This window comes from Phenylobacterium sp. (assembly GCF_016793225.1).
Taxonomy (GTDB): Bacteria; Pseudomonadota; Alphaproteobacteria; order Caulobacterales; family Caulobacteraceae; genus Phenylobacterium.
In genome coordinates this window covers 1-54,032 of the sequence record NZ_JAEUMN010000184.1, presented here as the reverse complement: position 1 = coordinate 54,032, position 54,032 = coordinate 1, and the positions used below count along the sequence as shown (strand labels likewise).

The window sequence follows — 54,032 nt, the reverse complement described above, 5'->3', positions numbered from 1 at the left end:
TGGGTTGGAACGCGCCACGGCGAAGGTTGTTCCCGGATGCCGCAGGCCCCTGTGGCCGAGACCGGACTCGCCTATATTCGCCCCATGTCCGAAACGCCTGCCGCCGCGCCCCTGAAGGGCGCCGCGCTCATCAAGGATGAGTGCAAGCGCCTGCCCGACCGGCCCGGCGTGTACCGGATGATCGGAGAGGACGGTGACGTACTCTACGTGGGCAAGGCGCGCTCCCTGAAGAAGCGGGTGCTTCAATATGCCCAGGGGCGGTTCCACACCCAGCGCATCGCCCACATGGTCGACCAGACCCGGTCGATGGAGTTCGTGACCACGCGCACCGAGACCGATGCGCTGCTGCTCGAGATCAACCTGATCAAGCAGCTGAAGCCGCGCTTCAACGTGCTGCTGCGCGACGACAAGAGCTTCCCCGAGATCGTGATCCGCCGCGAGCACCCTGCGGCGCAGCTGCGCAAGCACCGCGGCGCGCACACCATCAAGGGCGACTACTTCGGCCCGTTCGCCTCGGCCTATTCGGTCAACAAGACCCTCAACACCCTGCAGAAGGCGTTCCTGCTGCGGTCATGCTCGGACAGCGTCTACGAGACGCGCACCCGGCCGTGCATGCTGCACCAGATCAAGCGCTGCGCCGCCCCCTGCACCGGCCTGATCAGCCTCGAGGACTACAACGGCCTCGTGGAGCAGGCCGGCGACTTCTTGCGCGGCAAGTCGCGCGCCGTGATGGCCCGCATGGCCGAGCAGATGAGCGCCGCCGCCGAGGAGATGGAGTTCGAGCGCGCCGCCCGCCTGCGCGACCGGATCCGCGCCCTGGCCTCGGTGGCCCAGGAAACCCAGATCAACCCGGAGACGGTGGACGAGGCCGACGTGTTCGCGCTGCACGCCGAGGGCGGGCAGGCCTGCGTGCAGGTGTTCTTCTTCCGCGCGGGCCAGAACTGGGGCAACCGCGCCTACTTCCCGCGCGTCGACAGGAGCGACGAGGACGCCGACGTCATGGGAGCCTTCCTGGGCCAGTTCTATGACGACAAGCCGATCCCCCGGCTGATCCTGGTGAACGTGGACCCGGCCGAGAAGGAGCTGCTCGCCGACGCCTTCTGCCAGAAGGGCGGGCGCAAGGTGGAGATCGTCCGGCCGGCCCGGGGCGAGAAGCGCCAGCTCGTGCAGCACGCCCACACCAACGCGCGCGAGGCGCTGGGGCGGAAGATGGCGGAGAGCTCGGCGCAGTCGAAGCTGCTGGCCCAGGTCTGCGAGGCGTTCGGCCTGGAGGCCCCGCCCGAGCGGATCGAGGTGTACGACAACAGCCACATCATGGGCACGAACGCCGTGGGCGGGATGATCGTCGCCGGCCCGGAAGGCTTCCAGAAGAGCCAGTACCGCAAGTTCAACATCCGTGGCGCCGACCTCACGCCCGGCGACGACTTCGGCATGATGAAGGAGGTGCTGCGCCGCCGGTTCGGGCGCCTCGTGAAGGAGGAAGAGGAGGGGCTCGCCGACGTGGTCCGCCCCGACCTGGTGCTCATCGACGGCGGCATGGGCCAGGTGAACGCGGTCATGGAGATCATGGCCGACCTCGGCGTCGACGACATCCCGGTGGTCGGCGTGGCCAAGGGGCCTGACCGCGACGCGGGGCTGGAGCGGTTCTACATCCCCGGCAAGCCCTACTTCATGCTCGAGCCCAAGAGTCCGGTCCTCTACTACCTCCAGCGGCTGCGCGACGAGGCGCACCGCTTCGCGATCGGCAGCCACCGGACGCGGCGCGCCATCGACATGAAGAAGAACCCCCTGGACGAGATCGAGGGGGTGGGTCCGGGACGCAAGCGGGCGCTGCTGCACGCCTTCGGCTCGGCCCGGGGGGTCAGCCGCGCGAGTGTCGAGGACCTGGCCAAGGTGGAGGGCGTCAGCCAGGCGCTCGCAGACCGGATCTACGGCTTCTTCCGCAAGGGCTGAGGACGCGGCCCTCGGAGCGGGCTCTAGCCGATAGTGTCGTCCTCGGCGCCTTCGCCCGGCGCGGCGCGGGACGGAGCCTGCCGCTCGGTCTGCCGTTCGTCCGCCTCGACGCCCAGGGCGCGGCCCTCGGCAGGGTCGACGTGGCCCGGGGGCGCGGGGCGCTCCGGGGACCGTGGCTTCGCCGCATCGCCCGGCGAAGCCTCCATCTCGACGGCTCTTCGGTTCTGTTCGCCCATGGGTCGCTCCGCGGCAGCCTGACCATTCCGCAAGGCCCGGACGTCCGCCCGGTTCCGGCCTGCGTGAAAAATCTCGGGCGGCTGACCTCTGGGGCCGCGCCGCGGCGCCTGTCCCTTCGGGCTTCCTTTGCGGCCGACCAGGCCGCGGGACACGAAGGGAGAGCTGGGTGGTGAGTCACGGGGCGGCAAGCTCTCGATCGACCTTGCGCGCGCGTCGAACGTCGGTCTCAATGCCATGACAGGGGCGGACGCCGAGGCACGGCGGCGTTCAGCCGAAGGATTGGCGGGGCGGCGGTTCGCTGCGGCCTGCGGGGGGAGTCGCGTGCGATTGAGTTTTGGAGCGCGCCTGCTGGCGACGACGCTTGCGCTGGGCGCCTGCGCGGCGCCGATCGTCGCCCACGGCCAGCCTGCCCCCGCGCCGTCGCGCCAGGAACTGGATCGTGCGCAGCGGGCCCCGGCCCGGCCGGGCCCGGCGCCCGACCTCTTCTCGTCGCCCGAAGCCGGGCCATGCCCGCTCGCGGAGAACCCCGCGCCCCTGACCGTGACCGCCGTGCGGCTGAACGGTCTGGAGAGCGTGCCCGCGGAGGCGCTGGCGCCGGCCTATGCGCCCTATCTGAACCGCGCGGCCGGCGACGCTGCCGACCTCTGCCTGATCCGGGACGCTGTGAGCGACGCGCTGTTCGACCGTGGCGTCCTCGCCCGGGTCGAGATCCCGGCCCAGACCATCGGGACCGACGGCGTGGCCGTCATCGAGGTCATCGAGGCCCGCATCGTCAACGTCACCGTCCGCGGCGACGCCGGCCCGGCCGCGCCGATGCTGGAACGCTACGCCGCCAAGCTGCGGGGGATGACGCCGTTCGACATCAACCAGGTGCAGCGCTACGTGCTGCTGGCTTCGGACCTTCCGGGTCTGCGCGTCCAGGCGGCGGTGCGGCCGAGCCCCGGCGGCGAGCGCGGCGCCGTCGACCTCGACCTCAATGTCCAGCGCGATCCGCAGGACGTGATCGTCAACGTCCAGAACCTGCAGGCCAAGGCGACCGGCCGCTGGGGCGTGCTGGCCCAGGCGGACTTCCACACCCACACCGCATTCGGCGAGAAGACCTCGCTGGTCGCCTACCGCACGATCCAGAACGAGCAGTGGGTGCTTCAGCTCGTGGAGGAGGCGCGCTTCGGCGGCGAAGGGCTGACGGGCCGCGCCTCGATCGCCTACGGCAAGGGCCGCCCTGGCGACGTGCTGAAGCCGCTTCAGCTCCGCTCCGAGAGCCTGGTGGTGAACGCCGAGCTCGCCTACCCGATCGTGCGCAAGCGGCGCGAGAACCTGTGGATCGCCGGCGGCCTCGAGCTGATCGACCAGGAGACCCGCATCTCGGGCGCCGGGACCCTGATCGACGACGAGATCCGCGTGGCCTGGGCCGAGGTCCGCGCCGACCGCACCCACTACCTCCAGGGCCGACCGATCGTCGGCCAGGCGGCGCTGGGCCTGCGTCTCGGCATCGAGGGCCTGGGCGGACGCGGCGACGGCGACCCCCTTCTGTCGCGCTTCGAGGCGGACCCCGGCGCGCTCGTCGCCTACGGCCACGCCGAGGTCTACGCCGGCCTCTCGCCGCGGCTCGTCTTCGTGGGACGCCTCGAGGGCCAGTACTCGAAGAAGCCGCTCGTGGCCTACGAGGAGTACACCGCGGGCGCGCTCACCATCGGCCGCGGCTACGACCCCGCCTTCACCTCCGGCGACAGCGCCCTGGCCGGCAGCCTGGAGCTGCGCGCCGGACCGTTCCAGCCCAGGGCCGGGCTCCTGGTCCTGCCGTTCGCCTTCGTCGACGCTGCGCGAACCTGGGATCGCGACATCGGCGGCCTCGCCCAGACGCTGACCTCGGCCGGCGTCGGCGTCCAGGTCCCGGTGGGGCCGCGCGGCGTGGCCGACATCACCTGGGCCTATCCGCTGGATCGGCGCGAGGGCGACCGGGCCAGGCCCTCGCCCCGGCTCACCCTCAACCTCACCACCCGGTTCTTCTGAGGCCAGGCATGCGTAACCAAACGTCCCGCCGTCCGCTCCTCCTGGGAACCGCCGCCGTCGCCCTGCTGTCGGCCGCCAGCGCCGCCGCGCTGCCCGTGCTGGGCTCGCCGCCGCCGCAGGTGAGCGCCGGCGGGGCGCAACCCACCATCACCAACCCCAACGCCACCACCGTCCGCGTCGACCTCAACGCCCCGCGCACGATCATCGACTGGACGAGCTTCAACCTCACCTCGGCCGAGCGCGCTGAGTTCCTGTTCGACCAGCGCAACTGGTTCGTCCTCAACCGCGTCACCGGCTCGGCCATCAGCATCGACGGCCGGGTCGCGGCGAGCCAGGTCGTCGGGGGGCCGGCCGGCGGCCACGTCTGGTTCTATTCGCCGCTGGGCGTCGCGTTCGGCGGCAACGCCCGCGTCGACGTGGGCGGCCTGCTCGCGACCAGCGCGGCGCCCAACGTCGGCGAATTCCTCAACCCGTCGAACATCAACATCCACTACACGGGCTCGGGGAGCGGCGGGCCGGTCACGGTCGCCGCGGGCGCCCAGTTCAACGCCACCGGCACCATCGCCTTCGCCGCGCCGCGGGTGACGACCGCCGCCGGATCCACGGTCACCGTCTCGGACCAGGGCTCGGCGCTCTACCTCGCTGCAGACAGCTTCGAGCTGCAGTTCTTCCCGACCTTCAACAACGACCTGACGCTCTTCACCTTCATCATCCCGAACCGCGCCGCGGGCACGCCGATCACCAACGCGATGACCATCGCCGGCCAGACCACCTCGGGCACCATCTACCTCGCCGCCTACAGCCGCGCCGCCGTCGCCAGCGAGATGATCAACGCGCCCGGGCTGCTCACGGCCCGATCGTCCATCGCCGCGTACGGCCAGGTCACCATCACCACGGGGCGGAACGTCATCCTGGGCCAGCCGGGACCGGGCGACAACGCGCCGGTCGTCCACCATGTGCCCGGCCTCACCACCGGCTCGGCCCGGATCGGCGAGGTCAACGCCGACGGCAACGTGAACATCATCCTGACCGGGGTGAACTACGATATGGCGCCCCAGGGCGACCTGACGGCGACGCGGGTCCGCGCGGGCCAGGGGCTGGTCATCGGCGGGTCCAGGGTCAGCATCCCGGGCGGCGTCAGCTCGGGCGACGCCGGCGTGAACGCCCGCGGGGCCAACATCGTGGCCGGGCGGGACCTGTTGATCCCCACGATCACCGCGGCCGGCGACCTCTTCTTCGGCAGCCGGGCCGGCGCGACCACGTTCGACCGCGCCACCAGCGGCGGGAACCTCTCGATCCTGAACAACCAGGCGCTCACGGGGAACCTGCTGTCCAGCGTCGGCAGTCTGTCGATCTCGGCCGCCGGTTCGATCAACGTGGCCAAACTCTCGGGCGGGGCGGTGACCCTCTCCGCCGGCGGCCCGATCAACATCGCAGCCCTCACCGGATCCACCTCCGCGACCCTCGGGTCCGCCACGGGCATCGACCTCGGCGCGGTGACCACGCCGACCCTGACCGCCACCTCGCTGGTGGTCCGGCTGGGCAATGTCGCCGTTTCGGGCGACGCGCTGGTCCGCGCGCCCGAGGTCAACCTCACCGGCAGCTTCACGGCGGCCAACCTCAGCATCGAGGGCTCGGCCGGTTCGTTCCGTCTCGGCGGCGACGGCCCCACCGGCCTGACCAACGACGAACTGCAGCGCATCCGGGTCACCGGCGCCCTCAACCTCTATGCCGGCCAGAGCGTGCCGACCCCCGGCAACCCCAACCCAGCCTACGGCGACTTCACGGTGCTGAACGCCACCATCGACACCAGCCGCATCCCGAACCTGAACCTCTTCGCCCATTCCGGCCGGGCGGTGAACATCACCGGGACGCTGGACGTGACGGGCGCGGGGGGCAGCCTGCGCATCGGCGATCCCGCCAACGAGGCCTGGCGGCCGACGCGGATCCTGCTCTCGGGCGCGCTGGGGACAGCCGGCGGCGACGCCACCGCGGGCTTCACCAATGTGCGCGGCTTCCAGTCGGTCGAGCTGAACGCGATCAGCGACATCCTCATCGGCTCCAGCCGCTTCATCGACCTGGTCGACGATGCGCCGCCAGAGACCATCGACATCGCCCGCGGCCTGCCGTCGGGCGTCGAGGCCCAGGGCTCGGAAATCGGCCGCCTGTTCCTGGTGGCGGGCAGCGTCAGGATGAGCGCCGGCGACCGCATCCTGCAGCAGAACACCGGTCCGTTGGGCCAGGAGGGCGGCTTCTACCTCTCCGGCTCCGGCGTTTCGGCGACCGCGCCGCTGCTGGCGATCGCGGGCTCGCCGGAAACCGTCGACGTCTTCGGCTCGCTGGCCGGCGAGACCGGTCTGGTCTCGGGCAAGCAGGCGGCGTTCTCGCGCCGGCTGGTCGTCGACGACGCCGGCGCGGCCATCTCCGGCGCCGTGCGCGTCAACGGCTGCCCGCTGGGCGTCGGCTGCTCGGTCTCGACGCCTGCGGCCCAGTTCCGGGTCGAGCAGTTCCAGCCCGCCGCCGCGGCCGCTCCGGTCGACCCGCCGCTGATGATCCCCACCCTGCCCAGGGTGGACGAGGACGAGCGCGAGACCGAACCGGTCATCACTGGCTCGGGCAACGAAGAGATCTGGCGGAAGGACCCGCAATGACCCGCTTCCTGCAGCGCGTGGTGCTGGCCCTGGCGGCGGCCGCCGCAGGCGGGGCTGTCCAGGCGGCTCCGGCCCCGGAGACCTTCCCCCTCGGCCAGAGCGCCGAGAGCGGCGCGGTGTGCGACGCCGTCCGCGACTACCAGGACGCCGTGGCGCAGGGGAGCGGCGCGAAGGCCTGGCGGGTCCGCTGCCGGGGATATGGCGCAACGCTGGGGCGGCTCTACCAGCTGCCCCCGGGCCGGGTGGACGCCTGGCGGCGCGCGCTCCAGGACCGGGCGACGTGCCAGCCCCCGAAGCCGGCGGCGCGGGGCGGCGAGCGCACGGCCTGCCGCACCGGGGACGGCGCCTCGCCCTACGTGGTTTTCACCGCGCCAGGATCACGCGCGACCCTCGTCGCCGAAGGGCTCGCGCCGCTCGCCGACGTGCTCGAGGCCGGGCTGAGGGTCGTGGGCGGGGGCAGGCCGCCGGCCGTGGCGGCCGTCCAGACCTCGGCGGCGCAGGCCGAGATCGCCGCCGACTTCCCGAACATGCAGGGCCTGGCGGCGGCCGAGGCGGCGGCGGCCGTGGATCCACAGCGCCTGCTGGCGCGCGGCTATGTCCAGAACAACGAATGGCGCTTCGACGAGGCCGAGCAGGCCTTCCGGGCGATCGTGAACGCGGCCACGCCGGAGTCGACGCCCGCGGCGCTGCGGGCCGACGCGCTTCTCAACCTCGCCATCAATGTCTCCAACGCCGGGCGGTTCGGGGAAGCCGACGTCTACTTCGCCGAGGCCGAGGACCTGGTTCCGCGCGACGACCTGCTGCTGCGGGCCCGCGCCCAGACCTACCGCGCGCTGCACGAGCGGAACCGCGGCAGCTTCGCGGCCGCGATCTCGTCGGCCCAGGCCGCCATGCGCCTGCGCGCCGCCGCGCCGGCCCGCAGCGCTGAAGGCGCCGCGGCGCGCCCGGCCGGGGGGCTGGTCATCGATGCGGGCCTCGCCGGCCGGCTGAACGCCCCATCGGCGGCGCAGGGCCAGCTGGAGGCGCCGCGCATCAGCGTCGAGGACCAGCTTGCGGCGCAGGACGCCCAGGCGCTGCAGATCATCGGCACGTCGCAGGCCCAGCTGGGCGACCGGGCCGCCGCCCGCGCCTCGCTGGCGCAGGCGCGGACGCTCCTGGTCCGCGCGGGGGCTGTCGGCCGGGTGACGGCCTGGCTTCGGGCGCGGATCGACGCCGACATCGCGGCCCTCGACCTGCGCGACGGCCGCGCCGACGACGCCGCGCGCGGCTATGCGGACGCCGTCGCCACGCTGCGCACCCGCCATGCGGGGAGCGCCGCCGAGGGCGCCTTGCTGCTCGACCTGGGCCGCGCTCAGGCGGTCGCCGGGCGCGAGGGCGAAGCCCTGGCGACGTTCCAGCGCGCCATCGAGGTGTTCCGCAGTCAGCGGGGCGGCCTCGGCGGATCGGCGGACGCCACGGCGCCGTACTTCGATCTCCTCCTGGCGCGGATCGCGCGTGGCGAGGATGCGGACGGGACCCTGGCCGCGCGCTTCTTCGAGGCCGCCCAGATCATCGTGCCTAGCGCGACGGCCGAGACGGTGAACCGGCTGGCGGCCCGGGTGGCGGCCGGCGACGACGCCACCGCGGGCCTCGCCAGGGCCTTCGAGGACGCCCGCCGCAGGGTGCGCGCCACCGAGAGCGCCATCGCGGCCGTCCAGGCCGAGGGCGCAGGACAGGAGGCGCTGCGCCGGGAGCTGGCGGCGCAGCTCGCCGCCCGCCAGGCCGAGGCGAACGACCTGGAGGCCCGGCTGTTCGCCGCGGACCCGCGGTACAACCAGCTGATCGCCACCGGCGCCACCGCCGCCGAGATCCGGAAGGCGCTGCGCCCCGGCGAAGCCTACCTCAAGGTGCTGCCGCTTGGCGCCAAGAGCTATGGCGTGGTCGTCACGCCCGAGGCGGTCAAGCCGTACGCCATCCCGCTCACCCGGGCCCAGATCGACGAGGACGTCCGCCTCCTGCGGGTGGCGCTCGAACCCGGCGAGAGCCTCGTGGCGTTCGACGTCGCCCGCGCCGCCGACCTCTTCGAGCGGCTGGCGGGACCCGCGAAGGCCGAGCTGCTGGCCGCGCGCCACCTGATCTACGAGCCGACCGGACTGCTCGTCTCGCTGCCGGTGGGCGTGCTCGTCGCCGAACGTCCGGCCGCGGGGGCCGAGCAGGACTACCGGCGGACGGCCTGGCTGGGCGCCAGGCTCGACACGTCGCTGGTGACGTCGGGCGCCAGCTTCCTGCAGTCCCGGGCGTTCGCGCCCTCGCGGGCGTCGCAGCCCTACCTCGGCTTCGGCGACCCGGCCCTGGCGCGGCCGGGCGCGGGTTCGCGCGCCTACAATCTGTCGCGCTCGTTCGGACGCCGCTCGGCGCGGCTGGACGAGGTGTGCGGCCGCACGCGCGAGGCGCTGCTGGGCATCGAATCCCTGCCGGAGACCGCGCAGGAGGTGCGCGCGGTCGGGGCCAGCCTCGGGGCGGCGAACAATGTGGTGGTGGGCGCCGACTTCAACGACGAGGCGCTGATCGCACGGCGGGACCTGTCCGGATACAGGGTGCTGTACTTCGCCACGCACGGCCTGCTGCCGCAGCCGGATTCGTGCCTGCCCGAGCCCGCGCTCGTGACGTCGCTCGGTCCGGGCGGCGAGAGCGACGCCCTGCTGGACACCGGCGAGATCCTCAACCTGCGCCTGGACGCCGATCTGGTGGTCCTGGCGGCCTGCGACACCGGTGGCGCGGGCGCGGGCGCCGACCGCACGGGCCTCACGGGCGGCGGCGAGGCGCTGGGCGGGCTGACCCGGGCCATGATCTACGCCGGCTCGCGGACCCTGGTCGTGTCGCACTGGTCGGTGGATTCGGAATCGGTGGTGCGGCTCATGACGGGCGTCTTCGCGTCGGACCAGCCGACGCTGGCGGGCGCGCTGCGCCGCTCGCAGCAGGCGCTGCTCGAGCAGGAGGCCACCGCCCATCCCTACTTCTGGGCGCCGTTCACCCTGGTCGGCGACGGCGCGCGGCCGCTGCCGCGCACGCAGACGGGTTCGGTGGCCGTGGCGGGCTCGGTGGCGGGCCGCTAGTCGGCCGAGGGCTTCAGCAGCCAGCCCATGGCGGCCAGCGCCGCGACGGCGCCGACGACCTGGGCCGCGATGAAGGCGGGCGCCGATGCCGGCGCGATGCCGGCGAAGGTGTCGGTGAGCGACCGGGCCACCGTCACCGCGGGGTTGGCGAAGGAGGTCGACGCCGTGAACCAGTAGGCGGAGGTGATGTAGAGGCCGACCGCGAAGGGCGTCGCCTCGGGCCGGAAGCGCAGGGTTCCGAGGATCGTCGCGATGAGCCCGAAGGTCGCGACGCCTTCGGACCAGGCCTGCGGCGGACCGTCCCTCAGCTTGGACGAGACCTGCAGGATGGGCTCGGCGAACATGGCGTGCGCCGCCCAGACTCCCAGGATCCCGCCGGCGGCCTGGACCACCGTGTAGGCCAGGGCGAGCCGCGCGCCGATCTCGCGGCGCAGCGCGAAGACCAGCGTCACCGCCGGGTTGAAGTGCGCCCCGGAGATCGGGCCGAAGATGGTGATCAGGACCACGAGGCCGGCGCCTGTGGAGAGCGTGTTGCCCAGGAGGGCGATCGCGTCGTTCCCGCCCGACAGGCGCTCGCCCATGATGCCGGAGCCGACCACCACGGCGAGGAGCAGCGCGGCGCCCAGCGCCTCGGCCGCGAGTCGGCGTCCGACCGAGTAGGGGCGGAGCGGGGGCTCGAGACTGGCTTCCGTGGTCAAGGCGTCAGGCCGGCTGGGTCGAGGACGCGCCGATCTCGTTCAGCCGCGCCTGGAGGGACAGCCGGTCGAGCCTGGCCATCGGCAGATCGAGGAAGAGGGAGATCCGGTTGGCGAGCATCCGGTAGGTCTCGGCGAAGGCGAGGGCGATCTCGGCGTCGCTGCCGGTGGCCTTCGCAGGGTCCGGGAGGCCCCAGTGCGCCGTCACGGGCTGGCCCGGCCAGTACGGGCAGACCTCCCCGGCCGCGTCGTCGCAGACCGTGAAGATGAAATCGAGCTCCGGCGCTTCCGGGTTGGTGTCACGGGAGAACTCGTCCCACGACTTGGACTGGAAGCCTTCCGTGTCGTGATCCAGCCGCTGCAGCAGCGCCAGGGCGTTGGGATTGACCTGGCCGGTCGGGAAGGAGCCGGCCGAGTAGGCGCGGAAGCGGCCGGCGCCTTCGCGGTTCATGATCGCCTCGGCGAGGATCGAGCGGCAGGAGTTGCCGGTGCACAGGAAGAGGACGTTGTAGGGCCGGTCGCTCACCCGGGGTCTCCTCAGCAGGGGGTCGGCTCGGCCGCGCAGGCAGTCCGGGCGACCGGACCCAGCGCGCCGCAGATCTCGGGGGCGCCGGCGCAGCAGTCTTCCATCAGGAAGGCCAGCAGCTCGCGCATGGCGCCGTAGCCCGCGGTGTAGATGATCGACCGGCCGTCGCGGCGCGACGACACCAGGCCGGCCGCGGCGAGGATGTTCAGGTTGGTCGACAGGGTGTTCGGGAGGCTGCCGGTGGCGCGGGCGATCTCGCCGGCGGGCAGGCCGTCCGGGCCGGCCCGCACCAGCAGGCGGAACACTTCGAGGCGACCCTGGTGCGCCAGCGCGCCCAGGGCCGCCGTGGCGGCTTGCACTTCCATTGTTCTGGAATGCCGGAAGTTCACCGTTCCGCCAAGCGAAGCTTTTGTGTCAGCAGCAGCCCGCCGAGGTCCTTGCAGGCTCGGCGGGGACGGGCGCCGGCGCCGCCGCCGGCCCGCAGCATGCGCCGGCCGGCTTGGCCTGGGACTGCTCGAGCTCGGTCAGCGCGGCGCTCGCGCCGTACGTCGTGGCGTCGCCGAAGGTGTAGAAGGTCTCCCATCGCAGGCCGGCCGGATCGCCCACCCAGCTCTTGTCGGACTGGGCGTAGCAGCAGGTGGTGGCCGCCTCGTCGAAGGTCTGCGCCCCGGCCGCCTTCAGCCGCGTGGCGAGCTCGGACAGCTCGGCGGCGCTGTCCACCTGGATGCCCACGTGATCGAGCCCCGCCTCGCGATGCGTCGAGATGGCGAAGTTCACGCGGGGGTCGTCGAGCATCCACTTCGCGTAGTCGTCCTTCACCACCGTCGGCTGGGCGCCGAACAGCGTGGCGTAGAACCGGATGGACTGATCGAGGTCGGGGACGCTCACGTGCAGGTGCAGGCGCTTCATGGTTCGATCTCCGCAGGGATGTTGTTCTTCTATATTTCTAGAAATAACGAAACGTCAAGCGGCATTTGTCGGGGACCGCCGGCCGTCAGCCACAAGAGCCATGGCCCGGTCGTCGAGGCGGTGTCCCGGAGAACCTCACCTGCCCCCGCAGCGCGGCGGCTCACCGCTCGTCAATCACTCTGACAGCGCCGTTCATGGACGGTTCAAGGCGCGGTTCGCAACCTGGGCGCATGTCGAGACGCGCCTCCTCCGCCCGATCCGCGCCGCCCGCCGACCGCCCCTCGGCCTGGGCGATCGCGTTGCTGCTCGCCTCCGGCGCGTTCGCGCTGTTGTCGATGGCGCTGCTGGCGACGGGCTACGGCCTGACCTGACGCCTCAGACGTCGGCGAATGAGTCCGGGCTTCCTGAAACGATGCCCGTGGACGCATAGTGGGAACGAAGCTTCGCCCTGGACGCTCGATTCCCCACATGAAGTCCCTCCCGAACATCCTCACGGCGTCCCGGCTGGTCATGGCCCTCTTCATGTTCGTGGCCTTCGCCGCGGCGGCGGGCGCCGTGCCGTACCTCGCGCAGCGCCTCGAACCCGAGCTTCAGTTCGCCCTGCAGCGCTGGGCCGTCTACGCCTTCGTGCTGGCAGCGGTGACGGACTTCTTCGACGGCTGGCTGGCGCGCAAGCTCAACGCCGAGAGCGTCTGGGGCGCGATCCTCGACCCCATCGGCGACAAGGTGCTCGTCTGCGGCGCGATCCTGGGGCTGATGTCGCTGGGGCCCCAGCCGATGGTCGTGCTGCCGGCCGGCCTCATCCTGTTCCGGGAGTTCACGGTCAGCGCGCTGCGGGAAGTCGGCGCGGGCAAGGGCGTGAAGCTCCCGGTCACGCTGCTCGCGAAGTGGAAGACCACTCTCCAGCTGGTCGCACTGACCATGGAGCTGGTGGTCGCCGCCTGGGGCGCCTTCAGCCTCCCGGACGGCGGAGCCTTCCGCACCGGCTTCGAGTTCGCCGCGCACACGCTGTTCTGGATCGCCGCGCTGGTGACCCTGATCACCGGGATCCAGTACTGGGAACAGACCCGCAAGGCGCTCTCGACCTGACGGAGGCCGCCGTCAGCACTCGGCGAGATTGACCGCGAGCCCGCCCAGGCTGGTTTCCTTGTAGACGTGGCTCATGTCCTCGCCGGTCCGCTTCATGGTGGCGATCACCTTGTCGAGGCTGACGGAATGCTCGCCCGTGCCCAGCATCGCCAGGCGGGCCGCGTCGATCGCCTTCACCGCGCCCATGGCGTTGCGCTCGATGCAGGGGATCTGGACCAGCCCGCCGATGGGATCGCAGGTGAGGCCGAGGTTGTGCTCCATCCCGATCTCGGCGGCGTTCTCCACCTGGGCGTTGGACGCGCCCAGCGCCGCCGCGAGCCCGGCGGCGGCCATGGAGCACGCGACGCCCACCTCGCCCTGGCAGCCGACCTCCGCACCCGAGATGGAGGCGTTGCGCTTGTAGAGCGCGCCGATCGCCGCGGCGGTGAGCAGGAAGGTGCGCCGGCCTCCGGGCGATCCGTTGTGGAAGCGGTCGTAGTAGCGCAGGACCGCCGGCAGCAGGCCCGCGGCTCCGTTGGTGGGCGCCGTGACCACCCGGCCGCCGGCCGCGTTCTCCTCGTTCACCGCCAGCGCCCAGAGGTTCACCCAGTCCAGCGCCGAGAGCGGGTCGGCGATCTGCCTGTCGGCGTTCTCGACCAGGTTCCGCCAGATGGCGTGGGCGCGGCGCTGCACCTTCAGCGCGCCCGGAAGCATGCCCTCGGTCTTCATGCCCCGCTCGATGCAGGCGTACATGGCCGCGGCGATCTCATCGAGCCCGGCCTCGATCTCGGCGTCGCTGCGGACCGAGAGTTCGTTGGCGGCCATCAGCCCGGCGATCGTGAGCCCCGAGGCGCGCGCCTGCTCCAGGAGCTCTGCGCCCGAGGCGAAGGGGTAGGGGACCGGCAGCGCCCGCGCCGGCGGCTCGTTGCGCGCGATCTCGTCCTCGTCGCGGACGAAGCCGCCCCCGATGGAGAAGTAGCGGCGCTCGGCCAGCCGGTCACCCCCGGCATCCAGGGCGACGAACTGCAGCGCGTTCGGGTGCTGCGGCAGTCGCTCGCGGCCGGCCCAGACGATGTCGCGGGCCTCGTCGAAGCCGATGTCGCGCCGGCCGCCAAGGGAGAGGCGGCCGCTCTCGCGCACCGCTGCGACCAGTCGGTCGGCCGCGTCCGGATCGAGATTGCGCGGCTCGAGCCCGGCCAGACCCAGGATCACCGCCCGGTCCGTGGCGTGGCCGCGGCCCGTCAGCGCCAGCGAGGCGTAGAGGGTGGTCTCGACCCGCGCCACCCGCACGATGTCCGCCCCCAGCCACGAGAGGAAGCGCGCCGCGGCCGTCATCGGCCCCATGGTGTGCGAGCTCGAGGGCCCGACACCCAGCTTGAACAGGTCGAAGACGCTGACGTGCATTCCGCGCTCTGTGGACGCCTCCCGCGGTCCGTTCAAGGCGCCGTCGCCATGGGGTGGGTCGGGGGCTGAGCGCATTCCATCCGCGGGCGCGCCGTGGTGAAGGAGGCGGACATAGCTCAATGGGTCTGCGTGATGGTGACGGTCTTGCGGAAGTCGCCGCGCCTCGCGTCGCGTGCCCGGACGAAGACATAGATGCGCCCGCCATCCCACCAGTTCATGCCGAGCGCAGGGTCGGAGTCGATCTGCAGAAGCAATCGCCACTGCCGTCCCGCGCGTCGAATGTCGTCGGGCACAGGCCCATCGGGGTCCCAGGCGAGACCGCGCCAGAGGTATTCGCAATGGACGCCCATCTGGCCGCCCTGGATTTCACTCGGGTATCCGCCGACACGGTGCTCGATCTCGTCGCCGAGGTCGGCGTCGGCCAGGAGGTCGAACCCCTCCCAATCGATCTCGGGGCCCGGCTCGTCTTCGCCGAGCCAGTCCCAACTTGGCAGCGATGTGAACCGCATGAAGCCGACGCGAAGTTCTGCAAAGCGCTGGCTCGCCGCCAGAGGCGCCGGAAAGGCAACCGGAGGCCCCGGCGGTTCCAGGCTGTAGATCGCCACGCAGCAGTCCAAGGCGCCGTTTCGCGCTTCATCGAAGAAGAAATACAGGCGCCCTTCATGGGGCAGCCAAGGCATGCCGGCGTGCGCCGCGAACGCCGCGAGGTCGAGCTGTGCGACAAACGCTGGCGGCCGCCCCTCGAACTCGGGCCAGGCGGTGTCGGCAGGCAACTCCGGTAAGCCGCCCAGCTTCGAAAAGCCGGGCGACTTCGCCGGAAAGAGGAGCAGGGTGGGACGCGCCATCCGGCGCAGGCGTGATCGAAGGCGGTATGTGGCCGGATAGTCGTACGATCGGCCCCGCCGCGAGCGCTGGCGAAGCGCGCCGACAAGCCAGGCGATGGCGAGTATCGCTGCCAGCAGGCTTAGCCCGATCCACAAGCCAGGGTCGTTCTCGCCCATGGATCAAGCCGGCATGCGCGCAATCGCGACAGCGCTGCCAGCCCAGCGATGACACTCGTCGTCGTGCTTCATCGCCTACGTTGACCCGCCTCATACGATCTCGCCGCGCCGGCCGGCGTCGTGACGGCCATAACCTTCGCCGGCAATGGCGTACCCCGCACGACGCGTTCAAGGGGGCCGTACAGTGGAAGCTTCAGTTCGTCAAGAACAAAAAAAGAACAGATCAGCTCATCGGGTTCGGCGGCGGGGCGGGCTCGGGGAGCGGGATGAACTCCTGGTCGTCGGCGTCGGGCAGCTTCATGCGGCCGGCGCGCCAGTCGGCCTTGGCCTGCTCCAGGCGTTCCTTCGAGGACGAGACGAAGTTCCATTCGACGAAGCGCGGCCCCACCGGCTCCCCGCCGAGCAGCATGACGATCGCCGGCGTCTGCGCGGTGAACGTCACCGGCCGGCCCGGCAGGAACACCAGCATCTGGCCCGCCTGGTACGTCCGGCCGTCGACCTCCACCGAGCCTTCGGCGACGTAGGCGGCGCGTTCGGGATACTCGGCGGGCAGTTGCGCCTTCGCCCCGGCGTCGAGCCGCCAGTGCACATAGAACAGCGGCGACTGGGTCTTCACCTTGGCCTCGGCGCCGAAGGCGCGTCCGGCGATCAGGCGGGCCCACATGCCGCCGCCCTCGTAGGTCGGCAGGTCGTCCGGTCCGTGGTTGGCGAAGGCGGGATCGGTTTCCTCCAGCTCCGCCGGCAGCGCGACCCAGGCCTGGATGCCGTGCATCGCGCCGCCGTTCCGCCGCAGGGTCTCGAAGCGCTCGGAGTGGGTGATGCCGCGGCCCGCGACCATCCAGTTCACCTCGCCCGGGTGAATGGCCTGGGTCACGCCCGTCGAGTCGCGGTGGGTGATCTCGCCCTCGAACAGGTACGTCACGGTGGACAGGCCGATGTGCGGGTGCGGCCGGACGTCGACGGTGCGCGGGAAGCCGGCCTGGAAGTCCACCGGCCCCATGTGGTCGAAGAACACGAAGGGACCGACCATCCGTCGCTTGGCGTAGGGCAGGACGCGTCCGACCTCGAACCCGCCGAGGTCCTTGCGTCGCTGGTCGATGACGAGGTCGATCATGGGGGGCTCCGGGTCTGGGGCCCCCAGCGTTGCTCCGGCGGCCGCGCGAGTGCAACCGTGGCCGGACGCGGATCGCCGGCGTTCCGCGCCGCCGGCCGCAGTCGGGCCCGCTTGCGGACCGCCGGGCCGGAGACGCGCTACCCCTGGGCGCTCACATAGGGGCTCACGAGGCCGAGCGGCGCCGCGGTGGTGTTCTTCACCGAGCGGATCACGATGCGGCTCTCGATGTTCGAGACGAGCCCCAGGGACAGGATCTTGTCGCGCAGGAAGTCGTCGAACGCGTGCATGTCGCGGGTGACGATGCGCAGTTCATAGTCGGCGGCGCCCGTGACGGTCGCGCACTGGACCACCTCGGCCAGCTTCCCGATGGCGGTCTCGAAGGCGTCCAGGTTGTCCTTGGTGGGCAGGCTGAGCTTCACCGTGCAGTAGACTTCGAAGCCCAGGCCCAGCCGCTCCCGGTCGAGGATCGTGACCCGACGCTGGATGACGCCCGCGTCCTCCAGCCGCTTGATGCGCCGCCAGCACGGGCTCGACGACAATCCGACCCGCTCGGCGATTTCGGCGACGGACAAACCTGCGTCGTGCTGGATCAGATCGAGGATCTTGGCATCGACCGCGTCGAGGGCCTCGGACAACTTTTCCTCCTGTTGACGCCACGAGAGCATATGGTTCTTGCCCCGGAACCGAGGGCCGGGGGCATGCTTTTGGCAAGCAATTGCGGCGCACTTATATGATCTTGCAGTTCACGTGGGGAGGCCCGAAAGGAAGAAAATTGCGATGCGCCACCAGGAAGTGACGCTCGACGACAAATTTCTGCTCACGGACGGCCGGGTCTTCATCACCGGGGTGCAGACGCTGCTCCGCGTGCTCATGGACCAGCGCCGCCTGGACGCGGCCGCGGGGCTCAACACGGCCGGCTTCGTGTCGGGGTATCGCGGCTCGCCGCTGGGCGGCCTCGACCAGCAGGCCGCGCGGGCGGCCAAGCACCTCGAGGCGGCGAACGTCGTCTTCAAGGAGGGGCTGAACGAGGACCTCGCGGCCACCGCCGTCTGGGGCAGTCAGCAGGCCAACCTGTTCCCGGGCGCCCGGTACGACGGCGTCTACGGCATGTGGTACGGCAAGGCGCCGGGGGTCGACCGGACGGGCGACGCCTTCAAGCACGCGAACTTCGCCGGCGTCTGGCCCAAGGGCGGGGTGCTGGCGGTGGCCGGCGACGACCACACCTGCAAGTCCTCCACGCTCCCCTCGCAGTCCGAGTACGCCTTCCAGGATTTCGAGATGCCCGTGCTGTCTCCGGCGGACGTGCAGGAGGTGCTCGACTACGGCCTGATGGGCTATGCGCTCAGCCGCTTCTCGGGCCTGTGGGTCGGCATGATCGCGCTGGCCGACACCATGGACTCGGGCGCCACCATCGATGTCTCGCTTTCGCGGCACCAGTTCACGACGCCCGAGGGCTTTCGCGTCCCCGCGGGCGGGCTGGGCATCCGGCTCAAGGACCAGCCGCTCGACAAGGAGCGCCGGCTCCGCACGCAGAAGATCCCGGCGGCCCTGGCGTTCGCGCGGGCCAATCGCATCGACCGCGTGATGCTGGGCGCGGCCCGGCCCCGACTGGGCATCGTCTGCCAGGGCCAGGCCTACAAGGACGTGATCGAGGCCTTCGCGGCCATGGGGATCAGCCCGCCGGAGGCCGCTTCGCTGGGCGTGGCGATCTACAAGGTCGGCATGCCCTGGCCGCTGGAGCCCACGGGCATCCGCAGCTTCGCCGCCGGCCTCGAGACGCTGATGGTGATCGAGCACAAGCGGCCCCTGATCGAGACCCAGGCGCGCGCGGCGCTCTACGACCTGCCGGCTCACGCGCGGCCGCGGATCATCGGCAAGACCGACGAGGCGGGCGCGCCGCTGCTCTCGGAGCTCACCTCGCTCAGCGTGGCGGAGATCGCGCTGGCGATCGCCGACCGCCTGCCGCCCGGACCGCACATGGACCGGGTCTACGACTACCTGAACCGCGTCTCGGCCGCCTCCATGGCCGCGGTGACCCTGTCCAGCGACCAGCAGCGCAAGCCGTTCTTCTGCTCGGGCTGCCCGCACAATTCGTCCACACGCCTGCCGGAAGGCTCGCGCGCGCTGGCGGGCATCGGCTGCCACTACATGGCGAGCTTCAACGACCCGTCCACCGACCTGAACAGCCACATGGGCGGGGAGGGCCTCTCGTGGGTGGGCGCGGCGCCGTTCACCGACGAGAAGCACGTCTTCGTCAATCTGGGCGACGGCACCTACAACCACTCGGGCTCGCTGGCGATCCGGGCGTCCGTCGCGGCGAAATCGAACGTCACCTACAAGCTGCTGTTCAACGACGCGGTCGCCATGACCGGCGGACAGCAGGCCGAGAGCGGCTTCACGGTGCCGCAGATCACCCGCCAGCTCGCCTCCGAGGGCGTCGAGAAGATCGTCGTCGTGGCCGCCGAGCCCGAGCGGTACCAGCAGGTGACGGGCCTCGCGCCCGGCGTCCAGGTCTTCCCCCGCGCCGAGCTGATGAGGGTGCAGCGCAGCCTGCGCGACACGCCCGGCACGACGGTGCTGATCTACGACCAGGTCTGCGCCACCGAGACGCGCCGCCGCCGCAAGCGCGGCAAGATGGCCGCCGCGCCGATGCGCGTGATGATCAATCCGCTGGTCTGCGAGGGCTGCGGCGACTGCTCGGCCAAGTCGCACTGCGTGTCGGTCGAGCCGCTGAACACCGAGTTCGGCCGCAAGCGGAAGATCAACCAGTCGACCTGCAACCAGGACTACTCCTGCCTCGACGGCTTCTGCCCCAGCTTCGTGACGCTGGAGGGCGCCGAGAACGCCCACCGCGAGGCGATGCCGGCGCTGACCGCCGATGCGACCCCGCTGCCGACCTTCCAGGAACTGAAGGGCGTCCAGAACATCGTCTTCACGGGCGTGGGCGGCACGGGCGTCACCACCGTAGCCTCTATCCTCGCCATGGCGGCGCACGTGGACGGGCGCTCGGCCTCGGTGGTCGACATGACGGGCTTGGCGCAGAAGGGCGGGGCGGTGTTCAGCCACGTCCGCATCGGCGAGACCGAGACCACGGTGATCGGCGGCCGGGTGCCGGCGGCCAGCGCCAACGTGCTGATCGCCTGCGACCTGCTCTCGGCCGCCGGCCCCGACGCCCTGGCGCTCTACGCCAAGGACCGCACGGTGGCGGTGGGCAACGCCGACTTCGCCCCGACCGCCGACTTCGTCACCGACCGCGACGTGCGCTTCGACGCCGACGAGCAGGGCCGCCGGATCGCCGCGGCGGCGAAGAGCTACGACGCCGCGCCGGCGAGCCACCTGGCCGAGACGAACCTGGGCGACGCCATCTACGCCAACATGATCATGCTGGGCTTCGCCTGGCAGAAGGGCGTGATCCCGGTGTCCAGCCGCGCCCTCTACCGGGCGATCCGGCTGAACGGCGTCGAGGCCGAGACCAACCTGCAGGCCTTCGAGCTGGGCCGGAAGGCGGCGTTCGACCCGCAGGCCCGCGGCCCGCGCGAGGATGACGTCCCCACGCCCGAGACCCTGCCGCTGGACGAGCTGATCGCCCACCGCGCCCGGGAGCTGACGGCCTACCAGAACAAGGCCTACGCCGACCGTTACCTCGCCCGCGTGGAGAGGGTGCGCGCGGCCGAGGCGGCCCTGGGCTCCACAGACCTGACCCGCGCCGTGGCGGTCAGCCTCCACAAGCTGATGGCCTACAAGGACGAGTACGAGGTGGCCCGGCTCTATTCCGACGGCCGCTTCGCCGCCTACCGCGCCGAGACCTTCAAGGGCGGCAAGGCGAAGGTCTGGCTCGCGCCGCCGCTGCTGGCGCGCGCGGGGCCTGACGGCAAGCCGAAGAAGATGGCCTTCGACCCCTGGATGCTGGACCTCGTGTTCCCGACGCTCGCGAAGATGAAGGGCCTGCGGGGCGGGCCGCTCGACGTGTTCGGCAGGACCGGCGAGCGGAAGATGGAGCGCGGCCTGATCGCCGAGTTCGAGGCGGACGTCGACAGGCTGGCCGCCGGGCTGACGGCGGAAAACCACCATCTGGCGGTCCAGATCGCCCGCGTTCCCCAGCAGATCCGCGGCTTCGGCCACGTGAAGGAGGCCAGCCTCGGGCCCGCGAAGGCCGAGGCCAGGCGTCTGTGGAAGGCCTGGGCGGGCTGACCGCCATCCCGGAGTCTGTAGGGCCCGGTCCGCGCCGTGCGCCAAAACCGGGATGACAAGGGCGGGATAGCGTTCCAGCGTGGGCCAAACGCGACCGGAGGACGCCCATGGACTGGCCCGCCATCACCGCCGAGCTGGAACAGCTCCTGAAGCTGCGGTCGATCCCGTTCGGGATGAAGCTCTACGAGAACCGCGCCGACATGGAAGCCGTGCCGCGAATCCGTCGGCCACAGCACGTCCACACCCTGGACCAGCTGGTCGGGCAGGCGGCGCGGCTGGGCTGGACGGTGGGCGTCACGGCCGACGACCTGGTGGGCGCCCAGTGCCGCGCGGTGGTCGGACTTGGCGGGGCCAAGACGCCGGAGTGGATGTCCGGCCGGCACATGACCGGCGTGTGGTTCGAGACGCTGGAGGACGCCAGCGCCCATCAGGCGGCCATGGACTGCGTGCCGGACGGCCGCTACGAGGCGCTCGCGATCGGCCCCCTGGGCGCGGGCAAGATCGCCGACTTCGACATCGCGCTGTTCTATGCGACGCCCGGGGCGATGATCTACTTCATCAACGGGCTGCAGTGGTCGGGCTACAAGAAGTTCGACTGGGGCGTGGTGGGCGAGAGCGCGTGCGCCGACAGCTGGGGCCGGGCGCTGACCCGGCGCGAGCCCAGCCTCTCGATCCCCTGCTTCGCCGAGCGGCGCTACGGCGGCGTCCTCGACGACGAGATGCTGATGGCCACGCCGGGCGAGTACCTCGTGAAGGCGATCGCGGGGATGAAGGCGCTCGCGAAGAACGGCTTCCGCTACCCGTTCCCGCAGTACGGGGTGCAGCAGGACGTCCGCGCGGGCATGGCGGTGAGCTACGGTCCCTGAGCGGCGGGAATGCGGTAGATCACGGCGTCGTACTTCGCGCCCGGGCGCTCGGCGACGATCTCGCCGCCGAGCCGTTCGGCGATGCGGCGGCTGGCGGCGTTCTCGACGGCGACGGGCCACACGAACCCCGCGGCCCCGCTCGCGGCCGAGGCCCAGCGCAGCAGGGCCCTCGCCGCTTCCAGGCCGAACCCCTGCCCATGGGCGTCGGCCCGCAGCCAGATGCCGAGCTCGGGCAGGTCGTCGGCCAGCCGCTCGGCGGCCGTGATTCCCAGGCAGCGCCCGGTGTCCCGCAGGCGGATCACGAAGTTCGCCCCGGCCCGCGGGTCGGCTGCGGCCAGCCGGGCGGCGTGCGCTTCGAACTCCGCCCAGGTCGGCGGCTCCCAGGTCATCCATCGCGTGACGGCGGGCGTGATGGCCGCGAACACGTCCGGCGCATCGGCCGTCGTGAAGCGGTCGAGGACGAGGCGCCCGGTCTCGATCTCAGGCACGCCCGGCCTCCACGGCGACCGAGCCATCCGCCCGCTCCGTCACCCTGAGCCCGGCGGACAGGTCGACCTCGCCGAGGTCGATGTCCTCGCCCGGCGTGATCAGCCAGGCGCGGCGGCCGGCCGTGGCCAACACGATCTTCCCCGACCCCCAGGTGTCCCGCGCCCGGCCCTTCAGCGCCGCATACATCGGGGCGCGCCGCCAGGCCTGGGGATTGCCCGGGTCGCAGCGGGCGATCAGCCATTGGCCTTTGGCGTCCTGGTCGAGCACCACCTTCGTCTGGTCCGGCCGGAAGCGGTGCGGCATCTCCTCGTCCATCAGCCAGACGCACTCGAACGTGCGGCAGGCGTTCGGGCGCCGGTCATAGATCCCGCAGCCCTTTCCCTGCCGGACGTGGTCGCAGGTCACGCCGGCCGGCTTGCCCAGCGCCTCGACCGCCATGACGCGGCAGCACTGGGTGCAGGGGCCGCAGGTCCTGGCGCCCTTCAACGCCCCGCCCGGAGATCCGCCTCGAGGGCGGCGTAGTCGGGGTGCCCCGTGATCGGCGTGACGAGTTCGCGCCAGCGGGCGTCCATGGCCGCGGAGACGGCGGGCGACATTTCGTGCACGTGGCCGCCCGCGCCGCCCTTGCGCACCTTGGCGGAGTCGCTGCCGGGGGGCAGGTTGCAGCGCGTCTCGGACAGCTGCCGCATGAGGGCGTCGTCGAAGCGGTCCTTGTGTTCGAGCATGTATTGGATGGACGAGCGCTCCAGGGTGAGCGCCAGAAGCTCGTCGGTGAGCGGGATCCCGGCGAAGGCCGCAACCCGGCGGATCGCGGACTCGGGCTCGGCCAGCATGTGCTCGTACGACAGCAGCAGCACGTTCGGCGCGTGGCGGACCTTCCACCACGACAGGAGGTGGCCCCAGTACGAGCCGATGATGGTGCGCTCCAGGTAGGCGCCGGCAAACTCGTCGAGGGTCACCGCGCCTGGTTCCAGGAACCAGCCGCTCATGAAGTGGTAGAACGAGACGAGCGCATCCTTGGGATCGCGCAGGCTGACAAGGGCCTTGGCGCCGGGCGGCAGCTCGTCATGGGCCATGTGGCTTTTGAAACCGCGCGGGTTCGCGCGCTGCTCGGCGTTGATGTCGATCCCGAGGCCGGTGGCGGTCTCGATCCACGGCACGACCGCCGAGATGTCCGGAAAGTCCATATCGCCGCCGGTGCGCAGCGTGTGGAAGATCTGCTGCAGCCAGGTGGTGCCGCACTTGCCGTAGGGGGCGATGACCACATCGGTCGGGCGTGGCTTCCAGGCGGCGATCGCCGCGCCGATCTCCTGGGGCGAGAACACCTTGGACGAGAGCGCCTGCAGGTCGGCCATGCTGCGCCCCCGGCGCGCTGCGGTTAGGCTCATGTGGTGGTCCCCCGACGTTGCGCGTCACACTAGGACGATGGGCGGCGGGGTCAAACCGCGCCCGCTCAGCCCGCCCCCGCTCGGCCCGCACGCGCGAAACGCCTCTTCGCTTTCGTTGCGTCATCCGCCTAGGGTGCGTCGCATATTCGCGGGGTCGCGGCTCCGCGCGGAATTCGAGGAGCTTGTCCATGGCCGATTTCGGCGGCGACACCGAACTGGAAGCCTTCCGCGCCGAGGCGCGCAGCTGGCTGGAAGCCAACTTCCCCGCCTCGCTGAAGGGCAAGGGCGCGCTGGCGTCGGCCGAGGTGCGCTCGAACGAGCCCGACCTGGTGAAGTGGCGCAAGGCGATCGGCGAGAAGGGCTGGGGCACCCCCACCTGGCCGACGCAGTACGGTGGCGGCGGCCTCTCGGTCGCGCAGGCCCGCGTGCTGGGCCAGGAGATGAGCCGGATCGGGGCGTTCAACCCGCTGATGTTCGGCATGGGCGTGACCATGATCGGCCCGACGATCCTGGACTACGGCACCGAGGCGCAGAAGGCCGAGCACCTGCCGCGGATCGTGCGCGGCGAGGTCCAGTGGTGCGTGGGCTACTCCGAGCCGAACGCCGGCTCCGACCTGGCGTCGCTGCAGACGCGGGCGGTGGACGCCGGCGACCACTGGGTGATCAACGGCCAGAAGACCTGGACGAGCGGAGCCCAGTACTCGGACTGGTGCGGCCTCCTAGTGCGGACCGACCCGCAGGCCAAGAAGCACGAGGGGATCAGCTTCCTGCTCGTGAACATGAAGCAGCCGGGCATCGAGACCCGGCCGATCGGCCTGATCTCGGGCGCCTCGCCGTTCTGCGAGACCTTCTTCACCGACGCGGTGGCGCCGAAGGAGGCGCTGCTGGGCCAGCTCAACGTGGGCTGGACGGTGGGCAAGCGCCTGCTGCAGCACGAGCGCGCCAGCCAGACCGGCGCCTCGATGGGCGGCCGACCGCCGGCGGCGCTGAACACCATCGCCAAGAAGTACCTCGGGACCGACGACAAGGGTCGGCTGGCCGACGTCGACTTCCGCTCGCGGCTGGTGAAGCACGAGATGGACGCCAAGGCCCATGCGCTGACGCTGGCGCGCGCGGCGGCCGAGGCCAAGGGCAACAACAGCCCCGGCAACGCGCCGTCGGTGCTGAAGAACTCGGCCACCTGGGTCGCCCAGACCCGCGCCGAGCTGACGCTGGAACTGATGGGCTCGCAGGGCCTGGGCTGGGAAGGCGACGCCTTCAACGAGCACGAGATCGAGGCCGTCCGCAGCTGGCTCTGGGGCAAGGCCATGTCGATCTACGGCGGCAGCCAGGAGGTCCAGTTCAACATCGTCTCGAAGCGGATCCTGGGCCTGCCGGACACGACGCAGAGCGCCTGACGCGAGGCGTGGCCATAACCTCGCAGGTAATCGCGGGGCGGCCCCGGGCATGATGGTGTGGCGGGCGACAACAGGAGCCCGCCATGACCGCCCAGAGCCCGATCGACGTCGTGACCGCCTTCATGAAGGCGATGGAGCAGAAGGACTACGACGCCGGCGTGGTCCACGTCGCGGACGACTGCCACTACGAGAACATGCCGATGGGCGTCGCCAAGGGGCCGGCGGGCGTGCGCGCCGTGCTCGAGCCCTTCTTCGCGCCCATCGTCGAGAACGAGTTCCAGGTGCTCCGCCAGGCCACCAACGGCCCGATCGTCTTCATCGAGCGGCTGGACCGCCACCGACTCCCCGACCGCTGGGTCGAGCTGCCCGTGACCGGGGTCTACGAGGTGCGCGACGGCAAGATCGTGTTCTGGCGCGAGTACTTCGACATCGCGACCCTCTACCGGGCCTGGCCCGAACTGCAGGCCGCCGCGGGGTAGCCCGGCGGCCGCCGCCCGTCAGGGTGGCGGAGGACCGCCGCAGGCGAAGGTCATGCGCACCTCGCCGACCGAGCCCTTCCCGGGCGCGGCCCAGGGCGTGACCTTGAACGCTGGGGAGCGCCGGCCGCGGCCCTTGAGGCCGGGCGCCTCGTAGTAGAGCTCGTCCACCACCCGCGAGAGCTGCCGCGGACAGTCGAACTCGCCCAGGCTCTCCACGGACTGGAAGGTCAGGCCGTCCCGGTGGTGGACCTTGTCGGAGTCGTAGGCCGTCCAGACGCGGCGCACGCCGTCCACGGCGACCGCCTGTGGCCGCATGTACACGAAGGTGTCTTCGCTGGCGGTGACCAGGGTCCAGCCGGCCTGCTCCATGGCGGCCACGGGCGCGCTGTCCTGCGCCGCCGCCGTGACCGCGAGGGCGATTGCCGAGAGCCCCAGTGTTCCGATCGCGCGCGCCCGGTTTCGCATCGCGCCAGGAACGCAGGAACGGCCGCGAAGTCCAGTCCCATCTCCGCCCGGTGAACGGCCGTTGAACGCCGCTCTCAGCCGCGGCTCAGCGCTGCGCCCCTATCCTTGGGACGATCCGCGAATTCCGCGGAGCGCACGAGGTGACATCATGGCGGGTTCCGCCATCCATTGGGAGCTCCTGGACCACGGGGCGGACAGGCCGGTCGAGATCGGCGACGCGGTGTCCGCCGAAGCCGGAGGGATGCCGATCTGGCGGGTGGTCGGCTTCGCCGGCTCCAAGGCCTGGCTCGACGACGAGCGGGGGGCGACGCGTTGGCTGACCTCGCTGGAGCCCTTTCGCTGGCGCCTGCCGAAGGCGGCCTGAGGCTTACGGGACGGTGCGCGCCGCGGCGCGCACCGCTTCCACGAACGCCGTGCGCGCGGCGGACAGGTCGCGCCCGGTCGCCCGCGGCCAGGCGGAGTTGACCACCACCACGAGGCGCTCCTCGGGCACGATGAGGATCTGCTGGCCGAAGATGCCGCGCGCCTCGTAGCCGCCCTCGCGGCGCATCCACCAGAAGTAGCCGTAGCCGCCGGTGGGATTGTCGATCTGCTTCGAGGCCGCCTCGGTGGTCCAGCCGGGCGGCAGGATCTGCTTCCCGCCGGCCTTGCCGCCGTCCAGCATGAACTGTCCGATGCGGCCGTAGTCGCGCAAGGTCATGGACATGCAGCAACCGCCCCGCTCGTGGCCGGCCAGATCCGTCATCCAGATGCCGTCGCGCTCCATGCCGTAGGGCTTCCAGATCTTCTCGGAGGCGTACTCCGCGAGGCTCTTGCCGACCGCGTTGGACACCAGCACGCCCACCAGGTCGGTCTCGCCGGTGTTGTAGTGGAACGTCGAGCCCGGCGCGTTCTCGCGCGGCAGCTTGCGCATGTAGCTGACGATGGGGTTGACCTTGGGGTCCTCGATGACCGAGCCGGCGGTGGCCACGTCGGACTTCGGGTCGACGTAGTCCTCGTTCCACTTCACGCCCGAGCTCATCATCAGGAGCTGGCGCACCGTGACGCCGTCGTAGCCCGACCCCTTCAGCTCGGGGATGTAGTCGGTGACCACCGAGTTCAGGCTCTTGATCTTGCCGTCCTGGAGGGCCGCGCCCACGAGGGTGGCGGTGACGGACTTGGCGACCGAGAACGAGGTCCAGCGGTCCTCGGGCCGGCGGCCCAGGCCGTAGCGCTCCATCAGGATCTTCCCGTCCTTCAGGACCAGCACCCCCGAGACCCTGAAGGCCTCCATGTACTCGGCCGTCGTCCAGGTGCGGCCGTCGTGCGTGTACGAGACGTCGATCGTCTTCGCCGCCGCCGGCAAGGCGCGAACCTTCGGGCCGCGCGCGATGACCTTGGCCTCGAACAGGTCCTCCATGGCGCGGTAGCCGCGGCTCTGGAGCTCCGGGGGCCATGCCAGGATCATCGGCGTGTCGGCCGACTTCGGCTTCTGCGCGGCGGCCGGGGATGCGGCAAGCGCCAGAGCCGCCAGGGCCAGACCGATGGATCGCAACATGGAACCCCTCCCACACGCCGTGTCGGGGCGGAACCTAGTCGCTGCGGCGCAGGAGGGCTAGGCGGCTCGCGGCATCGCGGCCCGGCGCTCGGCGACGAGCGCCTCGTGCAACGCCGTCTCGCCCGCCCGGCGCGCCGCGTCGATCAGAGTCAGGTCCAGGAGGTCGCGCTGCGCATGGCTGCCGCCGAACCGGCCGGCCCGGTTGCGGACATCACGCAGCAGCTCGACGGCGCGGCCATGCCGTCCCCGGCCGTGTGCGAGCATCGCCTCGGCGACCGGCAGCCCCACGTCCCGCGAGAACGCGGCGTTGTCGCCGGCGCCCTCGACGGCGCGGGCGATCTCGGCCACCGCCGCCTCGGCGTCGGCGTCGCGGCCCGCGCCGACCAGGGCCATCACCGCGTGGACGTCCTCGAAGGCGTAGTGGCCCAGGCGGTGCTGCGACCAGGCGTCGGCCAGGGCCAGCCAGCGGCCGCCGACGTCGACGCCGCGCAGCCTGAGGCGCCACAGGAGGGCCGAGGCGTCCACCATGTCGAACGCGAGGCTCGAGGGCTCCCCGAAGACCGGCCCGTCGTAGAGCTCGAGCACGGCGTCGATGTCGTCGAGCCCCAGGTGGAAGAGGGCCGTGTGCCACCAGTTGTGCACGAGGAAGAAGCTCTCGGGGGTCCAGGCGGCGGCGTCGTCGCGCATGAAGCGCACGCCCTCGGCGCGGCGGTCCTGCATCTCCAGCACATGGGCGACGGCGTGACGCGCCCAGTTGTTGCGCGGTTCGAGGGCGCAGGCCTCGCGGCCGGCCGCCTCCGCCCGGTCGTAGAGCGCCGTCTCCTCCAGCCCGAACGCGTGCAGGCCGAGGACGGCGTGATACCCCGGCATGTCCGGGGTCCAGCGGGCCCGCGCGCGGCCGATCCGGTCGCGGAGCATGCGGGAATCGCCCAGCAGGAAGTCCATGGTCTGGCCCACCTGCAGCGCCAGGACGTCGTGCGGCCACGCGATGGCGACATCCTCGAGGATCCGCGCGGCCCTGCGGATCTCGCCTGCGAGCATCGCCTCCGCCGCGGCGACGTGCCCCGCCTCGCGGGCGTTCATCGGCAGGTCGCGGGCCGCGGACACCGCGGCGGCGGCCATGCCGCGGATCGCCGGGTTGCTGCCGATCGCCGTCATGTAAGCCTTCAGCACGTGGGCCATGACGAAGCCGGGGTTCTGCTTCAGCACCGCCTTCGCCTGCTCGAACGGAGCGCCGGCGTAGCGGTGGTAGGCGTCCAGGGCGGCCTGGAAGAGCTCCAGCGCCGCCGGGTTCGCTCCGCTGTACTCGAGGCCGTAGTGGTCCTTCACCGTCATGTCTCGGATCCTGTGGCCCGCTCGGGGTCGGCGTTCGGTTTGCGGTCCCTTATACAATCCGTGACCGTGGGGACGTCAGACCCTGATGTTCGCGAGGCCGCGGGCCTCCGTTTCCTCGGGGCGTGACACGGCTGGCCCGGACAGCTAACCCCGCCTCATGGCCGATTTCGATTTCGACGCGGTGGTCGTGGGCGCGGGCGCCGTCGGGCTGGCGTGCGGCCACGCGTTGAGCCGCCGCGGGCTGGCGGTGGCGGTGCTGGAGCAGGACGTCGCCATCGGCCAGGGCGTCTCGTCGCGCAACTCCGAGGTCATCCACGGCGGCCTCTACTATCCCACCGGGTCGCTCAAGGCGCGGCTCTGCGTCGAAGGGCGGCGGCGGCTCTACGCCTTCTGCGACGCGCACCACGTGGCCTACGACCGCTGCGGCAAGCTGGTGGTGGCGACGACGGCGGACGAACTGGCGCGGCTGGAGGCGATCTACGACCAGGCCCAGGCCAACGACGTCGAGGGCATGGAGCGCCTGACCCGGGCGCAGGCCCTGGCGATGGAGCCCGAGCTGGCCTGCGAGGGCGCGCTGCTCTCGCCACAGAGCGGGGTCTTCGAAAGCCACGCCTACATGCTGGCGCTGCAGGGCGAGATCGAGGCGGCGGGCGGGGCGGTGGTGCTGGCGACGCCGTTCGAGGCCGCGACGCCGCTGGAGGGCGGCGGGTTCTCCGTGGCGGCCGGCGGCGCCGAGCCGACAACGCTGACGTGCCGCTACCTGGTGACGGCGCCCGGCCTGTCGGCCCAGGCGGCGGCGGCGCGGATCGAGGGCTTTCCGCCCGCCCTCATCCCGCAAGGCCACTACGGCAAGGGCATGTACTTCCGGCTGGCGGGCAAGGCGCCGTTCCAGCGCCTGATCTATCCGCCGCCGATCCCGGGCGCGCTGGGGACCCACTACCGCCGCGACCTGGGCGGCCAGGGGGTCTTCGGGCCGGACCTCAACTTCGTCGACGAGCTGGACTACACCGTCGATCCCGCGGCGGCGGACGGGTTCTACCGCTACATCCGCAAGTTCTGGCCGTCGTTGCCCGACGGCGCGCTGAGCCCCGACTACGCCGGGATCCGGCCGAAGATCCACGGCCCGGGCGAGCCGCAGCCGGACTTCCGGCTCGACGCGCAGGACGTCCACGGGCTGCCGGGACTGGTCGCGCTGTTCGGGATCGAAAGCCCGGGCCTGACCTCGTCGCTGGCCATCGGCGAGGAGGTGGCGGCGCGGCTGGGGCTCTAATCTCTCCCCGCCTGGGGAGGGCAGGAGGGTTTGAGTTTTCGTCGGGCCTCCGCATAGTTTCGTCAGGGAGGACGGCATGAAGAACCGCATCACGGAACTGCTGGGCGTCGCGCATCCGATCGTGCAGGCCCCGATGGGCTGGATCGCCCGCGCGCAGCTGGCCAGCGCGGTGTCCAACGCCGGCGCCTTCGGGATCATCGAGACCTCGTCCGGCCGCCTCGACGAGGTGCGCGAGGAGGTGAAGAAGATGAAGACCCTCACGGACAAGCCGTGGGGGATCAACGTGGCCCAGGCCTTCGTGCGCGACCCCGACATCGTGAGCTTCGTGGCCGACCAGGGCGTGCGGTTCGTGACGACCTCGGCCGGCGACCCGAACCGCTACTGCGATGCGCTGAAGGGCCGGGGGCTCACCGTGTTCCACGTGGTCCCGTCCCTGGCGGCGGCCGAGAAGGCGATCGCGGCCGGCGTGGACGGGCTGGTGGTCGAGGGCGGCGAGGGCGGCGGCTTCAAGAACAGCCGCGAGGTCGCGACCATGGTCCTCCTGCCGCTGGTGGCGTCGAAGACCGACCTGCCGATCATCGCCGCCGGGGGGATCACCGACGGCCGCTCGATGGCCGCGGCCTTCGCGCTGGGGGCCGAGGGCGTGCAGATGGGCACCCGCATGGTCTCGGCCGCCGAAAGCCCGGTGCACCAGAACTGGAAGGACATGATCGTGAACGCCAAGGAGACCGACACGGTCTTCCTGAATCGCCACGGTCCGGGCCCGGCGCTGCGGGCGCTGCGCACCGAGAAGACCACGCGCCTGGAGCTGGAGCCGCCGCCGAACGTCATGGCCGAGATGGCCAACGCCCTGCAGCTCTACTTCGGCGGCGACATGGAGGCGGCGATCGCGCTGACCGGCCAGGTCGCCGGCCGCATCGACAGCGTCAAGCCGGTGGCGCAGGTGATCTCCGAGACCATCGCCGAGTTCGAGGCGGTGATGACGCGCCTGGGCGCGCAGTACGGGAAGGCGGGCGCGCCGGCGTGATCCCGGGACCCGCCGTCGCGGCCCGGATCTTCCTCGCCCTGCAGGCGGTGGCGATCCTGTTCCAGCTCGCGCTGGCGGCCGGCGCGCCCTGGGGCGAGTACGCCATGGGCGGCGCGTTTCCCGGCGTCTTCCCGCCGGAGATGCGGCTCGCGGCCCTGGCGCAGGCCGGCCTGCTGGCGGGCATCGGCTACATCGTCGCGCGGCGCGCCGGGCTGATCCGCGGGCGCGGTCCGGCGCCCCGGTGGCCCGCCTGGCTTGTGGTCGGGTTCCTGGGGGTCGGGCTCGTGCTGAACCTGATCACGCCCAGCGCCATGGAGCGGCTCATCTGGGCGCCGGTGCTCACGGTGCTGTTCCTGATGGCGCTCCGCGTCGCGGCCGCGCCGCCGGCTACTTCGGCGCCACCCGGATGATGCGGCCGGCGTCGCTGTCGACGCCGATGTAGAGCGCGCCGTCGGGACCGACCGCGATCGGGCGCAGGCGCTCCTTAACCTCGACCAGGAGGCGCTCCTCGCCCACCACCTTGTCGCCGTCCAGCGTCAGGCGCGAGAGGTAGCGCGGCCCCATGCCGGTGACGAACAGGCTGCCCTTCCAGGCGGGGACCTGGGCGGCCTCGTAGAACGCCATGTCGCCGGGCGCGAGCACCGGGTCCCAGTAGTAGATCGGCTGTTCCATGCCGTCCTTCCGGGTGATCCCCTCGCCCACCGGGCCGCCGGCGTACTCGATGCCGTAGGTGATCGTGGGCCAGCCATAGTCGCGGCCCTTGCGCACGATGTTCAGCTCGTCGCCGCCGCGGGCGCCGTGCTCGACCTCCCAGAGCTCGCCGGTCCTCGGGTGGAGCGCCGCGCCCAGGATGTTGCGATGGCCGATCGAGAAGATCTCGGGCCGTGCGCCGGCCCGTCCGACGAATGGATTGTCCTTGGGGATCGAGCCGTCGGTGTTGATGCGGACCACCTTGCCCAGGGTTCCGTCCATGCGCTGGGCCTGCATGCGGCCCTCGAGGACGGAGCGCTCGCCGCCGGTCACGAAGAGCGTGCCGTCGCGGCCGAACACCAGCCGCCCGCCGTAGTGCTTCGTCGACGCCAGCGACGGCGTCTGGCGGTAGATCACGCGGACGTCCTCGAGGCGCGGCGTCCCGCCCGTGGTCACCAGCCGGCCGCGGGCCACGGCGCCGTTGTTCTTCCCGTCCTTCGGGGGCTCCACGTAGTGGAGGTAGACGAGGCCGTTCCGGGCGAACTGCGGGTCCAGCGCGATCCCCTGCAGGCCGCCCTGGTCGCGGGCGTCCACGGCGGGGACGCCGGCCACCGGCTCGGAGAGGCGACCGTCCTTGAACAGGCGCAGCCGCCCGGGCTTCTCGGTGATCAGCAGGCCCCCGTCGGGCGTGAAGGCGAGGCCCCACGGCTTGACCAGTCCGGTCACGTGGTCGGTGACCTGGTAGTCGACGCCGGCCTTGACCTCGGGCGCGCGGGTCTGGCCGGCGAAGGCGGGCGCCTGGTCCTTCCCGTTCGGCGCGCGGGTTTCCACGGGCGCCCCGGAGGCGCCCTGCGCCTGGGCGCGGTCGGGGGCCGCGTTGCAGGCGGCGGCAAGGAGGGCGGTCGCGCAGGCGGCGGTCAGCAGCGTCTTCAAGGGGATCTCCGTCAGCTCGGAAGCACAGTGCGAAGCGCGTCGTCGGGTTGCGCGCCCTCCAGATGTATGAGCGACCAGACGGCAAGGAAGAGCAGCGGCCAGCGGCCCGTTCCCTGGCGCATGCGGTCTTCGGCGTCCGGGACGAGCCGGCGGACGGCGGCGACCCGGGCGATGCGCGGCGCAAGGTCGCCCGCTCGCGGCGCGATCCAGGCCTCCACCGGCGTCGTGAAGCCCTGCTTCTTCGCCCAGGGCCGGGCCGCCGGGCAGGCGCGCTCGAGCCACTTGCGCAGGATCCACTTGCCGTAGCCGCCCTGCGTCTTCAGCCGATCGGGGAGCGACCACGCGAAGGCGGCGACCGCCGGGTCGAGGAAAGGCGTGCGCCCCTCGAGCCCGTGCGCCATCAGGCAACGGTCCAGCTTCAGCAGCAGGTCGTTGGGCAGCCAGGTGACGACATCGGCCCACTGCGCCTGCTGGAGCGCGCTCAGCCCCCGGGGTGGGCGCGCCGCGTCGCGCCAGGCTGCGAGGACCTCAGGCGACGTCCCGCGCGGTTCGGCGGGGCGCCCGCCGAGCAGCCGGGGCCGCAGCGCGCGCCGGTAGCGGCCGTATCCGGCGAAGAGCTCGTCCCCGCCCTCGCCGGTGAGGACGACGGTGAGGCTGTCCTTGGCGGCCTCGGCCAGCTTGTAGGTGGGCAGCGTCGCATAGTCGGCGGTGGGGTCGTCCATGGCCCAGGCGACCTGCGGAAGGATCCGCCAGAAGTCCGCCTCGCCGAACGTGGTCTCGCGCCAGTCCAGGTCCAGCGCCCGGGCCACGGCCTCGGCCGCGGCGCGCTCGTCCGCGGCGCCCGGGGCGTCGAAGCCGCAGGTGAAGGCCGTCACCGGGCGCGTGTTCAGCCGCGCCATCAGGGTGGCGATGGCGGCCGAGTCGACGCCGCCCGACAGGAACAGGCCGTAGGGCGCGTCGGAACGCTGGTGCACGCGCACGCTGTCCTCGAGCACGGCGTCGAGGGCGGCGATCGGGTCATCCGCCGCGCGCGCCTCGGCCGGCGGGTTCAGCGGGAGCGGCGCGCGGCGGTGGTTCGCCACGATGCGGCCGTCGCGGACCTCGATGACCTCGCCGGGCGCGACGCGGCGCAGGCCCTGGAAGGGCGTGCGCTCGCCGAGCACGTAGTTCAGTTCCAGCAGCTCGCGCGCCGCGGTCTCGTCCAGCGCCCGCTGCATCAGGCCGGCGGCGAAGAAGGCGCGCGGCTCGGAGGCGAACGCCAGGCCGCCGGCGTGCTCCATCAGGTACAGCGGCTTGATGCCGAACGGGTCGCGGGCCAGGAACGTCCGCCCGTCGGGTCCCACCAGGCAGAGCGCGTACATGCCGCGCAGACGGTCGAACGCGGCCGGGCCTTCGCGCGCGTAGAGGTGCAGCAGCGGCTCGAAGTCGGACCCGGTGCCCAGATGCGGGCCCAGCTGGTGGTCGCGCGTCAGCTCGACGTAGTTGTAGATCTCGCCGTTGCCGACGACCGCGCCGCCGGCGGCGTGCAGGGGCTGCCATCCGCCTTCCAGGTCGATGATCGACAGCCGCGCGTGGGCGAGCGCCGCGCCCGGGAGCTGCTCCAGCCGCACGCCGTCGGGCCCACGGTGGGCGATCGCGCGGATCATCGCCTCGGCGCGGGAGTCGTCCCCGCCGAGCTGCCCGGCGATGCCGCACATCAGGCGGCTCCGTGATCGGCGAAGAGGGCCTGCCACTGGGCGACGACGGCGCTCTCCGAGAACTGCGAGGCGACGCGCTGGACGCCCGCCGCGGCGAAGCGGGCGCGAAGGCCGGGGTCGTCCAGCAGGCGTGTGACCCCGGCCGCCAGGGCCTCGGCGTCATCGATGGGGACCAGGAGCCCGTCGCGGTCGTGCTGGATCAGCGCCTTGGGGCCCTGGCTCTCGGCGGCGACGACGGGCAGTCCGTGGGCCCAGGCCTGGATGACCACATTGCCCAGCGGCTCGTAGCGCGAGGGGAACACGCAGACGTCCGCGGTCCGGTAGAGCGCCGAGGCGTCCGCCCGCCAGCCGAGGAAGCGGACGCGCGGCGCGACGCCCAGCGCCTCGGCGAGGCCCTTCAGCTTGGCTTCCTGGGGACCGGCGCCGGCGATCCACAGATAGGCGTCCGGCAGCCGGGTCAGGGCCTGCAGGCTGACGTCATGGGCCTTGTTCTCGTGCAGGCGGCCCATGGCCAGCAGCAGCGGCGCGTCCGCGGGCGTGTCGAGGGTCGCGCGATCCACCGGCGCGCGCTCGGCGGCGGCGGCGGCGAAGTTGGGGATGCAGGTGACCCGGCCCGCAGGCCAGCCCTGGTCGACGATCCAATCCGCGATGTCCTCGGTGTTGGCGACCAGGTGATCGAAGCCGCGGTAGTACTTCAGGCTGTAGTAGCCGCCGAGCCGGCCGATGCGCGCCCAGGGCCCCCGCGGCGTGTGACGCGCGGCGCGGTTCATCCAGGCGAGGGCGACACGGGTTCCGTTGAGCGCCGCGAAGCCTGCGACGGCCGGCCGGGTGATGATGTCCAGCGGGCCGCCGAAATGGAGCACCTTCACCGGAATGCCGGCCTTGCGCAGGCGCGCCTCGCGCAGCGGATTGCGCCGGATCGCCGCCGCTTCCGCCACTCCGGCCCGCTTCAGCGCCTTCAGGAGGTCGACGAAGTAGGTCTCCGCGCCGCCTTCGCCGGCCGTTCCCAGGAGGTGCAGGACGCTCATCGCAGCATCGAGCCTAGCGCGCCTGCCGTCCGCGCCCAAGCGCTTGAAGCGCGGCGGCATCGCCCCTATAAACCGCGCCTCCCGTGGTGGGGTGTCGCTCGTGGCTGGGTAGCTCAGCTGGTTAGAGCGGTGGATTCATAACCCACAGGTCGGCGGTTCGAGCCCGCCCCCAGCTACCACGACTCCCAACCCACGGTTCTCGTTGGGTTCGGCTCCACCACGGGACAATCGCGCAAGGGTGCCTTCGACCTCGATGTCGATCGGGCCGCCGCGCTCCTGGCTTCGCGGGATGATCACGATCCGGTCGACCAGCCCGCGCACCGAATCTGCCAGCGCCCGCTCGGCCTGAGTGTTGTTGGGCGTGAACTCGGCCAGCGTCGCCTGCAGTTGGGCGACCATCTCCGCGTAGATGCGCGGGGCGTCGGGGTGCAGCTCGATCGTCGGCTCCGGCGCCGTGAGAGCGTCGAGTTCGGTCTGCGCCGCCTTCCGCTCCGTCTCGAGGTCCGCTACGCGGGCCTCCATGGCAGGGGTCGAGACGCCGCGCTCGATCGCGGAGACGAGCCGCGCCAGGCCTCGCTCGGCCTCGGCGATTCGCCGGGCCAGCGGCGCGCGGAGATCGGCGGCGGCCGCCTTGCGCGCGGCTGCAGCGTGGCGGTAGGCCCGCACGTAGCTGGCGACCGCCTGGGGCGCGAGCATCTGCTCTCGCAGGACCTCCAGCGCCACGGCCTCGACCTTGGCGCGGGCGGGGGTGCGGCGGTTCGTGCACGTGCCCCGCTCCCGGTAGTTCACGCAGACGAGCTTGCCGGTCGTGTAGGTCACGTAGGCGCCGCCGCAGGACCCGCACCGCAGGAGGCCGCCGAACAGGCTCGGCCGACGCTGAACGGCGTGGGGCTGGGCTGAGGCTCGCGCCTTGCGATCCCGCACTGCGCGCCAGGTCGGATCGTCGATGATCCGCAGATGCTCGACAGGGGTGCGCTTCCACTGCTCCGGCGGCAGGTAGCGGTGGACCCGCTTGCCGGTGTCGCGGTCCTTGCGGACCTCGTCTCGGCCCCAGACCTTCACGCCGGCATAGAGTTCGGTGTTCAGGATGCCGTTCCCGCGCTGGCGGGAGCCGCTGATCGTGGACGTATTCCACAGCCCGCCCTTGGGGCCAGGCACGCCTTCAGCGTTCAGAGCGCTGGCGATCTCTCGGGCGGTGTCGCCGGCGGCGTAGGCCGCGAAGATCCGCCGGATGACCTCGGCCTCGGCGGGAATGATCTCGATGTGCCCGCCGGGTTGGGTGCGGTAGCCATAGAGCCGGGCGCCGGTGGCGCGCCCCTGCTCGGCGTTCGCACGCACCCCGCGCTTGGTCTTGGCCGAGAGCACCTGGATGTACTCGGCCGCCATGAAGCTCTTGAACGCCACCTCCATCCGCGAGACGCGCTCGCTCGACAGGGTGGAAATGAACACGCCTGCGGCCGCGAGGCGGTTGTAAACGTTCCACTGGTGCTCTTCGTCCCGGGCGATCCGGTCCTCGTCTTCCACTAACAGGGCATCGAACTCACCACGCCCGGCCGCGGCGATGGCGTTCAGTAGGCCTGGGCGGTTGGCCATCGCGGTCCCGCTGATCGCTGCGTCCATGTACGAAGCGACGACGGTCCAGCCGCGTCGGCTGGCTATCTCCGTCAGGACTGCCACCTGATCGGCCACCGAGCGCGCGTTCTGCCGGTCGCTGGAGTAGCGGGCGTAGATGGCGGCGCGGGTCATCTCGGCTTCTGGGCGGCTGCGGCGGCGCGACTGTCACGCTCCTCCCGGACCCGCGCAAGCGCCTCCACCACCCGGAGGACTTCCGGGGGCAGAGAAGCTGTGGGCGGGTTGGGGATGCGTTCGGCGCGCATGGCTCTATGGCGCTGATACCTTCAGCGCGGCGCGCCGGAGCGGCGCCGCCCACTTCCTTCGGACCCGCGGGGCGGCGTGCGGGCTGGAACACCTGCGGGCGTGGGGACGCCCCGGCACCGAAACTCGAGCGTTCATTTGGCGCCGCCGTGCTCCGCGGGGGCCGCCGCCGTGGCCGCGGTGAAGGCCGCGCGCCACTCGTCCAGCGTGGTCCGCCGCAGGCAGTTGGCACGGCTCCATTCCTCCATCCGCACGCGCACCGACTTCGGCGCCTGGGCCCAAACGAGCACGGTCGCGAGATCGGCCTCGAAGGGCGCGCCGTGAGGGCAGCCGATGTGATCGGCGACAACGTAGGCCCCGTTCTGCTTCACCAGTCGGTAGCCGAGTTCGCCGACGGCTTCGGACGCGTCGGCAAAGAGAAGACGGTCGGCGGTGGTGGTGGTCACGGTTCTCTCCGGAAGCGATGCTGGCAGGTGTGTCATGCGTCATCGGCCCCAGCGGGCGACGGCGTAGCGCGCCTCCTTGGGCGGCGCGCCCAAGCCCTCAACGAGGTAGCGCTCGAGCCCTTCGATGGAGTGCGGTCCGTTCACCCGCAGGCGCTCTTCGATCTCGCAGACGAGATTCTGAATCAGGCTTTCTTCTGGGTGTTCGGCACGAACTGTGCCGCAGCGTGAGCAGCGAACGACGATGTTCCAGCCGTCGCCGTGGAACCGTGCGCAGTCGCGGGGATCAGGAAGGGCTTCGGTCCGAGTGTCGAACCACTCGTGATCACAGACCTCGCTCATGCGGCCCAGTCCCCGATGCCGTCCCAGCGATGGTTCATGATGCCCATCCGCCGATCCCGTGTGCGCTCGTCTCGATCGGCCACTCGGTAGGCGACGTCGATCATGAGCGGGATGCCGCCGATCTCGTGGAGCCTCATGCCCAGCGTGCTCACGGCTTGCCGACAAACCTCCGCGACCGGGCGTGTGAACAGGTCGTGGGCCGCCTGCTGCGCGCGGGTCCAGTTCTCCATCCGGTCCAGCAGCTCGCCGATCATCGTCCCTGCGGACGTTAGGCCGCGCTCCGCCACGAGCGCTGGATCCCGGTCGGCGCGGATCGCTGCTGCGAGGAGCGCGTCGAGGGCGTTCTCGATCTTGACCGTCTCGGCCGCTTCGCTGGTTATCGTGTTCACGGCTCCGCTCCCGCGATGTCGGGGGAAATGCGCTGGCGGTACTCATCGATTTGGAGGAAGGCCTCGTGGGCGACCTGAGGGTCGACCTTGTCGCGGACAACGATGGTGTTGAAATGGATGAACACCATGGCGACGTCGTCGAGATCGGACCCATCGACGCCCGCGTAGACCCAGAACGCGTAGGGATCGACAGAGCTGTACGGCGGCCGGGAACAGACTTTCACCTGCCCGCGTGTGTGCTGGCCGCGTCCACCGAATGCATTGTGGCTTGGCGTCCAGGCGATAACGGCTTCTGCGGCTTTCATGCTGCGATCCTCCGGTTGGCAGCGTCGCGCACCAAGCGCTGGTCCTTCACTCGAACCTCGGCGACCACGATCGCGGTGACAGCGGCCTGGAGGTCGGCGCGCGAGATCGTGTGGCGCGCGTACTTCGGGTTCGGTTGTCGGACCGCAAACCCGTCCTCGGAGCGGCTCACCACGAAGGGCGCTTCACCGTCGCCGAAATCGAGGAGGTAGACGGCGTCGTAAAGAAAACGAGCGGTGTCGGCGACCATGAGGAAGTCGCCTCCGCGAAGCTCCGGCCCACAGCAGTCGCCTGCGAGCTCGAAGAGCCGGAGCCCGGCGCCCAAAGGCGCCGGGGCGGCAATGGCCAGGGCCGTCATCTACTCGGCCGCGATGGCGGTGGCGTCGCCGATGACGCCGTCGCGCTGCTGGATCACGCTGGCGACGGTCTTGCGCAGCGGCTCATGGCTGTTCAGGAGCCCGACGATTTCATTGGCGCGCCCGGTCGCGTCGTCGATCACGAAGGTGGTGCCGAAGGCATAGCCTCCGTCCGTATCGCGGATGACCTGGAACGAACCGCCCAGCGCTTCGTACTCGTCGACCAGCGCGCGGGCTCGGGCATAGAGGGCCGCCTGATACTTCCAGAGCATGCCGATCGGGCCACCGCCTTCGATCCATTGGAAGTCGCGGGCCTCAAACCGCCACTCCGAGAACTCCTCGGCCCGACCCTCGTGAGGCTCCGCGTCGCGATGGTGCTCCTTCCAGGCCTTGTGCATTTCGCCCGGCTGGGCATCGGGGTGGGTGTGGTCCGCGGCCCGAAAGGCCGGGAACAGGCCGCCGACCGGCGGCGTGATGAGCGCTTGGCTCTGGCTCCCCGCGAGACGGAGGGCGTGGAGGTAATAGCGTGCCGCGAACTCTTCGCCGCGGTCGCCGCCGTCCAGCAGGTCACGCATCGTGCGGGGGCAGTCAGGCGTAGACCAGCTGTGAGGGAGCATGAACTCCAGCGACGCCCTCATGACCTCAGCCATCGCCTCGACGCTCGGGGGCGGGATCTGCTCCCAGCCTTCGAGGGCGTTGCAGAGTTCGTTGAAGAGCGGATCCTCGTCGCCGGGGTCTTCCGTCTGGGCGTCGTGCGCGGCTTTGGCGGCGAGGTAGCGGTCGCGGGCCGCCTTCCAACGGTCGGCGGCAGCGGCCGTCTTCAGGTCGTAGACCGCTGACGGCAGGTGCTTCAGCGCGAACTGCAGCGCCGGCGCCAAGTCTTCGTCGCAGCCGGGCATGCGCTCCGTGAGCCGCTGGATCGCGTCATGCGCACTTCTCGGGCGCCACTGGGCGACCGGGGTCGCGAACATCTCGCGCTCACGAATGTAGACCGTGAGCCGCGCCGTCGCGTCAGCGCCGGAGGTTTCGGCCCGGAGCAGCGCCAGCGACGCCTCGGTGACGCGGTCGCCCGCCTCGTGCCAGGCGTCCTCGGCCTTCGTGAGCTGGCGCTTGCTCCATCCTTCCGCCTCGCCCTGCGCGTGGATACGGCCCAGGCGCTCGTACTCGTCGATCAGGCCGGCGAGCGTCTTGGCTTCCGCCAGCAGCTCCGGGCCGTAGCCCATGAGCCCGTCGAGCAGGAGCATGTCGGTGTCGTAGACAACCCGCGGCTCCGGCTTGGTGATCGGCGCGAAGCCTTGGCCTTGGGCGGTGTGTGTGTCGAGATTGGCGCGGTCCATCGCGGCCTCCGTCGTTGATGACGAGGAAGAAGGGCACGAAATATTTTACGCGTCAACCGCGATGAACGAAAGAATTTACGTAATCGTCAGCTTCGTCGATGGTCGCCAATCGCTTGCCGAGGAGCGGGGGACCAGCGAAGTGGACGTGGGCGCGAAGCACGATCCCCGTGACCGATAGAGACTCGCTTGCTTGGTCACCTACGCGCCACCGACCTCCGTCGCGCACCTCGGTGCCAGGGCCTTCCCAAACCACCTCGTCCTGGAGGCGCGCTGAGGTCGACGCCGTCTCAAGGATAATCAGATCGGGGGCGCGCTGAGCGACTCGCCTGAGCGAAAGCTCCTCTTGCCCCTTATAGGTGTCCGGCTGATCCGTCTTCTCTGCTCGCATCCGCAGGAGGATTACAAGATCACCATCCCGCAATCCCGGCCCGTGCCAGTCCAAGTTCTCTAGAACATGCAATAGAGAACCCCGGGGAATCACGCGGTCAAAAGACTCGTCGTCCAATATGAAAAGCTTCTGCGCGCCCGGCAGATATTGGGGGAGAGAATGAATATCCGACGTATACCAATCGACATCATCTGAATAATCGGAGTCTTCCCACCCCAGCCTAACCCGGCCAGATACCAGTAGTGGAACGATTCCGATTAGCGTCTCATCGGGGAGAACTGTGGGTTCGCTAGTTCTATATGGGACGTCTTGCTCGCCCATCAGATAGCCGACGTCGCATTGAAGGACCCGCGCGAGGGCGAATAGGCTGGTGGCGCGGGGTGAATTGCTCCGGCCGGAGAGCATCATTCGAACCGCCTCGGGGCTCAGGCCGGCAGCGACGGAGGCGCCACGAGCCGTGAGCCGCAGCTCGTCCAAGCGCTCCTGTAATCGCTTTCTGACGATGCCGCCTCGGCGCTCGCTCTCGGACCCCATCGGCTCCGGCCTCATGGCTGCCTCAACCCTATGACCGGCGTACGCATAGCCTTCCGCCCACCGATTGACCGCACGTAAAATTTTGCGTACCCATGCTAGGCATGAGCCTCAACATCTTTCTTGATCGCTGCGAACGTTATCTCGCGCGTCGAGCGCGGCCCATGAGCCGCGCGCGCCTCAGCACGATCCTGTTTGGCTCGGGTGCGACACTGGACCGGCTTCGCTCAGGGAAGACCGTGACCGTCCGAGTGCTCTCGCGAGCAGAAGACCGGCTACGTGATCTCGAACGTATCGAGTTCGAGACCGAGGCGGCATAGCGTGGGTCGGGATGCACGCATCCAGCGAGCGACGCGTATGTGCCCTAGGCTATTGGCTCGCGCGCTTAGGCTTCATCACACCCGCGAGGATCTTCAGCCCCTTGTCCATGAGGCGGTCCGACAGGTTTCTGGCCTGTCGGGCGTCGCCGTTGTCGAGGCGCTTGGCGACGGCTGCAATCCGTCGCCCAGCTGCAATGTAGTTCAGTCCCTTCTTGTAGACCGCGGCGGCTTCCGTCGCTTCGCTCATCATCACCTCCTCCCCGCGTCCGAGCCGCCGAGGTCCCCACCATGACCTCAACGGACCGGACATTCATGGGAGCGCACCCCCACGTTTCTAACCAGACCGCCTGCCTCGGCCGCGCGATCGGCGATGCCCTCCGCCGGATGCACCCGCATCACACGGCCAAGCTGGTCGCCCAGGACGTAGGCTGCACGGTGAAGGCGGCGGAGAACCTTATCGACGGCCATCTCAGCTCGACCAGCATCGCGCGCGTGATCGCAGCGTACGGCGCAGGCTGGGTGGCTGAACGGGTGCTCGAGGCCGCCGGCCTCACCCTCGAAAACTACATCCGAGCCCGCGCCGCAGAAGCGCGGGCCTCCGCGCATCATCATGAGGAAGTCGCCCTTGAGCTCAGCCGGCTCGAATCCGCCCTTCGCGCGTCTGCTGACGCTCAGCGCACAAGCGTGGTGGGGCGGGGTCCTTAGCTGGTGGGGCGAGCGCGGCGCGCGCAGCGCGATCGCGCGCGGCCATCGGCTGAATGACCTTGCCCGCCGCGGCCGCGAGTTGCGCGTCCGCGCCCTGCGAGAGCTGGGGCGACCGCAGTGATGCAGACCGCCCTCGACTACGCCACCGAGCTTGGGCTCGCGGTTTTCCCGACGGGCCCGACGTGCAAGCCGGGCTCGCTCGTGAAGCTCGAGCCGGCCGGCGAGGGCGAGCCGAAGATGATCGCCTGCTACGATGGCACGACCGATCCGGCGCGGATCGCGGCGTACTGGTCACGCTATCCCGAGGCCAACGTCAGCGTTTCGACGGGCGAGCTGTCAGGCGTGTTCGTCCTGGACGTCGACTCCAAGGACGGCTTTGACGGCGTCGAGGACATCAAGCAACTTCAGCGCCTGTTCGGTGCGCTCCCGAGGACCTGGCGCTCCCGGACGCCCTCCGGCGGCACGCATCTGTGGTTCCGCCAGCCGGACCGGCCGATGACGAACCGGGTCCACTTCCGCATTCCCGACGGCGAGGGCGGCGAGCGGAAGTCCGGCCTGGACGTGCGGACGACTGGTGGCGCCGCGGCGGCGCCGCCAAGCCGCCGCGCCGATGGCGCCTACGCCTGGGTCCATGATCCCTTCGTCACCGACCTCGCCGAGGCGCCGGCCTGGCTCCTGGACCTGATCGATCCGCCGCTGCCACCCCGGAAGCCGTTCGAGCCGGTCCACATCGCCTCGCTCGATCGGACCGCCCGCTATGTCGAGGCGGCGGTGAACGGCGAGTGCGTGGAGCTGGCGCGCATGAAGCCAGGATCAGGACGTAACCTCCGCCTGTTCATGGCTAGCGCCAACCTGGGCCAACTCGTTGGCGCCAACCTCCTGTCCCAGGCCATCGCTGAGCGCGCGCTGCAGCAGGCCGCATCCGAATGCGGCCTCGTCGGCGAGGACGGCATGCGGGCGGTGATGGGCACGATCGCCTCCGGCATGAAGAAGGGCATAGCTGCACCGCGCGAGGTGCGGCGATGAGCTACATCGAGCCCGGCGAGGTCCGCGAGCACCTGAAGAACGTCGTGGCCCTGGACGGGGGTAAGGTCGAGCCGGGCCCAGAAGGCTGGATCAAGCCCTACGTCTGGCGGCATCCTTCCGAGATCCCGAGGCGCGAGTGGCTCTATGGTGACCACTATCTCCGCGGCTTCCTGACGGCGACATTCGCGCCAGGCGCCGTCGGCAAGTCGGCGTTGGCGATCGGCGAGGCCCTCGCCATGGCGACCGGAAGGCCCCTCCTGGGCGTCCAGCCGAACGGTCGGTACCGCGTAGGCTACTTTAACGGCGAGGATCCTCTCGAGGAGACGGAGCGACGTGTCGGCGCCGCGATGTTGTACTTTGGCGTCCGGCCGGATGAGGTCGAGGGCTTCTTCTTCTGGGGATCGGGCCGAGAGGCTGGACTCGTCGTTGCCGAACAGACACCGGATGGCACGGTCATCAACCGGCCTGTCGTCGAACGCGTGAAGGCGGACGTCGCGAGGTACGGCCTCGACGCACTCGTGATCGATCCGTTCGTGAGTTCGCACCGGGTCACCGAGAACGACAACAACGCCATCGACGTGGTCGCGAAGGAGTGGGGGCGGGTCGCCGGCGAGATGCGCATAGGCGTCGAGGTCGTGCACCACACGACCAAGGCCGCGATCGGCCGGGAGGTTCGCGTCGAGGACGGCCGTGGTGGCGGCGCCCTGTTGTTCGCGGCTCGCTCCGCGCGCGTGCTCAACACCATGTCGGAGGAGGAGGCGGCGACCGTCGGCTTGATGAAGGCGCGCCGCTACTACTTCCGGGTCGACAACGGGAAGGCCAACCTCACCCCGCCGCCAGACCGCTCTGCGTGGTTCAAGTTCGAGGGCGTCGACCTCGGGAATGGGGACAATGTCGGTGTCGTGACGTCCTGGGACTGGCCGGAGGATTCGGCTCCCCGCCACGCGCCCGCCAAGCTCAAATTCGCCGGGCAAAAGATTGTGGCCGCCTTCGATCGGCTTGTTGAGGAGGGCAAGCTTGTAGAGGGCCAACTCGCTCCGGGCCTCTCGCCCGGCATGCCAGCGGTCGCGGACGCCGACTTGCGCAAGATGGCCTATCGCATCGGCCTGGTGACGGAAGCGAAGCCGGAGGACGGTTCAGCTCTCACGAAGTGGCAAGCCGCAGCTCGCCAAGCCTGGAAGCGAGGAACGGAGGAAGTCCAGACATCGAAGCTTCTGCGCTTCGAAGCTGGCGTCTGGTGGGACATTCGCCGCGGTGGCGGCGAGACGACGCGGAGGTCTGCCGACTGACGTGACGACCGTCAGAGGCGTGACCGAGAGCGTGACTGAGCGTGACTGAGAGGGTCGGACGAGGCCCGCGGTCCGCAGCGTGACTGAGCGTGACCAGCGTGACCGAACCCGTTCGTTTGCCGAGGAGAAACCGTGACCGAAAGCGTGACTGAGCGTGACATCCGTGACCGAGCCTCGCGCGCGCTCGCGGAAGGTTATTCTCCCACCTATCCGGGACGGGTAGGCCCCCTAAAGGGGGCCGTACCGTCCCTATCTCAGAGGATGGAACAGGGGCCGCGCGCGCGAGGCGGCGAGGAGGTCTCAGGGCCTATAGTGGGCCAGGAACGGCTCGCCTTGCCCGGTGAACCGACTGAATCCCGTCAGGTATTCCTGAACCCACGTCAGGGGCTCCAGCGCTTCGTGGTTGTTGTCACTTGCCGGCGAGTTGTCGCGGATCTCGTAGTACGCCTCGCCAAGGCGCTTCAGGAAGCGCTCCTGGAAGGTCGGATCGCTTTCGTTGATGGTCTGCACCAGGCACGCCGTCAGCGCCGCGATGCCGCGCTTCGATTGGTGAAGGTCCGAAAGGGCCACGATGGCCTCCATGCTGTGGTTCGATTGCCCATTGTAGCGCTTGGCTCCCTGCTGGCGACCGCAGCCCTCGCCGACCCCTGCAAGGCGATCCCCGACCGCGGCCCGATGCCGGCGCACCTGGCGCCCGGCCGCACCTTCACCGGTCCCGTCACCTACGTCGGCGATGGCGACAGCCTCTGCGTGGCGCTGGGCCGCTCACCCTCTGAGTGGGTCGAGGTCCGCCTGGCGGACTTCTACGCCCCGGAACTCCAAGCGCCCGGCGGCGAGCAAGCCAAGGCGATGCTCGACCGCATCGTCCGCGGCCGTGAGGTGTCGTGCGTCGCTCAGCACCGCTCGTACGACCGCCTGGTCGCTGTCTGCCGGCTGAGAGGCTCCAGCCTTGGCGACCTGATGCGTCGAGCCGGCGTCCGTGAGGGAGGGAACCGGTGACCCTAGTTGCAGGTCCGCAGGGCACCCTTGCCGATGCAAACCGTCCCGTCGGAGCTCATGTAGGATCCGCTGCGGGCGTTGTAGTTCCAGAAGTTGCCCTGGCTGTCGGTTCCCGATTGGTCGCCATTGGGCTTGATGCGGCTGTTCCACATCGTGCCGTTCTGGAGGTTCGTGCCGTTGACGGTCGTCGAGCCATCCGAGTTCCGGCGCCAAGAGTAGCTGTTGCCGGACTGGTAGTCGTAGGTGGTGCCAGATCTCGGCCCCTCGTCCTGCGACGTATACGGCGACTGCCTCTGACCGTACGGCGTGGCCGGGCGGTAGTACTGCGCCGCCGCGATGGACGGGATGAGGACGGCCACAGCCGCCAACGCGACAACCTTCATCGAAGCCTCCTGAACAGCCAAGCTCACCGTACGCCAGCGAGCGGCGTTCGGCGAATCGAGAAGCTGTGGCCTGCCGCTTCGCAGCCTAAGAGCGAGAGGGGCGGCCCATGACGGCCCCCTACTTCCTCACCAGGACGGACCTCGAAGACGGCCGCGTGAAGGTCGACGTCTCGATCCTGGGCGATGCGCCGAGCCTCACTGCGGAGGGCGAGGCGCGGCTTAGGGCTCGTATCTCGGAGGCGATCGAGGAGGTCTTGGAACGGGAGCTCGCCACATGCCGGAACTGACGCCCAAGCAAGCCACCTTCGTTCGTGAGTACCTGGTCGACCTCAATGCGACGCAGGCCGCGATCCGAGCCGGGTACAGCGAGCGGACGGCCCACTCTCAAGGGCAGCGACTGTTGAACCATGTTGAAGTCGCCGCAGCCATCGCCGAGAGGCAGGGGACGCGCCTTGAAGAGCTCGACCTCACCGCCGACAAGGTGCTGCGCGAGCTGGCCAGCATCGCGTTCACAGACCTCGCCGATGTCGCCGAGTGGGGCGAGCGCGAGGTCGCGATCGGCTACGACGCCGACGGAAAGCGGCTGGCGCCGGCCGACATTGGCGACGCGGTCGTAGTGCACCATGAGATGGCGCCGTATCTCAGGCTGAAGGACAGCTCGACGCTCACCAAAGCCCAGCGCGCCGCGGTGTCCGAAGTCGCGCTCACCAAGGATGGCTTCAAGATCAGGATGCACTCGAAGACGGATGCTGCGGGCCTGCTGGCCAGGCACTTCGGGTTGCTGGTCGACAAACGCGAAGTGTCGGGGCCGAACGGTGGGCCGATTCGGGTGCAGACTGAGCTTGTGGCGCTGCTCGCCGGCCTTTCGCCCGAAGAGCGGGCTTTGCTCAAACCCGTGCTGCTGAAGCTGGAGGGACGGACAGAGTGACCGTCGATGATGATGAGGTTGAATACCGCCTCCGAGACCTTCCGGGGGTGATGGAGGTCGAGAAGCTGCTGATCGCCGCGGAGGCTTCGCGGAGCGGCAAGTGGAGCAGGGAGTTCGAGGAAGCACAGAAGCTTGCCGACAAGGTGTCCCGCCGTCACTTCGGCATAGGCGAGAAGGAGACGAGATACGTCGATGACGACCGGCTCTCCCGTATCGAGAATGACTGGCTGGGGGGATCCTGGGACCCTTGCTTCCAGCTCTACGAGTTCGAGAACCTGCCTGCTCCATGGGCCCCGTGGTCCAAGCTTGGCTGGGACGTCAAAGGTTCAGATGGTCGCCAACTTCGGGCGCTGGAGCTGTTCTGGCGGCAGCTCGTAGCAGTCGGCTATGGCCTAGCAGGCCGCTACCCCGACGAGGACGATGGGGACCTGACGGAGAGCGAAAAGGAAGCGATCGCAGCCAAGCTGGCGGCGGATCGGGATCGGTTCAAGCCGAGCCGATGAGCGCGCTGGCTGCCCTCATCGCCGATCCGAAGGCCACGCTTCGCGCTCTCGACTGCCTCGAGGCCCGCGACAGCTTCATGACCTTCTGCGGGATGGTGGAGATCCCGTCGGCGCCGGTCGATGACGAGAGCGATGACGAGGACGAAGCGAACCTCCGCTACCAGCCGCCCCGCGTGCCCACGGCCGCACACCACATCGAGCTGTGCGGCGTCCTGCAGGCGATCGACGAAGGCCGCATCAAGCGCGCCATGTTCTTCCTGCCGCCTGGCACGGCGAAGTCGACGTACGGCTCTGTGCTCTTCCCGGCGTGGTTCCTGGGCCGCAAGCGCCGGCGCAATGTCGGCGTGGCCACCTACTCGGCCGACCTGGCGCGGAAGCTGGGCCGCCGGATGCGCGCCGTCGCGCGACAGCCGGCGTACCGCGAGATCTTCGACGCCGGCGTCTCCCAGGAGAGCGCTGCCGCCAACGAATGGGCGCTCGACAACGGCAACGAGTTCATGGGCAACGGCATCCTGGCCGGCTGGACGGGCAACCGTCTCGACGGGCTGGTGATCGACGACCCGGTGAAAGGCCGCAAGGACGCCGAAAGCGAGGCGGTCCGAAAGTCCACGGTCGAGGCTTATCAGGATGACCTGCTGACGCGCCTGAAGCCCAACGGCTGGGTGCTGCTGATCCAGACCCGCTGGCACGAAGAGGATCTCGCGGGCTCGCTGCTGCCCGACGACTATGACGGCCAGACCGGCTGGGTGAAGTGCAAGGACGGCGAGTACTGGTACGTCGTCTGCATCCCGGCCCAGGCCGAGCGCGCGGACGATCCACTGGGTCGGACTGTCGGCGCCTACATCTGGCCGGAGTGGTTCGGGCGCGAAGGCGAGGAGAACCCCGGCGAGGCGCACTTCGCCCCGCACAAGACGGTCGCGCGGACCTGGGCGTCGCTCTACCAGCAGCGACCGCGGCCGCGGGACGGGACGTTCTTCCAGAAGGCCTGGTTCAAGCGCTACGTGCCTGACCAGCTCCCGTCGGCGCTCTCTCGCTACATGACGTCGGACCATGCGCCGGGCGGCATGGACGACAGCGACTTCACGGCCGTCCGGGTGTGGGGTGTCGATTCCGAGGGCGACCTCTGGCTCCTGGATGGCTTCCGCCACCAGGCCACGATGGACGTCACCGTGGATCTAATCGTCGGGAACGAGCGGGCCGCAGCCAGGCCTGGACCTGTCCAGCCGGACGTCACGATCCGAGGCCTGATCCGCAAGCACAAGCCGTTCGCGTGGTTCCCTGAGGACGACAACAACTGGAAGGCCGTGGCCGGCTTCGTGGCGCGAAGGATGCGGGAGGAAGGCGTCTCCTGCCGCATCGAGCCGATGAGCCCGCACGGGCAGGACAAGGAAGCGAAGGCCCAGGCCTTCCAGGCCATGGCGGCGTCGGGGCGCGTCTGGCTGCCGGTCGGGCCCATGGGTGACGACGTGCTCGACCAGTATCTGCGCTTCCCGGTCGGCAGGAACGACGACGAGGTCGATGCGGCAGGCGTGATCGGGCGTGCCATCGACGAGGCGCATCCCGCGATCGTCCGCACCGAGCGCCCCGTGGAGAAGCGCCAGCGCTACGCCAAGAAGCGGCGGCAATCCTCCTGGGCCGCGTAGACGAACCGCTGCCGTTGATATAGATTTCTTCGCTGATGATCTGGAATTGAGATAGATTACATCTATCTAAGGAGCAGCGATGACCGCGACCGCCCCGATCGGCGAAGAGGCGAAGGCCAAGGCCGCCGGCAAGCACATCCCGGAGCCTCCGAAGGTGGAGCCGGCGACGGAGACCCTCGCCGAACCTGCAGAAGCCGCTGCCCCGGCCCCTGTCGACCCGGCTCCCGTGCTGAGCGAAGAAGTCGTGGAGACCGTCGAGGTCGATGACCGCGTGCAGATCACCGACGAGGTCGGGCCGCGTGGCCGCGTGATCGCGGCGACGCGCGGCGGCAGGGATGGGCCGACCACGACCCGCGAGGAGGTGCTTCCGCCGCACGCCACGGATGCAGAGGCCGCGAAGGCCAAGGAACGCCTGCGCGCCGCGGTCCTGCGCTAAGCGGCCCTGAACCCTGATGGAAGAGAAGCGCGACGTCCCGACGGACCGCGAAGAGGAGCTCCTCACGCTCTTCGCGAAGTGGGACCGCGCGCTCGGCAATCACTGGGGCGACTGGCGACGTGAGGCCAAGCGCCTCTACGGCATGGTCGCCGGCGGGCAGTGGTCGGATACCGACAAGGCCAAGCTCGAGGAGATCGAGCGCATCGCGCCGGTGTTCAACGAGATGGGCCCGATCATCGACGCCGTCTCCGGCGCCGAGATCATGGACCGCCAGCAGGTCGGCTACTTCCCGCGCGAGGTCGGGGACGCTGCGGTCAACGAGATCCTGACCAAGGGCGCGGACTGGATCAGGGACCGCTGCAACGCCGACCAGGAAGAGACCGAGGCCTTCCGAGACACCTTCATCTGCGGGATGGGGTGGACCGAGACCCGCATGGACTTCGACGAGGAGCCTGAGGGTCAGGTCATCGTCGAGCGCGTCGATCCGCTCGAGATGGCGCTCGACACGTCCTGCCGGAAGGCCAACGGCGAGGGCGCCCGCTACATCCGCCGCGCCAAGGCCATGTCGCGCGAAGAGTTCGAGGAGGCTTTCCCCGACTTCGCGCCCGACGGCCACGGTCCGGACTACGCGCGGCTGGCGATCAACAACCCTCGCCATCGGTACGAGGGCGACGACGACATCAGCGAGGAGGTCTCTGAGGACGAGGTCTTCGTGCACGAGTACCAGTGGTTCGAGCGGCGCACTGTGTTCGTGGTCGAGGACCCGGCGGACGGCGAGTTGGTGGAGATGTCGCCGGAGGACTACCGGCGCGCCGAGCAGGAAGCCGCCAAGCAGGGCGTGACACTGCGGTACGTGCGGCAGACCCGGCCGGTGTACTACCGCTCATTCGTCGCCGGCGGCGCCATCCTGAACATGGACCCCGAGACCGGCGACGCTGAGGTCATGCGGGACGGCGAGTTCACCTACAAGGTGATCACCGGCAAGCGCGATCGGAACAAGCGCGTCTGGTACGGCCTAGCGCGTCCGATGGAGGACCCGCAGCGCTGGGCCAACCAGTTCATGTCGCAGCTCCTGGCGATCCTCGCGGCGTCGGCCAAGGGCGGCATGATGCTCGAGGCCGATGCAGTCGACGACATTCGCGAGTTCGAGCGTTCCTGGGCCAAGCCCGGCGCCAACACCTACTTCAAGCCAGGTGCCCTGAAAGATGGGCGGGCCACACCCAAGCCGGCGACGCAGTACCCGGCGGGCCTGGAGCGGCTGATCACGATCGCCCAGGAGGCGATCCGTAAGACCACGGGCGTCAATCCGGAGATGCTCGGGCTGGTGAATCGCGAGCAGGCGGGCGTGCTGGAGCACCAGCGCAAGCAGGCCGCGTACGGCATCCTCGCGGCCTTCTTCGACAGCTTCCGCCGCTATCGCCGCATGCACGGCCGCCTGCTGCTGAAGTACATCAAGTACCTCCCGGACGGTTACCTGGTGCGCATCACGGGGGATGACGGGCTAGCCCGGTACGTGCCGATGGTGAAGCTCGACGACACGGCCAAGTTCGACGTGGTCGTGGACGAGGCGCCGGCCGGCCCGAACCAGGTCGCGGCCGTCTTCGGCGTGATCATGCAGCTCCTGCCGTACCTGAAGGACGCGGAGCTACCGCCAGAGTTCTGGGCGGAGGTCGCGCGCTACCTGCCGCTGCCTGAGAAGCTCCGCCAGACCATGGCCACGGCCATTGCGCAGCAGGGTAGCGAGCCGCCGGACCCGCTCGAGGAGCGGGGTAAGGCGGCGGGCGTCGCGGCGACCGAAGCCAAGGCGCAGAAGGATCAGGCCGGCGCGGTCAAGGACCTCGCGGCCGCCGAAGAGACCCGGGCGCGGCTGGGCGTGACGTTCCCGCCCGCGCAAGTACCCCTTGGAGAACCTGCATGAGCGAACAGCGCGACGGCGGCGAGGAGCATGCCGAGGAGATCGACCTGACTGGCGTTCCGATGGACGGCGAGGCCGAGGCGCGTGGCCAGGAAGAGGGCGAGCACGCCGAGGAGCAGGCCGGAGAGGCGAAGCGCCAGGCCGCGGAGGGCCAGCAGCAGACCGAACAGCGCTCAGACCTGAGCCCGGATGAGCTTCGCAAGCGCTACGACAACACCCGGACGGCGCTTTCGGAGGAACGGCGCCAGCGCCGCGAGCTGCAGGCGCGCCTGGAAGCGCTGGAGCGCGGCGAACGGCCGGGCATCGAGCGCCAGCAGCCTCAGGATCGGCGCGAGCCGGAGGAAATCGACCCCGACGTCGATCCGATGGGCGCACTGAAGCAGATGCGGGCCAAGATCGCGGCCTACGAGGCTGCGGAGCGGCAGGAGAGCCTGTCGCAGGCGGAGCGGAACGCCCAGGAGCAGCGATTCCAGCGCGTCGAGGCCGCGTTCCAAGAGCACGAGACCGACTTCCGGGAGGATCATCCCGACTACGACGAGGCGGCCAAGCACTACGCCGTCGCCCGTGCCCAGGAGCTCATGACGTTCGGGCTACAGCCGGCGCAGATCCAGCCGATGCTGCGCGAGGAGTTCGTCACGCTGGCGTCGACGGCGATCCGCGCGGGCAAGAACCCGGCGGCTGTGGTCTACGAAATGGCCAAGGGCCGCGGCTACGGGAAAGCGGCGGCGAAGGATGGGGCTGAGGTCAAGCCCGGTGGCGGCAAACTGGACGCGCTCAAGCGTGGTCAGCAGGCGTCGAGCCCGCTGTCACGAACGGGCGGACGGACGACGGCGAGCCTGGACGTGGCGACCGTCGCCAACATCGACATCCACGACGCCAAAGGCGCCGAGGCGTTCGACAAAGCGTTCGCGGCACTGGAGCGGAGGGCGAAGGCGGCGGAACGAGGGCGGTAGCCTCAGTCTCAGTTCGCGGGGGGCTCATCATTGTCAGGGCTGACGTGTGGCGTATCCGCCGCTTCTGCCTGCTGGGCTCGAACGCTCCAAGCCGCAGCTTCGCCAATGAGCCGGCTGCGCTCCGCCAAGTTCTTCGAGCTTACTGCCTGGGCAAGCAGTTCCTCACTCTTGCGCCGACAACTCTCAGCCTCGTCCATCGTAGTAGTATGAACCAGCCGGGCCGCAACTTCCACGTACGGTGACGCGTGCGCTGCTTAGATACACCTTAGTGGCGAGCGTTCTTTCATAGAGAGGTTTGTTGATCTCGGCCCCCAAAAGTGACATTCTCTATAGATCAAGCGCTTCCGGCGCTGAAGCGTCGGCTCCACGGACGGAGCACAGGTCCACGCCGGACTCTAAAGGGCGAACCGTAGGCCTCACGGACGGGGCGAAGGCGAGCAGCGGCCAGGCCGCGCTCTCAACCCGTCCTAGAGGCCAATCACATGCAGACCGAATACGGCGTCAATGACCCGTCTGCGCAGAAGCTCTGGTCGAAGAAGCTCGAGCGCGAAGCCCTGAAGGCGACCTTCATCGGCGGCTTCATGGGCGAGGGCACGAACGCCCTCATCCAGATCAAGCCGGAGCTGAAGAAGAACGCCGGCGACAAGATCACCACCACGCTGCGCATGCAGCTCAGCGGCGCCGGCGTCATGGGCGACGGCACGCTGGAGGGCAACGAAGAGCCCCTGACCACCTACACCGACAACCTCTTCATCGATCAGCTCCGCCACGCGGTGCGTTCGAAGGGCAAGATGTCGGAACAGCGCGTGCCGTGGTCGGTGCGCGCCGAAGCCAAGGATGGCCTGACCGACTGGTGGGCCGAGCGCTTCGACACCTGGTTCTTCAATCAGGTGTGTGGCTACACGGTCCAGACGGACCTCCGCTACACCGGCCTGAACGCGGTAACGGCGCCGTCGACGGTCATCCGGCCCACCGGCTCCACCGACCAGGGCCTCGGCTCAGGCAACGTCTTCACCCTGGATCTGATCGATCGCGCGGTCGCGGCGGCCAAGAAGGCTTCGCCTGTCGTCCGGCCGATCAAGATCAAGGGGAAGGATCACTGGCCGGTCGTGCTCCACACCGACCAGGTCACGAGCCTGCGCACCAACACCGCCTCGGGCCAGTGGCTCGACATCCAGAAGGCCGCGATGGCCGGGGGCAACATCGACGGCAACCCGATCGCGACCGGCATGCTCGGCGTCTACAACGGCGCCATGCTCTACGAGAGCACCCGGATCACCAACGGAGTGCACTCGAGCACGGGCGCCGCGGTTTCGACCGTTCGCCGGGCCGTCCTCCTGGGCGCCCAGGCCGCCGTCCTCGCCTTCGGGCAGGGCTACGACAGCACCACCTCGGCCGACTGGAACGAGGAGCTGTTCGACTACGGCAACCAGCTCGGCGTCGAGGCGGGCTTCATCGCTGGTCTGAAGAAGACGCGCTACAACGGCGCGGACCTCTCCACGATCGTCAT

At 70.3% G+C, this 54,032-nt stretch carries 56 protein-coding genes and 1 tRNA gene; 28 read left to right on the top strand and 29 right to left on the bottom strand.

What is annotated here, in order from left to right:
- Positions 1-84 precede the first annotated feature (84 nt).
- Positions 85-1,953 carry an excinuclease ABC subunit UvrC gene (gene uvrC, locus JNK30_RS21290; protein ID WP_293485502.1) on the top strand — a complete coding sequence of 623 codons (1,869 nt, stop codon included), beginning with the start codon at positions 85-87 and terminating at the stop codon, positions 1,951-1,953.
- 23 nt (positions 1,954-1,976) lie between these two features.
- Here uvrC and JNK30_RS21285 read toward each other — a convergent pair whose 3' ends face one another.
- The gene (locus JNK30_RS21285) at positions 1,977-2,189 is read right to left on the bottom strand and encodes a hypothetical protein (RefSeq protein ID WP_293485500.1); all 213 of its coding nucleotides are present in this window, start codon (positions 2,187-2,189) and stop codon (positions 1,977-1,979) included.
- Between the two features lie 328 nt (positions 2,190-2,517).
- Between JNK30_RS21285 and JNK30_RS21280 the strand changes: the two genes are divergently transcribed.
- The 3 genes from JNK30_RS21280 to JNK30_RS21270 are packed head-to-tail and all read left to right on the top strand — an operon-like array spanning position 2,518 to position 9,949.
- Complete coding sequence (locus tag JNK30_RS21280) at positions 2,518-4,203, top strand: ShlB/FhaC/HecB family hemolysin secretion/activation protein (protein WP_293485498.1); 1,686 nt, start codon at positions 2,518-2,520, stop codon at positions 4,201-4,203.
- 8 nt (positions 4,204-4,211) lie between these two features.
- Positions 4,212-6,854: a filamentous hemagglutinin N-terminal domain-containing protein gene (locus JNK30_RS21275; protein ID WP_293485496.1), complete on the top strand. Its 2,643-nt coding sequence runs from the start codon at positions 4,212-4,214 to the stop codon at positions 6,852-6,854.
- Positions 6,851-9,949, top strand: coding sequence for a CHAT domain-containing protein (locus JNK30_RS21270; RefSeq protein WP_293485494.1), 3,099 nt, complete (start codon positions 6,851-6,853; stop codon positions 9,947-9,949). Before JNK30_RS21275 ends, JNK30_RS21270 begins: the two co-directional genes overlap by 4 nt.
- Here the strand turns inward: JNK30_RS21270 and JNK30_RS21265 are convergent.
- The 4 genes from JNK30_RS21265 to JNK30_RS21250 are packed head-to-tail and all read right to left on the bottom strand — an operon-like array spanning position 9,946 to position 12,079.
- Positions 9,946-10,647 (bottom strand): MIP/aquaporin family protein, encoded by a 702-nt coding sequence (locus JNK30_RS21265; RefSeq protein ID WP_293485492.1) that lies wholly within the window; start codon positions 10,645-10,647, stop codon positions 9,946-9,948. The genes JNK30_RS21270 and JNK30_RS21265 overlap by 4 nt on opposite strands.
- A gap of 4 nt (positions 10,648-10,651) precedes the next feature.
- Positions 10,652-11,170, bottom strand: a complete 519-nt coding sequence (locus JNK30_RS21260) for an arsenate reductase ArsC (RefSeq protein ID WP_293485490.1) — start codon at positions 11,168-11,170, stop codon at positions 10,652-10,654.
- Between the two features lie 11 nt (positions 11,171-11,181).
- The gene (locus tag JNK30_RS21255) at positions 11,182-11,535 is read right to left on the bottom strand and encodes a helix-turn-helix transcriptional regulator (protein WP_293485488.1); all 354 of its coding nucleotides are present in this window, start codon (positions 11,533-11,535) and stop codon (positions 11,182-11,184) included.
- Between the two features lie 49 nt (positions 11,536-11,584).
- Positions 11,585-12,079, bottom strand: coding sequence for an ArsI/CadI family heavy metal resistance metalloenzyme (locus tag JNK30_RS21250; RefSeq protein ID WP_293485486.1), 495 nt, complete (start codon positions 12,077-12,079; stop codon positions 11,585-11,587).
- Between the two features lie 230 nt (positions 12,080-12,309).
- On the opposite strand from JNK30_RS21250, the gene JNK30_RS21245 reads away from it, so the two are divergent.
- Together JNK30_RS21245 and pgsA are read left to right on the top strand one after the other, a co-directional pair.
- A complete protein-coding gene (locus tag JNK30_RS21245) occupies positions 12,310-12,450 on the top strand; it encodes a hypothetical protein (protein ID WP_293485483.1) in 141 nt (46 codons plus the stop codon).
- Between the two features lie 97 nt (positions 12,451-12,547).
- Positions 12,548-13,168 carry a CDP-diacylglycerol--glycerol-3-phosphate 3-phosphatidyltransferase gene (gene pgsA, locus JNK30_RS21240; protein WP_293485481.1) on the top strand — a complete coding sequence of 207 codons (621 nt, stop codon included), beginning with the start codon at positions 12,548-12,550 and terminating at the stop codon, positions 13,166-13,168.
- A gap of 12 nt (positions 13,169-13,180) precedes the next feature.
- On the opposite strand, the gene JNK30_RS21235 is transcribed toward pgsA, so the two are convergent.
- The 4 genes from JNK30_RS21235 to JNK30_RS21220 form a co-directional block, all read right to left on the bottom strand.
- Positions 13,181-14,551 carry an L-serine ammonia-lyase gene (locus tag JNK30_RS21235; protein ID WP_293485479.1) on the bottom strand — a complete coding sequence of 457 codons (1,371 nt, stop codon included), beginning with the start codon at positions 14,549-14,551 and terminating at the stop codon, positions 13,181-13,183.
- 116 nt (positions 14,552-14,667) lie between these two features.
- Positions 14,668-15,552, bottom strand: coding sequence for a YwqG family protein (locus JNK30_RS21230; RefSeq protein WP_293485477.1), 885 nt, complete (start codon positions 15,550-15,552; stop codon positions 14,668-14,670).
- A 223-nt stretch (positions 15,553-15,775) separates the two neighbouring features.
- Positions 15,776-16,666 (bottom strand): pirin family protein, encoded by an 891-nt coding sequence (locus tag JNK30_RS21225; RefSeq protein ID WP_293485475.1) that lies wholly within the window; start codon positions 16,664-16,666, stop codon positions 15,776-15,778.
- Between the two features lie 137 nt (positions 16,667-16,803).
- Positions 16,804-17,301, bottom strand: a complete 498-nt coding sequence (locus JNK30_RS21220; protein ID WP_293485473.1) for an Lrp/AsnC family transcriptional regulator — start codon at positions 17,299-17,301, stop codon at positions 16,804-16,806.
- Positions 17,302-17,443: 142 nt separating this feature from the next.
- On the opposite strand from JNK30_RS21220, the gene JNK30_RS21215 reads away from it, so the two are divergent.
- Both JNK30_RS21215 and JNK30_RS21210 read left to right on the top strand, forming a co-directional pair.
- On the top strand, positions 17,444-20,857 hold the full coding sequence (locus JNK30_RS21215; protein ID WP_293485471.1) for an indolepyruvate ferredoxin oxidoreductase family protein: 3,414 nt from the start codon (positions 17,444-17,446) through the stop codon (positions 20,855-20,857).
- Between the two features lie 107 nt (positions 20,858-20,964).
- On the top strand, positions 20,965-21,723 hold the full coding sequence (locus JNK30_RS21210; protein ID WP_293485469.1) for a DUF169 domain-containing protein: 759 nt from the start codon (positions 20,965-20,967) through the stop codon (positions 21,721-21,723).
- On the opposite strand, the gene JNK30_RS21205 is transcribed toward JNK30_RS21210, so the two are convergent.
- The 3 genes from JNK30_RS21205 to JNK30_RS21195 are packed head-to-tail and all read right to left on the bottom strand — an operon-like array spanning position 21,711 to position 23,600.
- Positions 21,711-22,211 carry a GNAT family N-acetyltransferase gene (locus JNK30_RS21205; RefSeq protein WP_293485467.1) on the bottom strand — a complete coding sequence of 167 codons (501 nt, stop codon included), beginning with the start codon at positions 22,209-22,211 and terminating at the stop codon, positions 21,711-21,713. The two genes, JNK30_RS21210 and JNK30_RS21205, sit on opposite strands and share 13 nt — an antisense overlap.
- Entirely contained in the window at positions 22,204-22,698 is a 495-nt protein-coding gene (locus JNK30_RS21200; RefSeq protein ID WP_293485465.1) for a YkgJ family cysteine cluster protein, read from the bottom strand. Before JNK30_RS21200 ends, JNK30_RS21205 begins: the two co-directional genes overlap by 8 nt.
- On the bottom strand, positions 22,695-23,600 hold the full coding sequence (locus tag JNK30_RS21195; protein WP_293485463.1) for a sulfotransferase domain-containing protein: 906 nt from the start codon (positions 23,598-23,600) through the stop codon (positions 22,695-22,697). The genes JNK30_RS21200 and JNK30_RS21195 overlap by 4 nt, the downstream gene beginning before the upstream one ends.
- A gap of 188 nt (positions 23,601-23,788) precedes the next feature.
- On the opposite strand from JNK30_RS21195, the gene JNK30_RS21190 reads away from it, so the two are divergent.
- Together JNK30_RS21190 and JNK30_RS21185 are read left to right on the top strand one after the other, a co-directional pair.
- Entirely contained in the window at positions 23,789-24,997 is a 1,209-nt protein-coding gene (locus JNK30_RS21190; protein ID WP_293485461.1) for an acyl-CoA dehydrogenase family protein, read from the top strand.
- An 83-nt stretch (positions 24,998-25,080) separates the two neighbouring features.
- Positions 25,081-25,476, top strand: a complete 396-nt coding sequence (locus tag JNK30_RS21185) for a limonene-1,2-epoxide hydrolase family protein (protein WP_293485459.1) — start codon at positions 25,081-25,083, stop codon at positions 25,474-25,476.
- 18 nt (positions 25,477-25,494) lie between these two features.
- Here the strand turns inward: JNK30_RS21185 and JNK30_RS21180 are convergent, their stop codons facing one another.
- Positions 25,495-25,941, bottom strand: coding sequence for a surface-adhesin E family protein (locus tag JNK30_RS21180; protein ID WP_293485457.1), 447 nt, complete (start codon positions 25,939-25,941; stop codon positions 25,495-25,497).
- 148 nt (positions 25,942-26,089) lie between these two features.
- Between JNK30_RS21180 and JNK30_RS21175 the strand changes: the two genes are divergently transcribed.
- Entirely contained in the window at positions 26,090-26,305 is a 216-nt protein-coding gene (locus JNK30_RS21175) for a hypothetical protein (RefSeq protein ID WP_293485455.1), read from the top strand.
- 3 nt (positions 26,306-26,308) lie between these two features.
- On the opposite strand, the gene JNK30_RS21170 is transcribed toward JNK30_RS21175, so the two are convergent.
- Positions 26,309-27,478, bottom strand: coding sequence for a serine hydrolase (locus tag JNK30_RS21170; RefSeq protein ID WP_293485453.1), 1,170 nt, complete (start codon positions 27,476-27,478; stop codon positions 26,309-26,311).
- 57 nt (positions 27,479-27,535) lie between these two features.
- Complete coding sequence (locus JNK30_RS21165; RefSeq protein WP_293485451.1) at positions 27,536-28,813, bottom strand: tetratricopeptide repeat protein; 1,278 nt, start codon at positions 28,811-28,813, stop codon at positions 27,536-27,538.
- Positions 28,814-28,970: 157 nt separating this feature from the next.
- Here JNK30_RS21165 and JNK30_RS21160 point away from each other — a divergent pair, with 157 nt between their 5' ends.
- The 3 genes from JNK30_RS21160 to JNK30_RS21150 all read left to right on the top strand — a co-directional run bounded on the left by JNK30_RS21160 (position 28,971) and on the right by JNK30_RS21150 (position 31,520).
- Positions 28,971-30,083: an NAD(P)/FAD-dependent oxidoreductase gene (locus tag JNK30_RS21160; RefSeq protein ID WP_293485449.1), complete on the top strand. Its 1,113-nt coding sequence runs from the start codon at positions 28,971-28,973 to the stop codon at positions 30,081-30,083.
- A gap of 76 nt (positions 30,084-30,159) precedes the next feature.
- The gene (locus tag JNK30_RS21155) at positions 30,160-31,110 is read left to right on the top strand and encodes a nitronate monooxygenase (RefSeq protein ID WP_293485447.1); all 951 of its coding nucleotides are present in this window, start codon (positions 30,160-30,162) and stop codon (positions 31,108-31,110) included.
- Entirely contained in the window at positions 31,107-31,520 is a 414-nt protein-coding gene (locus JNK30_RS21150) for a hypothetical protein (RefSeq protein WP_293485445.1), read from the top strand. The genes JNK30_RS21155 and JNK30_RS21150 overlap by 4 nt, the downstream gene beginning before the upstream one ends.
- Here JNK30_RS21150 and JNK30_RS21145 read toward each other — a convergent pair.
- Genes JNK30_RS21145 through JNK30_RS21135 form a run of 3 tightly spaced genes read right to left on the bottom strand, consistent with a single transcriptional unit; the run spans position 31,498 to position 35,458 of the window.
- Entirely contained in the window at positions 31,498-32,733 is a 1,236-nt protein-coding gene (locus tag JNK30_RS21145) for a PQQ-dependent sugar dehydrogenase (protein ID WP_293485443.1), read from the bottom strand. The two genes, JNK30_RS21150 and JNK30_RS21145, sit on opposite strands and share 23 nt — an antisense overlap.
- Positions 32,734-32,744: 11 nt before the next feature.
- Positions 32,745-34,430: an asparagine synthase (glutamine-hydrolyzing) gene (asnB, locus tag JNK30_RS21140; RefSeq protein ID WP_293485442.1), complete on the bottom strand. Its 1,686-nt coding sequence runs from the start codon at positions 34,428-34,430 to the stop codon at positions 32,745-32,747.
- A complete protein-coding gene (locus JNK30_RS21135) occupies positions 34,430-35,458 on the bottom strand; it encodes a glycosyltransferase (RefSeq protein WP_293485440.1) in 1,029 nt (342 codons plus the stop codon). Before JNK30_RS21135 ends, asnB begins: the two co-directional genes overlap by 1 nt.
- Positions 35,459-35,560: 102 nt before the next feature.
- Here JNK30_RS21135 and JNK30_RS21130 point away from each other — a divergent pair.
- Positions 35,561-35,637, top strand: a tRNA-Met gene (locus JNK30_RS21130).
- On the opposite strand, the gene JNK30_RS23020 is transcribed toward JNK30_RS21130, so the two are convergent.
- The 8 genes from JNK30_RS23020 to JNK30_RS21090 all read right to left on the bottom strand — a co-directional run bounded on the left by JNK30_RS23020 (position 35,594) and on the right by JNK30_RS21090 (position 41,425).
- Entirely contained in the window at positions 35,594-37,204 is a 1,611-nt protein-coding gene (locus JNK30_RS23020) for a recombinase family protein (protein WP_367118773.1), read from the bottom strand. The genes JNK30_RS21130 and JNK30_RS23020 overlap by 44 nt on opposite strands.
- A gap of 263 nt (positions 37,205-37,467) precedes the next feature.
- Positions 37,468-37,779, bottom strand: a complete 312-nt coding sequence (locus tag JNK30_RS21120; RefSeq protein ID WP_293485436.1) for a hypothetical protein — start codon at positions 37,777-37,779, stop codon at positions 37,468-37,470.
- 39 nt (positions 37,780-37,818) lie between these two features.
- On the bottom strand, positions 37,819-38,118 hold the full coding sequence (locus JNK30_RS21115) for a hypothetical protein (RefSeq protein ID WP_293485434.1): 300 nt from the start codon (positions 38,116-38,118) through the stop codon (positions 37,819-37,821).
- Complete coding sequence (locus tag JNK30_RS21110) at positions 38,115-38,507, bottom strand: hypothetical protein (RefSeq protein ID WP_293485432.1); 393 nt, start codon at positions 38,505-38,507, stop codon at positions 38,115-38,117. The genes JNK30_RS21115 and JNK30_RS21110 overlap by 4 nt, the downstream gene beginning before the upstream one ends.
- Positions 38,504-38,812, bottom strand: coding sequence for a hypothetical protein (locus JNK30_RS21105; RefSeq protein ID WP_293485430.1), 309 nt, complete (start codon positions 38,810-38,812; stop codon positions 38,504-38,506). Before JNK30_RS21105 ends, JNK30_RS21110 begins: the two co-directional genes overlap by 4 nt.
- Positions 38,809-39,168: a hypothetical protein gene (locus tag JNK30_RS21100; RefSeq protein WP_293485428.1), complete on the bottom strand. Its 360-nt coding sequence runs from the start codon at positions 39,166-39,168 to the stop codon at positions 38,809-38,811. The genes JNK30_RS21105 and JNK30_RS21100 overlap by 4 nt, the downstream gene beginning before the upstream one ends.
- Complete coding sequence (locus tag JNK30_RS21095; protein WP_293485426.1) at positions 39,169-40,503, bottom strand: hypothetical protein; 1,335 nt, start codon at positions 40,501-40,503, stop codon at positions 39,169-39,171.
- 52 nt (positions 40,504-40,555) lie between these two features.
- Positions 40,556-41,425 carry a helix-turn-helix domain-containing protein gene (locus JNK30_RS21090; protein WP_367118772.1) on the bottom strand — a complete coding sequence of 290 codons (870 nt, stop codon included), beginning with the start codon at positions 41,423-41,425 and terminating at the stop codon, positions 40,556-40,558.
- Between the two features lie 101 nt (positions 41,426-41,526).
- Here JNK30_RS21090 and JNK30_RS21085 point away from each other — a divergent pair, with 101 nt between their 5' ends.
- Entirely contained in the window at positions 41,527-41,742 is a 216-nt protein-coding gene (locus JNK30_RS21085) for a hypothetical protein (protein ID WP_293485423.1), read from the top strand.
- A 49-nt stretch (positions 41,743-41,791) separates the two neighbouring features.
- On the opposite strand, the gene JNK30_RS21080 is transcribed toward JNK30_RS21085, so the two are convergent.
- A complete protein-coding gene (locus JNK30_RS21080) occupies positions 41,792-41,992 on the bottom strand; it encodes a hypothetical protein (RefSeq protein WP_293485421.1) in 201 nt (66 codons plus the stop codon).
- Between the two features lie 38 nt (positions 41,993-42,030).
- Here JNK30_RS21080 and JNK30_RS21075 point away from each other — a divergent pair, with 38 nt between their 5' ends.
- The 3 genes from JNK30_RS21075 (at position 42,031) to JNK30_RS21065 (ending at position 44,762) form a co-directional block, all read left to right on the top strand.
- Positions 42,031-42,447: a hypothetical protein gene (locus JNK30_RS21075; RefSeq protein ID WP_293485419.1), complete on the top strand. Its 417-nt coding sequence runs from the start codon at positions 42,031-42,033 to the stop codon at positions 42,445-42,447.
- Positions 42,448-42,567: 120 nt separating this feature from the next.
- Entirely contained in the window at positions 42,568-43,473 is a 906-nt protein-coding gene (locus JNK30_RS21070; RefSeq protein ID WP_293485417.1) for a bifunctional DNA primase/polymerase, read from the top strand.
- Positions 43,470-44,762: an AAA family ATPase gene (locus tag JNK30_RS21065; protein ID WP_293485415.1), complete on the top strand. Its 1,293-nt coding sequence runs from the start codon at positions 43,470-43,472 to the stop codon at positions 44,760-44,762. Before JNK30_RS21070 ends, JNK30_RS21065 begins: the two co-directional genes overlap by 4 nt.
- A 300-nt stretch (positions 44,763-45,062) precedes the next feature.
- On the opposite strand, the gene JNK30_RS21060 is transcribed toward JNK30_RS21065, so the two are convergent.
- On the bottom strand, positions 45,063-45,344 hold the full coding sequence (locus JNK30_RS21060; RefSeq protein ID WP_293485413.1) for a hypothetical protein: 282 nt from the start codon (positions 45,342-45,344) through the stop codon (positions 45,063-45,065).
- A gap of 3 nt (positions 45,345-45,347) precedes the next feature.
- On the opposite strand from JNK30_RS21060, the gene JNK30_RS21055 reads away from it, so the two are divergent.
- Positions 45,348-45,761 carry a nuclease gene (locus tag JNK30_RS21055; protein WP_293485411.1) on the top strand — a complete coding sequence of 138 codons (414 nt, stop codon included), beginning with the start codon at positions 45,348-45,350 and terminating at the stop codon, positions 45,759-45,761.
- A 2-nt stretch (positions 45,762-45,763) separates the two neighbouring features.
- Here the strand turns inward: JNK30_RS21055 and JNK30_RS21050 are convergent, their stop codons facing one another.
- Complete coding sequence (locus tag JNK30_RS21050) at positions 45,764-46,144, bottom strand: hypothetical protein (protein WP_293485409.1); 381 nt, start codon at positions 46,142-46,144, stop codon at positions 45,764-45,766.
- A gap of 107 nt (positions 46,145-46,251) precedes the next feature.
- Here JNK30_RS21050 and JNK30_RS21045 point away from each other — a divergent pair, with 107 nt between their 5' ends.
- From JNK30_RS21045 to JNK30_RS21010, 8 genes are all read left to right on the top strand, one after another.
- Entirely contained in the window at positions 46,252-46,431 is a 180-nt protein-coding gene (locus JNK30_RS21045; protein ID WP_293485407.1) for a hypothetical protein, read from the top strand.
- Complete coding sequence (locus tag JNK30_RS21040) at positions 46,419-47,072, top strand: terminase small subunit (protein WP_293485406.1); 654 nt, start codon at positions 46,419-46,421, stop codon at positions 47,070-47,072. Before JNK30_RS21045 ends, JNK30_RS21040 begins: the two co-directional genes overlap by 13 nt.
- Positions 47,069-47,575 (top strand): hypothetical protein, encoded by a 507-nt coding sequence (locus JNK30_RS21035; RefSeq protein ID WP_293485405.1) that lies wholly within the window; start codon positions 47,069-47,071, stop codon positions 47,573-47,575. Before JNK30_RS21040 ends, JNK30_RS21035 begins: the two co-directional genes overlap by 4 nt.
- Positions 47,572-49,218, top strand: coding sequence for a terminase family protein (locus JNK30_RS21030; protein WP_293485404.1), 1,647 nt, complete (start codon positions 47,572-47,574; stop codon positions 49,216-49,218). The genes JNK30_RS21035 and JNK30_RS21030 overlap by 4 nt, the downstream gene beginning before the upstream one ends.
- Before the next feature lie 79 nt (positions 49,219-49,297).
- Positions 49,298-49,654 carry a hypothetical protein gene (locus tag JNK30_RS21025; RefSeq protein ID WP_293485402.1) on the top strand — a complete coding sequence of 119 codons (357 nt, stop codon included), beginning with the start codon at positions 49,298-49,300 and terminating at the stop codon, positions 49,652-49,654.
- 16 nt (positions 49,655-49,670) lie between these two features.
- A complete protein-coding gene (locus tag JNK30_RS21020) occupies positions 49,671-51,572 on the top strand; it encodes a hypothetical protein (RefSeq protein WP_293485400.1) in 1,902 nt (633 codons plus the stop codon).
- Complete coding sequence (locus JNK30_RS21015; RefSeq protein ID WP_293485398.1) at positions 51,569-52,522, top strand: hypothetical protein; 954 nt, start codon at positions 51,569-51,571, stop codon at positions 52,520-52,522. The genes JNK30_RS21020 and JNK30_RS21015 overlap by 4 nt, the downstream gene beginning before the upstream one ends.
- A gap of 482 nt (positions 52,523-53,004) precedes the next feature.
- The coding region (locus JNK30_RS21010; protein ID WP_293485396.1) for a N4-gp56 family major capsid protein at positions 53,005-54,032 on the top strand (1,028 nt) is incomplete at its 3' end.

Excerpts from the sequence above, each read along its gene's own strand:
- uvrC (WP_293485502.1), top strand. The coding sequence starts at position 85 with ATGTCCGAAACGCCTGCCGCCGCGCCCCTGAAGGGCGCCGCGCTCATC.
- JNK30_RS21080 (WP_293485421.1), bottom strand. The coding sequence starts at position 41,992 with ATGATGAGCGAAGCGACGGAAGCCGCCGCGGTCTACAAGAAGGGACTG.
- JNK30_RS21165 (WP_293485451.1), bottom strand. The coding sequence starts at position 28,813 with ATGACGGTGAAGGACCACTACGGCCTCGAGTACAGCGGAGCGAACCCG.
- JNK30_RS21225 (WP_293485475.1), bottom strand. The coding sequence starts at position 16,666 with ATGATCGACCTCGTCATCGACCAGCGACGCAAGGACCTCGGCGGGTTC.
- JNK30_RS21285 (WP_293485500.1), bottom strand. The coding sequence starts at position 2,189 with ATGGGCGAACAGAACCGAAGAGCCGTCGAGATGGAGGCTTCGCCGGGC.
- JNK30_RS21045 (WP_293485407.1), top strand. The coding sequence starts at position 46,252 with ATGACGGCCCCCTACTTCCTCACCAGGACGGACCTCGAAGACGGCCGC.
- JNK30_RS21070 (WP_293485417.1), top strand. The coding sequence starts at position 42,568 with ATGCAGACCGCCCTCGACTACGCCACCGAGCTTGGGCTCGCGGTTTTC.
- JNK30_RS21075 (WP_293485419.1), top strand. The coding sequence starts at position 42,031 with ATGACCTCAACGGACCGGACATTCATGGGAGCGCACCCCCACGTTTCT.
- JNK30_RS21185 (WP_293485459.1), top strand. The coding sequence starts at position 25,081 with ATGACCGCCCAGAGCCCGATCGACGTCGTGACCGCCTTCATGAAGGCG.
- JNK30_RS21090 (WP_367118772.1), bottom strand. The coding sequence starts at position 41,425 with ATGGGGTCCGAGAGCGAGCGCCGAGGCGGCATCGTCAGAAAGCGATTA.
- JNK30_RS21020 (WP_293485400.1), top strand. The coding sequence starts at position 49,671 with ATGGAAGAGAAGCGCGACGTCCCGACGGACCGCGAAGAGGAGCTCCTC.
- JNK30_RS21180 (WP_293485457.1), bottom strand. The coding sequence starts at position 25,941 with ATGCGAAACCGGGCGCGCGCGATCGGAACACTGGGGCTCTCGGCAATC.
- JNK30_RS23020 (WP_367118773.1), bottom strand. The coding sequence starts at position 37,204 with ATGACCCGCGCCGCCATCTACGCCCGCTACTCCAGCGACCGGCAGAAC.
- JNK30_RS21190 (WP_293485461.1), top strand. The coding sequence starts at position 23,789 with ATGGCCGATTTCGGCGGCGACACCGAACTGGAAGCCTTCCGCGCCGAG.
- JNK30_RS21060 (WP_293485413.1), bottom strand. The coding sequence starts at position 45,344 with ATGGAGGCCATCGTGGCCCTTTCGGACCTTCACCAATCGAAGCGCGGC.
- JNK30_RS21115 (WP_293485434.1), bottom strand. The coding sequence starts at position 38,118 with ATGAGCGAGGTCTGTGATCACGAGTGGTTCGACACTCGGACCGAAGCC.
- JNK30_RS21155 (WP_293485447.1), top strand. The coding sequence starts at position 30,160 with ATGAAGAACCGCATCACGGAACTGCTGGGCGTCGCGCATCCGATCGTG.
- JNK30_RS21040 (WP_293485406.1), top strand. The coding sequence starts at position 46,419 with ATGCCGGAACTGACGCCCAAGCAAGCCACCTTCGTTCGTGAGTACCTG.
- JNK30_RS21025 (WP_293485402.1), top strand. The coding sequence starts at position 49,298 with ATGACCGCGACCGCCCCGATCGGCGAAGAGGCGAAGGCCAAGGCCGCC.
- JNK30_RS21135 (WP_293485440.1), bottom strand. The coding sequence starts at position 35,458 with ATGAGCGTCCTGCACCTCCTGGGAACGGCCGGCGAAGGCGGCGCGGAG.
- JNK30_RS21270 (WP_293485494.1), top strand. The coding sequence starts at position 6,851 with ATGACCCGCTTCCTGCAGCGCGTGGTGCTGGCCCTGGCGGCGGCCGCC.
- JNK30_RS21160 (WP_293485449.1), top strand. The coding sequence starts at position 28,971 with ATGGCCGATTTCGATTTCGACGCGGTGGTCGTGGGCGCGGGCGCCGTC.
- JNK30_RS21170 (WP_293485453.1), bottom strand. The coding sequence starts at position 27,478 with ATGTTGCGATCCATCGGTCTGGCCCTGGCGGCTCTGGCGCTTGCCGCA.
- JNK30_RS21085 (WP_293485423.1), top strand. The coding sequence starts at position 41,527 with ATGAGCCTCAACATCTTTCTTGATCGCTGCGAACGTTATCTCGCGCGT.
- JNK30_RS21230 (WP_293485477.1), bottom strand. The coding sequence starts at position 15,552 with ATGGGCGAGAACGACCCTGGCTTGTGGATCGGGCTAAGCCTGCTGGCA.
- JNK30_RS21095 (WP_293485426.1), bottom strand. The coding sequence starts at position 40,503 with ATGGACCGCGCCAATCTCGACACACACACCGCCCAAGGCCAAGGCTTC.
- JNK30_RS21015 (WP_293485398.1), top strand. The coding sequence starts at position 51,569 with ATGAGCGAACAGCGCGACGGCGGCGAGGAGCATGCCGAGGAGATCGAC.
- JNK30_RS21210 (WP_293485469.1), top strand. The coding sequence starts at position 20,965 with ATGGACTGGCCCGCCATCACCGCCGAGCTGGAACAGCTCCTGAAGCTG.
- JNK30_RS21250 (WP_293485486.1), bottom strand. The coding sequence starts at position 12,079 with ATGAAGCGCCTGCACCTGCACGTGAGCGTCCCCGACCTCGATCAGTCC.
- JNK30_RS21195 (WP_293485463.1), bottom strand. The coding sequence starts at position 23,600 with ATGAGCCTAACCGCAGCGCGCCGGGGGCGCAGCATGGCCGACCTGCAG.
- JNK30_RS21235 (WP_293485479.1), bottom strand. The coding sequence starts at position 14,551 with ATGCACGTCAGCGTCTTCGACCTGTTCAAGCTGGGTGTCGGGCCCTCG.
- JNK30_RS21030 (WP_293485404.1), top strand. The coding sequence starts at position 47,572 with ATGAGCGCGCTGGCTGCCCTCATCGCCGATCCGAAGGCCACGCTTCGC.
- JNK30_RS21065 (WP_293485415.1), top strand. The coding sequence starts at position 43,470 with ATGAGCTACATCGAGCCCGGCGAGGTCCGCGAGCACCTGAAGAACGTC.
- JNK30_RS21275 (WP_293485496.1), top strand. The coding sequence starts at position 4,212 with ATGCGTAACCAAACGTCCCGCCGTCCGCTCCTCCTGGGAACCGCCGCC.
- JNK30_RS21050 (WP_293485409.1), bottom strand. The coding sequence starts at position 46,144 with ATGAAGGTTGTCGCGTTGGCGGCTGTGGCCGTCCTCATCCCGTCCATC.
- pgsA (WP_293485481.1), top strand. The coding sequence starts at position 12,548 with ATGAAGTCCCTCCCGAACATCCTCACGGCGTCCCGGCTGGTCATGGCC.
- JNK30_RS21175 (WP_293485455.1), top strand. The coding sequence starts at position 26,090 with ATGGCGGGTTCCGCCATCCATTGGGAGCTCCTGGACCACGGGGCGGAC.
- JNK30_RS21245 (WP_293485483.1), top strand. The coding sequence starts at position 12,310 with ATGTCGAGACGCGCCTCCTCCGCCCGATCCGCGCCGCCCGCCGACCGC.
- asnB (WP_293485442.1), bottom strand. The coding sequence starts at position 34,430 with ATGTGCGGCATCGCCGGGCAGCTCGGCGGGGACGACTCCCGCGCCGAG.
- JNK30_RS21105 (WP_293485430.1), bottom strand. The coding sequence starts at position 38,812 with ATGAAAGCCGCAGAAGCCGTTATCGCCTGGACGCCAAGCCACAATGCA.
- JNK30_RS21215 (WP_293485471.1), top strand. The coding sequence starts at position 17,444 with ATGCGCCACCAGGAAGTGACGCTCGACGACAAATTTCTGCTCACGGAC.
- JNK30_RS21100 (WP_293485428.1), bottom strand. The coding sequence starts at position 39,168 with ATGACGGCCCTGGCCATTGCCGCCCCGGCGCCTTTGGGCGCCGGGCTC.
- JNK30_RS21255 (WP_293485488.1), bottom strand. The coding sequence starts at position 11,535 with ATGGAAGTGCAAGCCGCCACGGCGGCCCTGGGCGCGCTGGCGCACCAG.